Below are 57,394 nucleotides of genomic sequence, written 5' to 3'. Positions count from 1 at the left end.
ATCAATTTACCCCGAAATTAGGTGGTCAATTTGAATTGGAAAATGGTGGTCAGTTTGCTCCGGAACTGGTGGTCAATTTACACTGGAAAGTGGTGGTCAATTTGACCGGTTTTTCCAGTCCTTCCAACCATTTAGGTCAAAAATCACGCTTTCGTGATAACTTATTCTACTAAATCCAAGTTTAAAGCAATCGAGTAGTCTTTTCTTGTTTGAGCATTTGACGAAACAATGTAAGTGATTACGGTTATTACTTTTCTTTTGCTCCACCACATAATTAATTTCTAGTATATCACTCCCCATTTGCTGATAGGCAAACCTCATCACTATATCAATGTCAGCTTCCGAATAATCAGTACATGGGTCAATGCTTAGTGCATAGTATTTGTTCTTTCTAGTTCGTTGTGGTTTGAACTTCGGTACAAGCAAATGATGTACTTGCCATTCACCATTTTTATTTTTGTAAAGTGTAGTTTCGCTACAACTCTCTGTTAGTTTGCTAATTATTTTTCTAACATTTCTAGCACCCATGTCATATTTGATGCTAATTTCTTTTACTGTTAAGTATTCATTTTGTTGCATTTCTGTTATTGATTAAACGCATCATATCTATTAGGGAATCGCTTTAATTCCCTTTGGATATATTATTTAATAATAAATATCTCAAAAAGGCTCAAAAGTTCCTTCGGACATAAAATATTTATTTTACAACCATAAACGACCAGTTTATAGTTTACAAATCCTAAAAACATTAGGACACGGAAAAACCCAATCAATAAAAATTACTGATTGTTATTTTCCTAAAAATTTAATTTTGATTTTTGACTTCGAGCTTTTTTAAAGAACCCAAAACGCTTTTTAAATAATAACGTTTTCTGTTAGAGATTCTAAAATCTATAACTATTGTTCCTTCGCTCTCCATCTTTAGTAAGGTGTTTTCGCAAATGTTTAACATCGCCATAACATCTCTTGAAGTGAGAATTTCTTTTTGCACTTATAATTAAAGTGTGGTCTCGGTGTTCCGTAATAGGTCTAAGCCTCCACTAAGAAAATAATTTTACGCTATCGACACCTAACAGCTCATTTTCGAAGATATACAAAGTTACTACTATAATTCCGCAGAGTCAAGTTGAAATTAAAAATAGCTAAAAAGATAATTACTACGTATTTTACTACGCACCAAAAAAAGAAACCCCGTAAACTCAATGTTTACGGGGTTTTCCCAAATTACCAGTTGGTCTACAAGGACTCGAACCTTGAACGACTGCACCAAAAACAGTTGTGTTACCATTACACCATAGACCAGCATTGCTTTGCTATTGCTTAGCGAGTGCAAATTTAGAACAAATTTTAATTTGCACAAATTTTTTATCGCTTTTTATTGAAAATAATTTCCCTTTAGATCACAAACAGCCTGTAAACTTTTCAAAAACGCTAGAAACCAATCTATTAGTTTTCTAGATTTGTTTTTTAGAAAATTTTGTTAATGCCTGTATCGTTACATAAAAAAACATTTTCTTTGCAACTCAAAATTTAACTACAATTTAGCACTGAAATATGGCAACATTCAATTTCAATAAATGGAATACGATTACAGGTTGGTTTACATTTGGAATCGCATTAGTGACATACACACTCACCGTTGAACCCACAATGAGTTTCTGGGATTGTGGAGAATATATTGCCACAGCTGCAAAATTAGAAGTAGGACACCCGCCTGGAGCACCTTTGTTTCAAATGATTGGTGCCTTTTTTGCAATGTTTGCTTCAGATGATAAACATATTGCATTAATGGTAAATATGATGTCAGTTTTCTCAAGTGCCTTTACGATACTATTTATCTATTGGTCATCCACAATGATCCTAAAAAAACTAATTTCTCGATTTTCTGAAAATGACAAAAACAATGACATAGCTGTTTTAGGTAGTGCTTTTGTAGGTGCTTTAGCTTATACTTTTTCCGATAGTTTTTGGTTCAATGCCGTAGAAGCTGAAGTTTACGCAATGGCTTCTCTATTGATTGCGTTGTTATTTTGGTTAGGTTTACGTTGGGAACAAGACATGGAAACCCCCAGAGGAAATAAATGGTTATTAATCATTTCACTTGTGATTGGACTTTCGTTTGGAGTTCATTTCATGGCTTTATTAACAATCCCCGCCATTGGTTTTCTTTATTTTTTCAAACATCATAAAGTGGTCACCGTCAAAAATTTCATCATTGCAAATGTTGTCGTTATTGCCGTTTTACTTTTCATATTCAAATTATTACTGCCATTAACTATGGCTTTCTTTGCAAATACAGAGGTTTTCATGGTCAATGAATTAGGGATGCCATTTAATTCTGGAAGTATTTTTGTTGGACTCCTATTCATTGCGTTCTTTTACTTTGGTTTAAAATACACTAAACAAAAAGGTTTGGTGTTCTACAATACCATAATCCTGTGTATCTTGTTTATTTTAATTGGTTTCTCCACTTGGATGATGTTACCTATTAGAGCAAATGCAAATACCGTAATTAACGAAAATAAACCTTCGGATGCGGCTGAAGTTCTTGCTTATTATAACAGGGAACAATACGGCGTTAATCCTTTGTTTTATGGCTCTCAATATACTGAAACCTTTGCTGGTTTAGACAAGGACCATCCTTACTTAGACAAAGCTCCAAACTACGAAAGAGATTATAAAACAGACAAATACATTATCACAAATAATTTTAAAAATGCCGAACAAAATAGTGATGACAATCAAAAAACTATTTTGCCCAGAATGTGGAGTACCGAGCACGTAGAAAATTACATGAATTTCTCAAACCCTCCAGAGTTTAAAATCAATCCAGATTATCCTTACGAGGATGATTTAGCAAAATATGGTATTGATCCAAGTAAATTAACTGAAGAAGAATACAACAAAGCCATCGCGCAATTGAAAAATGAAGTCGAAAAAACAGTCCATGAATTTAGACAAGCATATGCTCAAAAACAAATAGACAATGGAGGTTATGTTTCTTTCTTAAAAAGCTATGGAGATTACTTAATCATAGAAAAACCAAGCACTGTTGACAATTTCAGGTTCATGTTCGAGTACCAATTTGGCTATATGTATTGGAGGTATTTAATGTGGAATTTTGTTGGACGTCAAAGTGATGTTCAAGGAAGATACGATAATTTAGACGGCAATTGGATTAGCGGAATAAAATTTGTTGACAACCTGCATTTAGGTTCACAAGATAATTTACCATCGGATGTATTGAATAATAAAGGCCGAAATGTGTATTTTTTTATACCGTTTATACTTGGACTTATTGGTTTAATGTATCATGCTAATAAAGATTTAAAGAGCTTCTATGTATTATTAGCCTTATTTTTATTTACCGGCTTGGCATTGAAAATTTACTTAAATGAAAGACCGTTTGAACCTCGTGAAAGAGATTATGCTTTAGTGGGTTCCTTCTATGTTTTTGCAATCTGGATAGGAATTGGAGTTTATTCACTCTATGAAAGTCTCCAGAAATATTTGGCTCCTAAAATAGCCGGACCAATAATTATAGCAGCAAGTTTACTGGCCGCTCCAGTGTTGATGGCTTCTCAAAACTGGGATGATCATGATCGCTCTAATAGACATACTGCTGTTGCAATGGCAAAAGCATACCTTACTTCTTGTGATCCGAATGCAATACTATTTACCATTGGTGATAATGATACTTTCCCACTATGGTATGCACAGGAAATTGAAAAAATAAGAACCGATGTGAAAATTGTAAACACTAGTCTTTTCATGACCGATTGGTATATCGATCAAATGAAAACTAAAACATACGAATCAGATCCATTGCCTATTTCATTTATACATGATGAATATGTGGGAGACAAACTGGATTATGTAGCTCATATCCCAAAAGTAGAAAGCAGATGGGAAGTAAAAGACTTCATCAGTTTTATTAAAAACCCAAAATCTACTGTTGAGATGCAAAATGGACAAACCATTCATTTTTATCCAACAAATAAACTTAGAATTCCTGTTGACAAAAATGTTATCATCAAAAACAAAGTTGTTTCCGCTAAATATAACGACTCTATTGTTCCTTACATTGACATAGATATCAAAGGAAATGCATTATACAAGAATAGATTAATGATGCTTGATATTGTTGCTAATAACAACTGGAAAAGGCCTATTTACTTTAGCGGTGGTGCGTTTGACAACGAAGATTATTTGTGGATGAAAGACTATCTTCAATTAGACGGAATGGTTTATAAACTAGTTCCTTTAAAAACTAAAATGGGAAAAGATGACAACCAAATGGAAATGGGACAGATTGATGCTGATAAAATGTACGCTAACGTTATGAAGTGGGATTGGGGAAATAGCGAAAGTCCAACCATTTATCATGACCCTGAAACTAGAAAAAATAGTATTACATATAGAATGAATCTTGCTCGATTAATGACCCAGTTAATTGCTGAAGAAAAGAAAGACAAGGCTAAAAACATTATTAATTTAGCCATGACAAAAATGCCTTTGGATAAATTTGGTTATTATTCTCTGGTTGAACCATTTGCTAAAGGATATTATGCCATTGGAGAAAAAGCAAAAGCTCAGGAGCTTCTTGAAAAATTAATGACAAAATACAAAGAAAATCTAAATTATTATATTAATCTCAATGCGGTAGATCAAACTGATATAGCTATGGATATAATAACAGATATTGAACGCTACAGAGGTTTGCTTCATGTAATGAAAGAAAGTGGAGATTCCGCTTTTTACAATAAAAACAAAGTGATTTTTAATACGTATATTAAAATGTTCGAGCGTTTTGGTCGCGAAAAAGAGTAAATTTAGTTAGAGAATTTGATAATTAGAAACTATAGCGATATTGAAAAATGTCGCTATTTTTTTTACTTTAAAAATAAAAACAAATGAATTTTTATTGGATAAAAACGAATTGGATTATAAAAAAAATATTCTCAAAATTCATTTGGGATATTCCTAATACTGAAAACAAAGTGTACCTCACCTTTGATGACGGACCAATTCCGGAAATCACAGAATGGGTTTTGGAACAATTAAAAAAACACGATGTAAAAGCTACTTTTTTCTGCATCGGAGATAATATTGACAAACATCCCGAAATATTCACAAAAGTAATTAACGAAGGCCATCATGCGATAGGAAATCACACATTCAATCACCTAAATGGCTGGAAAACTACAACTGACGCCTATTTAGACAATTTCAAACGATATGAAGAAATCATTCAGCAATCTGGGATTAACTTAAAATCTAAACTCTTCCGACCGCCTTATGGAAAAATAAAAACAACTCAAGCTAAAAAAATACGAAAATTAGGCTACAAAATAATAATGTGGGATGTATTAAGCGCAGATTTTGATCAAAACCTACCTAAGGAAGATTGTTTAGAAAACGTACTATCAAATATAGAATCAGGAAGCGTAATTGTTTTTCATGACAGTATAAAGGCCTTCAAAAACTTAGAATATGTACTTCCAAGAACGTTAGCTTATCTAAAAAAAAATAATTTTATTTGTGATACTATACTATAAAAAACAAATTGATTCTACTACAATTGTTCTTGAACAATGCTAATAATAGTATTAGCATCTAACTCACCGGATTGCCTCCAGATCATTAAACCCTCTTTGTAAATCATTAGAGTAGGAAGACCTTTTATTCGTAAAGCTTCAGCTAGTTCCTGATTTTTATCAACATCTATTTTTATTACTTTTGCTTTATCGCCAAGAGCAGCCGCTACATCTCTAATAACAGGATGCATTGAAACTGAAGATTCGTTCCAATCCGTATAAAAGTCAATCAACACAGGTATTTGTGTGTTTATAAGTTCTCCAAATTTTGACATAAAACCAAAAATTTAATTTTCTAAATTTACTAAAAAAAGATAATTATTATACAAATGTAACATTTTAAACGAATTAAGCCACATCCTTGCCTTTTTTTAGTTCGATGACTGTAATTTCAGGCATTATTCCTACTCTTCCAGGATAGGCATGAAAGCCAAATCCTCTATTCACATATACATACCGACCTACATTTTCATATAAACCAGCCCATTGTTTATAGACGTATTGTGCCAAACTCCATTTAAAATAACCTGGAATTTCTATACCAAATTGCATTCCATGTGTATGTCCGGATAAGGTAAGATGAAAATTCTTCTCGTGATGTTGCACTTCATAATCCCAATGTGACGGATCGTGACTCATCAGGATTTTGAAATCCTCTTTATTTACATGCTGCGACGCTTTGTTAATATCTCCTGCTTTTTTAAAGTTTTGTCCCCAATTCTCTACCCCAATTAATGCTATTTTATCATTCCCTTTTTCGATAAAAGTATGCTCATTCAACATTAATTTGAAACCAATTTGCCCGTATAGATTTTTTATATCTTCAAAATTTTTCTCTTTAGCTGCCTCCGTCGGCCATGTTACATATTCACCATAATCGTGATTCCCTAAAACAGAATATTTACCATACTGGTGTTTTTTTATACGGTTGAAACTTTCTATCCAAGGATGCATTTCTTTGGCATCCGTATTTACAATATCTCCGGTAAACAAAATCATATCCGAATTTTGCTCATTTACTAAATCTATTGCATAATTTATTTTTTCTGGATTATCAAAACTTCCGCTATGGACATCAGAAATTTGAGTAATCGTAAAACCATCGAAAGCATCAGGCAAATCAGGAAAAAAGATTCGTTGTTTGATAACTTTATAATTATATTTCCCAACCGTCACGCCATATATTAAAGATAAAAAAGGAACTGCAGCCAATCCTAATCCAACCTGACTTATGAATTTCCTTCTTGAGGCTAAAAAAGTTACATTGTCATTATTCTGAATAAAATAATTTACTGATCCCGCTCCAACTCTAAAAATATCTTCCCCAAGCAAAACAAGAGCTAAAACCATTTTTGGAACATAAACCAATAGCACCAAACCCATTGTAAACATAGTCATCTTGGTTTGTCCGACAGAACGGTCAAACTGCATGAAAGAATAAATAATGAATACTAAAAGTAAAAAACTAATAATCTGGTAAGAGGCCAAAATCCATTTCCCCTTTATTAAGGTTCGTAATGCTTGAAATGCATAAAGCTCGATAATAAGAAATACAAAACATAACAACAATATGCGAAGAATCATTTTATAATATTTTATACAAAATAACAAATTAAGAAAATACTTTTAGTTTTTATTAATCAAAATTTAACTAAAATTACACCAAATCTATTGCAACAATCCTCTTTTTTAATTAAAGAGTGCTGAATATACGAATAGCTAAAGGATGTTAAAAAAAAATTCATTAATCTAAGCTTTCAAATAAATTTTGTATTAAGTATTTTTTTTACAACAATTTCACATTTCAAAAAGACAATTCTCACATGAATTACAAGAAATATTCAAAACAGTATCTTCTTTATCTATCAAGTTTTGTACTTTTGAAAACTTTACAAAATCACCATTATGTCACAACAAAAACGCCTGTTCCTTCTCGATGCTTATGCTTTAATCTTTCGTGGTTATTATGCTTTTATAAAGAATCCGCGAATAAATTCTAAAGGAATGGATACGTCAGCCATTATGGGATTCATGAATTCTTTGATGGACGTTATAAAAAGAGAGAAACCTGATCATTTAGCGGTTGCTTTTGACAATGGCGGAAGTCAATTAAGAAACGACATATTCCCCGAGTATAAAGCCCATCGTGACGCAACTCCCGAAGCTATAAAAATTGCCATTCCCTATATACAGGAATTACTTAAAGCGATGCATATCCCCATCATAGAAGTCAAAGGTTATGAAGCTGATGATTTAATTGGAACCATTGCTAAACAAGCCGAAAAACAGAATTACAAAGTCTTTATGGTTACACCAGATAAGGATTTTGCACAACTAGTTTCCGAAAATATTTTCATGTATAAACCTGCTCGAATGGGTAATGGAATTGAAATTTGGGGAATTCCTGAAGTTTTGGAAAAATTCGAAATTGAAAGACCGGAGCAAGTGATTGATTTTCTTGGAATGATGGGCGATGCTGCCGATAATATTCCAGGATTACCCGGCGTAGGAGAAGTTACCGCTAAGAAACTACTGAAAGAATTTGGAACTATGGAGAACCTTTTGGCAAATACTGACAAGCTAAAGGGAAAAATGAAAGAGAACATAGAAGCCAACAAAGAAAAAGGATTATTATCTAAAACTTTGGCTACTATTTTACTAGACTGCCCTGTTGTTTTTGACGAAGCAGATTACGAATTATCGACTCCTGATGTCGAAAAAACGGATGCCCTTTTCAACGAATTAGAATTTCGAAGAATGGCCGAACAATTTGATGCAATATTTAAAAAAGGCGGACCTGCAACGGCTAGTAAACCAGTTGATGAGGCAAAATTATATAAAAAGACACAACCCAAAAACGAAGAACAATTTGATCTTTTTGGAAGTACTATTCCTGATGAAACTTCTGAAGAGACGCGTCATCAATATTACAATTCGTTAGAAAATACCGAACATTCCTATCAGATTATCAAAGGTGATTTAGGACTGAAATTATTATTACAAAATTTACAAAACCAATCTTCCGTTTGTTTTGATACCGAAACAACAGGTTTAGATGCTTTGCATGCGGAATTGGTTGGAATCTCATTCTCCTATGAAAAAGGAAAAGGATTCTATGTCCCATTTCCAGAAAACCAAGAAGAAGCACAAACTTTAATCGAAAAATTTATTCCTTTTTTCGAAAATAAAAGTATTGAGAAAATTGGACAGAATTTAAAATACGATTTGAAAATTCTTTCTAATTACAACATTAAAGTAGAAGGAAAATTATTTGACACCATGATTGCACATTATCTGATTAATCCAGATATGCGTCACAATATGGATATTTTAGCGGAAACGTATTTAAAATATTCACCAAAATCCATTGAAGCTTTAATTGGAAAAAAAGGAAAAAACCAAAAATCAATGCGTGATATTGAACTGGAAGAAATCAAAGAATATGCCGTTGAAGATGCTGATGTCACGTTGCAACTCAAAGAAATATTTACGTTGGAATTAGACAAAACCAGTACTAAAACCCTTTTTGATGAGATTGAAATTCCATTGGTAAAAGTTCTGGCTGATATGGAAAAAGAAGGGATTCGTGTGGATGTAGATTTCTTGAAATCACTATCAAAAACATTAGATGATGACATTAAAATATTAGAAGCAAACATTTATGAAACTGTGGGCGAGAAATTCAATCTTGCTTCTCCAAAACAATTGGGTGAAGTTTTATTCGATAAATTGAAAATTGGCGGAGCCAAACAAAAGAAAACCAAAACCGGACAATATGCCACAGGTGAAGAAATCTTGAGTTATTTAGCTATTGAAAATCCAATTGTTAAAGACATTCTCGACTGGCGCCAATTAATAAAACTGCAAAACACCTATGTTGATGCTTTGCCAAACCAAGTAGACAAAATCACGAATCGAATACATACTGATTATATGCAAACTGTGGCGGCAACCGGACGTTTGAGTTCCAATAATCCAAACTTACAAAACATTCCGATTCGTACCGAACGTGGTCGACAAATCAGAAAAGCATTTGTTGCCAGAGATGAAAATCACACTATCGTTTCTGCCGATTATTCCCAAATAGAATTGCGTATTATTGCCGCACTAAGCGGAGAAGAAAACATGATTAAAGCTTTCCAGAATCACGAAGACATTCACAAATCGACCGCTTCAAAAGTGTTCAATGTACCGCTGGAAGAAGTGACACGCGAACAAAGAAGCCATGCAAAAACGGTGAATTTTGGTATTATTTATGGAGTTTCAGCTTTTGGACTGAGTAATCAAACCTCACTTTCCCGCTCCGAAAGTGCTGCTTTGATTGAAGCCTATTACAAAACGTATCCTAGACTGAAATCATATATCCAAGAACAAATTGAATATGCCCGAGAAAATGGATATGTGCAAACCATTCTTGGCCGTCGCCGCTATTTGAAAGACATCAATTCAGCCAATGCTGTTGTCCGTGGTGCTTCCGAAAGAAATGCGGTAAATGCTCCAATCCAAGGAAGTGCTGCCGATATTATCAAAATCGCGATGATTAATATTCATAAAAAACTAACATCAGAAAACTGGAAAAGTAAAATGCTGTTGCAGGTGCATGATGAACTTGTTTTTGATGTCCATAATTCTGAACTTGAAAAAATCCAAGCGTTGATAAAATACGAAATGGAAAACGCCTTTAAACTCAATGTTCCATTAGATGTAGATTTAGGCGCGGGAAAAGATTGGCTGGAAGCGCATTAGGATTTATTGTTTTCGAAATCTAACACCTATATTTGAATAGAAAACTATTCGTAAAAAGACATAAAAAAAGCCATTCAAAATTTTGAATGGCTCTTTAGATTTGTCAACTTATTTAAAGACATTACAATTTTCTTGTTGACTCTCTTTCTTTCAATTTTGTTTTGATTACAACGGTCTCATAAGGCAAATCTTCTTCTTTTGATTCTAATCTATCGATAAGCAATTTAGCAGCGACCTCCCCTATTTCTATACCATGCTGACTTACGGTAGTTAAACTTGGGGACAATCTTCGGGAAGCAAGAATCCCGTCAGCAAAACCTATAATAGAAAGTTCTTTCGGAATTTTATACCCTTTTTTAAGACCAATTTTTAATGCAGCCACAGAATCATTTTCATCTAAAGCAAATATTCCATCAATCTTATTATTATCAAAAACAGCCTTAATTTTGTCTTTCAAATGTGCCTCAGAATCAGTTCGAATAATTAAATTTTCATTTACGGGAATATTGTTATTTTCCAAAGCTTTGAGATACCCCTCAGCTCTTAATTTACCGACACTTAAATTATCTACAGAGGAAAATAAAGCTATATTCTTACAGCCTAAATTTATTAAATGCTGTGTCGAATTTAAAGCCGAATCAAAATCATCCACAATTACTTTATCACATTCTACCCCATCAGCAATTCTATCAAACATAACTATAGGAGTACCGTCATTTATAATTTCTTTGAAATGATTGTATTCATGAAGTTTTTGTGCTTCTTCTGAAACAGACAAAATAAATCCATCTATTGTTCCGTTACTCAACATTTCAAGGGTATGCGCTTCTTTTTCTAATGATTCATTAGAGATACACATAATAACATTATATCCTTTTTCATCAGCAACTTTTTCAATACCGCTAAATACTTTTGCAAAAAATGAATTCAGAATATTAGGAATAATTACCCCAATAGTTTTTGTTTTTCTATTTTTAAGATTCAAACCAATAACGTTTGGTTTGTAATTTTTTAGTTTTGCGTATTCTTTGATTTTGATTTTTGTTGATTCACTTATTTCAGGACTATCATTAAGTGCTTTTGAAACTGTGGAAACAGAGACATTTAGTTCTTTTGCAATTTGTTTTAAAGTTGCTTTAGCTTTCATAGGTCGGTATTTATTGCTTTTTAATGATTATAAAAAACAGGCCAATTTAAAAATAAATTTACAATTGTGTTTCTTAAACAAAATAGTTATTTCATATGTAAAAACTGCGTTTACAAAAGTGTAATATACAAATTTTATTCGACAACAAATGTAATACAATTATTGAAAGACCTATTATAAGTATAATTCAAAAAAACATGTCTTAAATTAAATCTAAATATACATTTGATTATCAGGACAAAAACAAGAGAAAAATAATCATTTAAGGTATTTGTATTTAAAATAATTAATTGTACTTTTGCAACCCCTTTATTGGGGATGGAATGTTTAATTAAAAAAATATTATGGACGCATTAAGCTACAAGACACAATCAGCAAGCAAAGCCACTGTTACAAAAGAGTGGATCGTTGTAGATGCTGATGGTCATAACTTAGGTCGTCTTGCTTCAAAAGTCGCTATGATTTTGAGAGGTAAGTACAAACCAAGTTACACACCACACGTGGACTGCGGAGATAACGTAATCGTTATCAACTCAGAAAAAATTAACCTTACAGGTAACAAAATGGATGAAAAAACATACATCCGTCACACTGGTTACCCAGGAGGTCAAAGAACTTTAACTGCTAAAGTATTGCAATCGAAAAATCCTGCATTACTAGTAGAAAAAGCGATAAAAGGGATGTTACCAAAAAATAAAATTGGTGCTGAACTTTTTAGAAATTTAAATGTTGTTGTAGGATCAGAGCACAAACAAGGCGCTCAAAAACCTAGAACAGTTAACCTTAACGATCTTAAGTAATGGGAGTTATTCACAAAATCGGTAGAAGAAAAACCGCTGTTGCACGTGTTTATGTTTCAGAAGGAACAGGAGTAATCACTGTAAACAAAAAAGCATTCGAAACGTACTTCCCAACTGCAACTTTACAGTACAAAGTTTTACAACCTATGTCTATGACAGAAAATGTAAGCAACTTTGACGTAAAAGTTAACGTTTACGGTGGTGGTTCAACTGGTCAAGCAGAAGCTGTAAGAATGGCATTAGCACGTGTTATGTGTGAAGTAAATGCTGAAAACAGAGCTATCTTGAAACCAGAAGGTTTATTAACAAGAGATCCAAGAATGGTTGAACGTAAGAAATTCGGTCAGAAGAAAGCTCGTAAGAGATTCCAATTCTCTAAACGTTAATATTACCTGTCTTGTTCAAATGGGACAAGACATTGTCAATTATTTATTGAAATTAAAAAAAACAGTTGTTGTTGCTCTCCTACCGAGGTAGGAAATAGTTTAGCATCTAAATGTATAAAGCCGAGAAATCGCCATTTATTCATTGCTAATCAACAGAACGTAAACTAGAACAAAATGGCAAACAAAGTAGAAGTAAAAGAATTACTAGAAGCAGGTGTTCATTTCGGACACATGACTAGAAAATGGGATCCAAACATGGCTCCTTACATTTATATGGAGCGTAATGGTATTCACATTATCAATCTATATAAAACTGCAGCAAAAATTGAAGAAGCGAATGAAGCTTTGAAAAAAATCGCTGCATCAGGTAGAAAAATATTATTCGTTGCTACCAAAAAACAAGCAAAAGACATCGTTGCTGAAAAAGCAAAAGCTGCAAACATGCCTTACATCACTGAAAGATGGCCTGGTGGAATGCTAACTAACTTCGTAACTATCCGTAAAGCTGTTAAAAAAATGGCTACTATTGATAAAATGAAGAAAGATGGTACATTCATGACCCTTTCTAAAAAAGAGCGTTTACAAGTGGATCGTCTTCGTGCTAAATTAGAGAAAAACTTAGGTTCAATCGCTGACATGTCTAGACTACCAGCTGCATTGTTCGTAGTTGATATCAAAGCGGAACACATTGCAATAAAAGAAGCTCAAAAATTAAACATTCCAGTTTTCGCCATGGTGGATACCAATTCTGACCCAAGAGAGGTTGAATTCGTAATCCCATCTAACGATGATGCTTCTAAATCAATTGATAAAATTTTATCTTTAGTTACCGCTGCAATTGTTGAAGGACTTTCTGATAGAGGTTCTGACAAAGAAGGTGAAGCTACTGCTGAAGTTGCTCCTGCTGCTGAAGTAGCGCAAGCAGCTCCTGCTGTTGAAGTTGCTCCTGCTGTTGAAGCAGTTGCTCCAACTGCAACTGAAGAATAAATTAACACTTAATTCCAAGTTTTAAATTCCTCTCCATAAAAAATTAGAAACCTAAAGTTGATAATTTAATAAAATTGGAAATTGGATTTAAAACTTGGAATTTTTTACTTTTAACCTTAAAAAATAATACATATGGCAACAATTACTGCTGCAGACGTAAATAAATTAAGAACAATCACTGGTGCAGGTATGATGGACTGCAAAAAAGCCTTGGTTGAAGCAGACGGAGATTTTGATTTAGCGATCGAAAACTTACGTAAAAAAGGACAAAAAGTAGCTGCTAACCGTTCGGATAGAGAATCTACTGAAGGCGCTGCAATTGCTGTTGTAAATGCTGACAAAACTGCTGGTGTTGTAATCACATTGAACTGTGAGACTGACTTCGTAGGTATGAATGAAAACTTTGTAAAAATGGCTACTGATATGGCTAATTTAGCATTGAATTTTGACAATAAAGAAGCATTTTTAGCAGCTGACTTCAACGGAGTTACTGTTGCTGATAAATTAATCGAGCAAACTGGAGTTATCGGTGAAAAACTGGAAATAAGAACTTTCGAGAAATTAGAAGGTGCTTTCATCGGGTCTTACATCCACTCTGGGAACAAAATTGCTACTTTAGTTAGTCTATCTGCAAAAATAGATGGTGCTGATGAAGTATCAAGAAACATCGCTATGCAAGCTGCAGCTATGTCACCTATCGCATTAGACGAAACTGGTGTTGACGCTGAAACTATCGCTAAAGAAATAGAAATTGCTAAAGATATCCTACGTCAAGAAGGAAAACCAGAAGCAATGTTAGACAATATTGCTAAAGGTAAATTGGCTCGTTTCTTTAAAGATAACACTTTAGTAAACCAAGATTACATTAAAGATAATAAAATGAGCGTTGCTGCTTATGCTAAATCTTTAGATAAAGATCTTACCGTTACCGGTTTCAAAAGAGCTGCTTTAGGATAATTTATTCTGAATTGTTTCAGAATCTATGAATTTATTTTAGATTTCTGAACTCAAATATAAAATCCCATTTTGTTGTAAAAACAAGATGGGATTTTTTTATTATCTAAAAAAGAAATTAAAATACTAAATTTGAAAAACTAATTGTTTTTTATGTTTAAAACCAAAAAAGAGTTTGTATTCGTTATCCTCGCCGGAATCTTTATCACTAACGCAGTTGTAGCCGAATTAATTGGTGGAAAACTGATTCAAGTTGGCCCTTTCGTTATGAGTATTGGTATTTTACCCTGGCCCGTAGTTTTCCTCACGACCGATTTAATCAATGAATACTTTGGAGAAAAAGGAGTAAAAAAGCTATCCTATATTACGGCTTGTTTAATTGCTTATGCTTTTATCATTTTACTTTTAGCCTTACTTGTTCCCGCTGCAAAAGGAATTAGCCCTGTAAATGACTCTCAATTTTATGCCGTATTTGGCCAAAGCATGTGGATTATTGCCGGTAGTATTATCGCTTTTTTAGTTTCCCAATTGATTGATGTAAGCGTATTTTGGTTTTTCAAAAACAGGACAGGGGAACGAAAAATATGGTTAAGAACAACTGGTTCTACAGTCGTTTCCCAATTATTCGATTCCTTTATTGTATTAGGAATTGCATTTTGGTTACCCGGAAAAATAAACTTTGACACTTTTTTAAGTTCTGCGATAATCGGATATACATTCAAATTAGGAATTGCTATTTTACTGACTCCGTTAATTTATTTAGGACACCATTTAATAAAAAAATATTTATCAGAAGAAACAGAATAATTATGGAAGACAAATCAAGATGTAAATGGAGTGTTGGGACTACTATCTACGAAAAATACCATGATGAAGAATGGGGAATTCCGGTTTATGACGATCAAAAATTATTTGAGTTTTTAATCCTCGAAACCTTTCAAGCGGGATTGAGTTGGATAACCATCTTAAAAAAAAGAGAAAACTTTCGATTAGCTTTTGATGATTTTGACTATAAAAAAGTAGCCCTTTATACCGAAGCTAAAATTCAGGAATTGTTGCAAAACGCTGGAATCATTCGCAATCAATTAAAAATCAGATCGGCAGTTTCAAATGCGGTTGCCTTTATGAAAGTACAAGAAGAATTTGGTAGTTTCAGTAAATACATTTGGGAATTCACCGGTGGAAAACCAATAAATAACAATCGACAGTCGCTAAAAGAAGTTCCTGCCACTACTCCACTTTCGGACGCAATCAGTAAAGATTTGAAAAAACGCGGATTTAAATTTGTGGGGTCTACGGTAGTTTATGCGCACATGCAAGCCACGGGAATGGTCGACGATCACGTAGCAGATTGCTGGAAAAAACAGTAACTTTTTAAAAATCAATAACAAAACAAGTTTGAAAAGTTTTATTTTTTTTCCAAATTTAAGAATTACCTATTAAATAATATCCTATTTTTGCTCCACACTTTAGGGGTGTCTACAAATTGTAGGCTGAGAATTACCCTCTGAACCTGATCTAGTTCATACTAGCGTAGGGAAAAGTAAGATGACTTCCTAGTACATTTATGTACCCTTGTAGCCATTCCTAAAGTATAACTGTCCCGAAGTTTCGGGACTAAATTCAAAAGGAATGGAGCTTAAAATCAACAATCAAACGAAACAATTTTCACTTGACAGTCTAACTGTTCAGGTACTTCTTGACTTGGAAATTCCCGAAAAACAAAACGGAATTGCCGTAGCCATCAACAATACCGTAATTCCAAAATCCAACTGGAATTCCCATCCTATACAAGAAACCGATGATATCCTCATCATCTCTGCAACTCAAGGAGGATAGTTTGGCTGCTCGGGCGGGCTATCCATTTCAAGTCCGCAGTTGCAATCCTATAAAACATAGTCTTAGTCAAAGCTTCCTTACGGTCGCTTCACTTATCCTTGTTTTATTAGGCTTTCCACTTTACGGGCTTTCCATTACTATCCCTAGCAGAAGGCGAACACTCCTAAATATAAAATTCAAACAAATGAATAACGAAGAAAAAATCTCAAGAACTCCTTTTCCAAACTCTACAAAAATTTACGTAGACGGAATCCTTCATCCCATAAAAGTAGCGATGCGTGAAATCGCATTGGCAGACACTAAAATGTCAAATGGCAGAATAGAAAAAAATCCACCGGTAACCGTTTACGATACTTCAGGTCCCTTCACCGACCCAAATATCGAAATTGACATTCGAAAAGGATTGCCCCGCATTCGGGAACAATGGATTCTGGACCGTAATGACGTAGAAGAATTGACTGAAATCTCTTCCGAATATGGAAAAAAACGTTTGAATGACGAAAAATTGAACGAATTGCGTTTTGAATATTTGCACAAACCCATGCGGGCCAAAAAAGGAGCCAACGTATCTCAATTGTATTATGCAAAACAGGGAATTATCACGCCCGAAATGGAATACATCGCCATTCGTGAAAACCAACGCTTGGAGTTGATAAACGACCAAACCAAGGCGATGCAATGCCAACACGGCGGAAACAGTTTTGGAGCTAATACGCCAAAATCCAAGATCACACCTGAATTTGTCCGCAGCGAAGTTGCCAGAGGTCGTGCCATTATTCCAAACAACATCAACCACCCCGAAAGCGAACCGATGATTGTGGGACGTAACTTCTTGGTGAAAATTAATGCTAACATTGGGAACAGCGCCGTAACTTCAACTATCGAAGAAGAAGTTGAAAAAGCAGTTTGGGCTTGCCGTTGGGGAGCTGATACGATTATGGATTTATCAACAGGTAAAAACATTCACGAAACCAGAGAATGGATTATTCGAAATTCTCCCGTGCCGATTGGAACCGTGCCTATCTACCAAGCTTTGGAAAAAGTAAATGGAGTTGCTGAAGATTTGACTTGGGAAGTATTCCGCGACACTTTAATAGAACAAGCGGAACAAGGCGTTTCCTATTTCACTATTCATGCCGGTGTTTTATTGCGTTACATTCACTTAACAGCCGACCGTGTTACCGGAATTGTTTCCCGTGGTGGTTCTATCATGGCAAAATGGTGTTTATTTCACCATAAAGAAAATTTTCTTTACACCCATTTCGAGGAGATTTGCGAAATCATGAAACAGTATGACGTAGCCTTTTCATTAGGAGATGGTTTACGCCCTGGTTCTATTGTCGATGCGAATGATGCCGCTCAATTTGCCGAATTGGAGACTCTTGGCGAACTGACAAAAATAGCTTGGAAACACGATGTTCAAGTATTTATTGAAGGTCCTGGTCACGTACCGATGCACATGATTAAGGAAAACATGGACAAACAATTAGAACATTGTGACGAAGCTCCTTTTTATACTTTAGGGCCATTAACAACTGATATCGCTCCAGGTTATGACCACATCACTTCTGCTATTGGTGCGGCAATGATTGGCTGGTATGGCTGTGCGATGTTGTGCTACGTGACACCAAAAGAACACCTTGGTTTACCCAACAAAAAAGACGTAAAAGATGGTGTTATCACGTATAAGATTTCGGCTCATGCCGCTGATTTGGCCAAAGGTCATCCAGGATCGCAATACCGTGACAATGCATTGAGCAAAGCACGTTTTGAATTCCGTTGGGAAGATCAATTCAACTTGTCATTAGACCCCGATACAGCTCGTGAATTCCATGATGAAACATTACCGGCAGATGGTGCAAAAGTAGCTCATTTTTGTTCCATGTGTGGACCCAAATTCTGCTCTATGAAAATCTCTCAGGAAATTCGTGATGTTGCTGAAGCTGAAAAAGGGATGCAAGAGAAATCACAAGAATTTGTAGAAAGCGGAAAAGAAATTTATAGCTAAACAAATGATAGTTATTTCCAATCCTACCTCTATAAAGAATGAAATCATACTCATTCATTCGCTTTTCGCTGAAGGATTAGCGTTATTTCACATCAGAAAACCTTATTTTTCTGAAGATGATATGAAAACATATTTATCTGAAATAGGATTGGAATATAATAATCGATTGGTTTTACATCACCACCACCAGTTGGCGGAAGACTTTGGAATTACCAGAATCCATCTTACAGAAAAAATAAGAATCGAAACATCTGAGGAAAGTTTGAAAAAATGGAAAGAACGAGAATTTAAACTCTCCACTTCCATCCACAATATGGTTGATTTTAGAAAATTATCCAATGTATTTGATTATGCTTTTTTTGGGCCGGTTTTCGAAAGTATTTCTAAACCAAATTACGCTTCGAATAGTGACTTTACAATAGAATTAGAAAATAGAAAGAATAACAAAACAGCATTAATTGCACTTGGAGGAATCACATTCGATAAAATCAAAACCGCATTAGAATATGGCTTTGATGATGTGGCACTTTTAGGTACCATTTGGAACAGTAATAATCCAATAGAAAATTTTAAACTATGCCAGAAAGCAGACCTTTCGTATTAACAATTGCAGGCTTTGATCCTTCTGGAGGCGCAGGAGTTTTGGCGGATGCGAAAACATTCGAGCAACATCATGTATATGGTTTTGCTGTCAATACTGGCAACACCATTCAAACCGAAAATGAGTTCTTCGAAATGCAATGGACTGACATAGATTTTGTTTTGAAATCACTGGACAAATTGCTTCAAAAGTATACTATCAAAGCAGTAAAAATTGGAATTATTCCTTCGTTGGATTATTTAAAAAAAATTGTTTCACTTGTAAAAAAGCTTTCGCCAAAAACAAAAATAGTTTGGGATACGGTTTTAAAATCCAGTACTGAATTCAATTTTATAACTATCGAAAATCAAGCTATTTTGATTGAGATATTGGAAGAAATAGATTTGATAACACCCAATTACAATGAGATTTCGCAACTGTCTTCTGAAAATATTAATGCAGAAACAATTGCAGTAACCCTTTCAAAACATTGCGCCGTTTTACTAAAAGGGGGGCATAATCCTTCAGCGATTGGCATTGATTATTTATATCTGGAAAATGAAATCTTCAGGCTTACGCCAAATAGCACTTTGGTTTTCGAAAAACATGGTTCCGGCTGTGTATTATCATCCGCGATTACGGCAAATTTAGCTTTAGGACAAGACCTGAAAACAGCTTGCATTAATGCCAAAAAATATATAGAAACTTACTTAGAATCTAACCAAACAAAATTAGGATACCACCATGTATAATAAACTACAATACATTTCGCAAGGAAATACAGTCGAAGAACAATTGCATAATATCCACAAAGCGCTGGATAATGGTTGCGATTGGATACAAGTGCGATTCAAAAATCAAAACGCTCTTGAAGTTTTCACTTTGGCGGAAGCCGTAAAAATATTATGTAAAGAATATCTAGCAGTTTTCATCATCAATGACAACGTAAATTTAGCACAACAATTGGATGCCGATGGAGTCCATTTAGGTTTGAGTGACATGAATGTTGCAGAAGCCCGACTACTTTTGGGAAAAACAAAAATCATTGGAGGAACTGCAAATACTTTTGAAGATGTGCTCCAAAGAACAGCCGAAAACTGTGATTATATAGGTCTGGGGCCGTTTCAATTTACGGCAACCAAACAAAATTTAAGCCCAATTTTAGGACTTGAAGGGTATCGATTGATTACCGAACAAATGAAAATAAAAAACATCCAAATTCCCATTTATGCCATTGGAGGCATCACACTGGAAAATGTTGAAAGCTTAATGGAAACTGGAATTTATGGCATTGCCGTTTCTGGTTTGATTACACAAAGCGAAAACACATCCCAACTTATCACTCAACTTAACGACAACTTATATGTTACCATTTAAAATAGGAGACAAAACCTTTCAATCCCGCTTGTTTTTAGGCACAGGAAAATTCGGTTCCAATCAACAGATGGAAGAAGCCATTTTAGCTTCGGGAAGCGAATTAGTAACCGTAGCATTAAAACGCGTGGATTTAGAAACCGAAACCGATGCCATTTTATCACATCTTAAACATCCGCTAATTAATTTGCTACCCAATACTTCTGGCGCTCGAAATGCTAAAGAAGCCATTTTTGCAGCACAATTAGCTCGCGAGGCATTAGAAACCAATTGGCTTAAACTGGAAATTCATCCCGATCCAAAATATTTGATGCCCGATACAATCGAAACTTTAAAAGCTACTGAGGCATTAGCCAAATTAGGATTTATCATTTTGCCATATATCCATGCGGATCCAGTTTTATGTAAACGACTGGAAGACGCCGGAACTTCGGCAGTGATGCCTTTAGGCTCCCCAATTGGCAGTAACAAAGGATTAAAAACCATCGATTTTTTAGAGATAATAATTGAACAGAGCAAAGTTCCCGTGATTATAGATGCCGGAATTGGCGCACCATCCGATGCAGCAAAAGCGATGGAACTTGGGGCCGATGCCGTTTTGGTAAACACAGCCATTGCCGCTGCCGGAAACCCAATATTGATGGCAGAGGCTTTTAGAGAAGCAGTTATTGCAGGTCGAAAAGCCTACGAAGCGCAATTAGCACAAAAAGTAAATCGTGCGATGGCTTCAAGTCCTTTGACAGCGTTTTTGTATGAGTAGTTTTTTTATAGACTACTCACAAGAAACTACTAAAAAAATGGCACGCAGATATTGCAGATTTATCCAAATGAAAATTAAAATAAACAGTTAAAAAAATCTGCGAAAATCTGTAGAATCTGCGTGCCAAAAAACAGCATATTCTTTTTTCGGTAAAAAAACAAAACAATGAAAACATTTAAATCGGTTTTTGACAACTACGATTGGGATACTATTAAATCGAAAATATACAGCACAACAACACGGGAAGTCGAATGTGCATTGGCCAAAAGCAAACGAAATCTCGATGATTTTTTGGTATTGATTTCACCCGCCGCCCTACCTTATTTAGAGCAAATGGCACAGCTGGCACAGGAATCTACCAAAAAAAGATTTGGCAAAACAATTCAGATGTATGCTCCTTTGTATTTAAGCAACGAATGCCAAAATATTTGCACGTATTGTGGTTTTAGTTTAAATAACAAAATCAAGCGAAAAACACTTACCGAAAATGAAATCACGCAAGAAATCGAGGTCTTGAAAAAAGCAGGATTTGATCATGTTTTATTGGTTACTGGCGAAGCAAATCATACCGTAAACATTCATTATTTTCTAAAGGCAATTGCACAAATAAAAAATGATTTTTCGACCATTTCAGCCGAAGTACAACCTTTGTCAACAGAAGAATACGTACAATTAAATGAAGGCGGGGTCTATTCTATTTTAGTATATCAAGAAACCTACCATCGTGACGTTTACAAACAATATCACACCAAAGGAAAAAAATCCAATTTTGATTTTCGTTTAGAAACACCAGACCGAGTAGGGACTGCAGGAATTCATAAAATAGGATTGGGTGTTTTATTAGGATTGGAAGATTGGCGCACGGACAGTTTTTTTAATGCCTTGCATTTGGATTATTTACAGAAAACCTATTGGCAAACTAAATATGCGGTTTCTTTCCCCAGATTACGACCGGCAGAAGGAGTCATTGAGCCTAACTTTATCATGGATGATGCCGATTTAACCCAACTCATTTGTGCCTATCGTTTGTGGAATGAAGACTTAGAAATCTCCATGTCAACCCGTGAGAATGAAAAATTTCGTGATAATATTATTTCAATTGGCATTACCAGTATGAGTGCCGGTTCTAAAACTAATCCTGGTGGATATGTGGTTGATCCACAATCATTGGAGCAATTTGAAATCAGTGATGAACGTTCCGCTGCCGAGATTGCAAAAATTATTTCCAGCAAAGGATACCAGCCCGTTTGGAAGGATTGGGACAGAAGTTATGATTGCAGATTTTAGATTTCAGATGTATGAGATCCCGTAAAATAAACAATCTCGTATTTATCAACACCAAATCTGAATTCAAAAAATCGTTAATCTTCATTCAAAAACCCTTAACTTAATGACATTATCCCGAAAGGGGAAAAGAAATATTTTCATTTCAATCTAAAATTAAATGAGTATCATTCAAGATTTTTTACGATATAACCGCCAGATGATGTTGCCGGAAATAGGCGATTCGGGGCAAGAAAAACTCAAAAAAGCCAAAGTTTTGGTAATTGGCGCAGGCGGATTGGGTTGCCCTATTTTGCAATACATGGCAACCGCCGGAGTAGGAACCATAGGAATTGTAGATTTTGACAAAGTAGAATTGCACAACTTGCACCGCCAAATTTTATATACGGAGCAACAAGTTGGTAAATCAAAAGCAATTACGGCAAAATCGGTTTTAGAAACTTTAAATCCATTGATTCATGTTATTGCTTTTGAAGAAAAATTAACTGTTGAAAACGCCGCAAAAATCATCATGGATTTTGATATAGTTGTTGACGGTTGCGATAACTTTGAAACCCGTTATCTGGTAAATGATACCTGCGTAAAACTAGGAAAATCATTGATTTACGGCAGCATTTTGAAATTCGAGGGACAAATGGCAGTTTTCAACCATAATGGAAATAAAAATCTTCGTGATTTATTCCCAGAGCCACCGAACCCAAAAGATGTTCCCAATTGTAATTTGAATGGTGTATTGGGTACGCTTCCGGGAATTATAGGAACAATGATGGCGCATGAAACTTTGAAACTGATTATGGATTTACCTACTTTAGAAAATGAATTGGTACTATATAATACTTTGGATTGGAGTTTTACAAAGTTGAAGTTTTAAGAGAAGTTTTCAGTCGCAGTTGGCAGTAAAATCAGTCATAGTACTTATTAATATAGATAACCGAATTCATTTCTGTTATCTTTAATAAGTAGTCTACAGCCTGAAAACTACGACTGAAAACTGAACACTATTTACCCAATATTTCCATAAATTCTTCTCTCTCAATCTCCCTGCAACCCAAGCTTTCCAGATGCGGATTATAAACCTGACAATCCAACAATTTATAATTGGCTGCTTTCAATTGGTTTACCAAAGCAATAAAAGCCACTTTTGAAGCATTTGAAACTGTAGAAAACATACTTTCACCACAGAAAACATGTCCTAAATCGATGCCATACAATCCACCAACTAAAACATCATCTTGCCAAACCTCAACAGATTTGGCTATGCCTAATTCATGCAATTTACAATAGGCTTCAATCATATCATTGGTAATCCAAGTCCCGTTTTGACCATTGCGTTTTATGTTTTGACAATTAGAGATTACGTCTCTAAAATTCTGGTTGAAAGTAACTTTAAAAATATTGCGATTAAGAATATTACGCATACTTTTTGAAACAATCAATTCATCCAGAAACAAAACCATTCTGGGGTTAGGTGACCACCATGTAATAGGTTCTCCATCTTCAAACCATGGAAAAATTCCACTTTTGTAAGCAAGTTGCAAACGTTCAGTAGACAAATCTCCCCCAAGAGCGAGAATACCCGTAGCATTAGTCTGAGAAACTGGAGGAAAGAATAGTTCTTTAGTTAAATAATACATTCTTTATTAAAAAATAAACCCGACAGCTATTATAACTGTCGGGTTGTTAACTATTATAAATATAAAATCAAATGATTAAAATGGCAAATCGTCTGCTTCTTCTTCGTTTAAATTTGTAGCTGGAGCAAATGCTTCTGCAGCTGGCATTGGAGGCATCTGCGCATTCGGTGCATCAGCGGCTACTCTTTCCACTCTCCATCCTTGTATTGCATTGAAATATTTAGTCACACCTTGTGGATCTACCCATTCGCGGCCTCTTAAATTGATAGAAACTTTTACGGCTTCACCTACTTTAAAACTATTCAATAAATCACATTTATCTTGTACAAATTCCACTAAAATATGTTGTGGATATTGTTCTTCTGTTGTTACTACAAGCTCTCTTTTTAAGAAACTACCGTTTCCTACATTTTTAGCATCCCCAAGCATTTTAATTTTTCCTGTAACTTCCATCTTCGTTATTTTTTATTGTTATTTATGTTATTTTTTGCTAAAAGCACTTTCCAAGCAGACAAAACATCATTGTCATCCAAATATTTCTTTGCCTCCAAGTGTACTTTTTCTGGGTCATCAGAACTTAAAACGCCTTTTACAGCAAAATTATTTTTTACAAATATACTAACTTCTTCTAATGTAGGCAAGGTTTCAATATTACCTAATATTCCCAAATCATTACCATCAAAAACGGGACTTTCTTTTATAAAATCCGGAATAGCATCCACCCCAATTCCTAAAGCTGACAATGGTTTCGGCACTTGAAAAAGTCCTTGATTTGATCTGGAATACCAGTTACCGCCTAATCTTGAAACCAAATCTATTTTATGCTGATCAATAGCTCCGTTTTCATCTAAAACTGCTTCCGAAATATGAATTCGTACTACTTCACAAATAATTAAATTCCCTGCCCCTCCTTCACTCCCTAAAGGAATAATCTGGGTAACTTTGCATTCAAATTGAACTGGCGATTCTTTAACCCTGAAAGGTTTCACAACATCAGAAGGAATAGGCGTTAAACCTGATTTTATAAACTCATTTACACCATCAGCATATTCGGTACTTGCCAAAGATGTTTGTTGTACCATATCATAATTCACCACGTTAATTACCACTTCTCGAGTTGCTTCGGCATTGATTAAAGTATGTTTAATCGAATTATCACGAACTCGTCTTGCTGGTGAAAAAATAAGGATTGGCGGATTGGCACTGAACACATTAAAGAAACTAAAAGGCGATAAATTAGGAATTCCATTGACACCAATAGTACTCGCAAAAGCGATAGGCCTTGGTCCTACTGAACTTTGCAAATAGCCTTGCAACTTTGCCGTTTTAATACTTTTAGGATCAATACTAATCATGCTTTTCTTCTTTGTATATAAATACGATTCTTAACTCACAAAAGTAAGTAAATGGTTTAAATTTAAAAAGAACGTTTTACGATTTAAGAATAAATAAATTCAACAGTTTTCACCAAATCAATTCTTTACATAAAACTAAAATAATAATGCTCATATTTCGTTATATTTATACCTCAAATCTTAATTTATGCAATTTTCAGAAAGAAAAAATACAACTCGTTGGATTATTATTTTTGCTTCTTTTTTCATAATTTCATTAATTCTTTGGAACACTTACACATTTTTTCAAATCTTCAAAAACGAAGAGCGCTTAAAAATGAACCTTTGGGCAAAAGCACAAAAGACACTTATCAATGCAGGTGAAAATACCGATGTAGAACTTCCGCTTCAGATTTTTAGCAACAATACCTCAATTCCTATAATCCTTACCGAAAATGACAGTATCATAAATACGGTAAATATTGATGATGCCATTGTAAAAAATAAACCCAAGGCAAACGCATTTTTACATGATTTAAAAAACGAAAATGATCCCATTGTAATTGAATATGTGCCGGGAAAATTTCAAAAACTATATTATGGTAATTCGGCATTATTGAACAAACTAAAATATTACCCGATTGCTTTATTGCTTATTATAGTACTATTTGGTGGCTTAGTTTATAATTTCTATCGAAGTACCAAAATGGCTATCCAAAACAAACTTTGGGCAGGAATGGCAAAAGAAACCGCGCACCAAATAGGAACACCACTTTCCTCATTGATAGGCTGGGTAGAACTCTTGAAAGCCGAAAATGTAGATGAAAGCACTACTTTCGAAATTGAAAAAGACATTGAACGCCTGCAAACCATAACAGACCGTTTTTCGAAGATAGGTTCGGAACCAAAATTAGAAAACAAAGATATCATAGAAGAAACGCTTCAGTCTTATGATTATTTGCAATCTCGATTTTCGAAACAAATTGAATTTTCATTTAAAGCACCAAAAACACCTATTATCGTTTCGCTTAATCCTACCTTACACAGTTGGACGATAGAAAATCTGGTAAAAAATGCTATCGATGCGATGAAAGGAAGAGGAAAATTAGCTTTAGAAATTGAGCAAGAAGGTAACTCTGTCAATATAAACATCATAGATTCTGGAGGCGGAATTCAAAAAAAACAATTCAAAACCATATTTGAACCCGGTTTCACCACTAAAAAAAGGGGTTGGGGATTGGGTCTTTCTTTAACCAAAAGAATTGTGGAAGAATACCATAAAGGAACTATAAAGGTCTTGAATTCCGAAATAGGAAAAGGAACAACAATGCAAGTCAGTTTTAAAAAAAGCAATTTAGTTTAACGGAACTCCAAACCAAGAAACCTTTGTAAACATAGTCTTTCTGACAATTTTTGACTTACTTAAATATTCCTGCACAAATGACTCATGTTCTTTTGCTTGTACTAAAACATCATTGATTGATTTTTTTAACGAAGTCAAATTGGAAGAATTATCAGTCCCAACGGAACCTATGGTATAAATGGCATCTTGGCATTTGGCTAATTTTTCAATAGGAGCTTGAATCAAGCTTCTAATTTCATCGTCAGATAAAGTGGGCTTAAACTTATTATTTCTATAATGAACAAAGTCATTTAATAAATCGACAGCCTCATTGTAATTGTTGACTATTGAATTTAATTTTTCAACATTCGAATTTTGTCGCAAATAAGTTATCTCTTTCTTTTTCCCTTCCAAACGTTCTAAAATCATGGTATTTTTAACTCCATTTTTTTCTATCCTTGCTGCAGACTCAAATAATTTATCAATTTCTGATAAAGTATTTAATTTAGCAATTTCATTCTCAAAATTGAAGTATTTCTTGGATTTATTGATTTGAGTTACCCCTTCATAAAACTCATTATTGGTAATTGGATAATTTAGAAACTGCCATAAATAATCAAAAGGAATGTGAGAAGAAATCAATTTTGCGGGTTCTGCCTTAAAATAAGTCTCATTTAATTTTTTAAAAAATTTCCCATTATTTACATAGCCTGAACCCCAGGTAGGGTCAAATAAATACCACTTATTATCAATTTTAGCAGCACACCAGGCATGAGCCAAGTTTGCCACTTTCCCATATTGCTTTGTATAGCCTTCTATTATGTATGATTGTATCCCAATTTTATTCGAAATATCATTAAAAACGGTAGCATAATGAATACAGACCCCTTTCTTTGTTTTTAAGGTTTTTGTTATTTGTTCTTGTGGAGTTTCATTAAAGTTTACCGTAAACATATTAGCAACATCGTAGCTAATATTTGATGCAGTCCAATAAAAAACAGCACGAATTTTATCGGAATCAGTTTTAAAGTTAGCATTTATATAATTAGCAATCGCCTCAGTAGAATTAGTGGAAATAGCAGCCATTTTCTTGTCAATCAAAGCATATCCTACATTCTGACCGAAACTTAAAACGGATAAAAATAAAAAAAGTAGTATATAAATATTTTTCATCTTACTGGATAGACTCATAAATTAAAAAGGGAATAAGCTTTCACCTATTCCCTTTCTGAACGAAAACCGTACCAATTTATTTTATTGGCAAAAATATTATAAATTAGTTTGAATACTTATTGTCAGTGCTTCAAATTCTTCTTTTGAAAGAGACACTTTTTTCTGAAAACGCATTTCATCCATCTCATTCAATGGAATAAGATGAACGTGTACATGAGGAACTTCAAGACCTATAACGGCCATTCCAATTCTTTTACAAGGAACTGTTTTCTCCAATGCAATGGCTATTTTTTTTGAGAACTGCATAAGACCTATGTACAAATCATCTTCAATATCAAAAATCTTATCGATTTCCTGTTTTGGAACACAAAGCGTGTGTCCTTTTGCATTTGGATTTACATCCAAAAACGCCAAAAAATTATCATCCTCTGCTATTTTATAACAAGGAATTTCTCCGTTTATGATTTTTGTAAAAATACTTGACATCTTTGATTTATGATATTTGATTATAACATTAAAAAACTAGCACTTTAAATAACTGAAACTGGGTTTAGTCGCGGGAAATTTCTAAAATTTCGAATTTCAAAACGCCATTAGGAACCGTAATCTCAGCAAATTCACCCACTGATTTTCCTAGTAAACCTTTGCCAATTGGGGAGGTTACAGAGATTTTGCCTGTTTTTAAATCCGCTTCACTTTCGGCTACTAATGTGTATTTCATTTCCATCCCATTGGTTTGGTTTTTGATTTTCACATTGGACAAAACCAACACTTTAGAAACATCAAGATGCGTTTCGTCAATTAATCGAGCATTAGAATGTACCTCTTCTAATTTTGCGATTCGCATTTCCAACATTCCTTGTGCCTCTTTGGCAGCATCATATTCTGCATTTTCAGACAAATCACCTTTATCTCTTGCCTCAGCTATATCTGCAGATGCTTTTGGACGCATTACACTTTTCAAATAATCCAATTCTTCTCTTAACTTCTTTAATCCTTCCGCGGTGTAATAAGATACTGTGCTCATAATTTCGTCATTTATATAAATAGAAAAAATCCCATCAGGACGGGATTTCTTTCCACAAAGATATTATTATTTTTTTTAGCCTATAAATATATGTTAATCATATATAATTCAAAGTTAAATAAATTAAATTTGTTTCGCTAATTCTTTTACTATATTTTAAAATGAAAAAATACATCCTACTTTTCTTTATTATTTCTTTTTTCTTTAGTTGTAGTAACAATGGTTTTGACAATAAAAATCCATACCTTCCTAATTATAGTTTCACTCTAGATATCAACATGAATCTACCCGCATATTCTAATCTCCAGTATCCCAGTAATGCTATTTATTATTCTGGTGCGGGTGCCAAAGGGATATTTGTATTCAACACCGGAAGCGGGTATAACGCATTCGATGCCGCTTGTCCTAATCAAGCTTTGAGCAGCTGCTCTACCATGACCATAAAAGGAATAAATGTAGTTTGTCCTTGTGACAGTAAAGAGTACAGTTTGTTTACGGGTCAAGCCCAAGGGGGCGCACAATATCCTTTAAAGCAATACCGTGTAGAAGTGAATGGAAACGTACTTCGGGTATATAATTAAAATCATAAAACAAAAAATCCTGACAGTTAAACCATCAGGATTTTCAAGTAATATAACTAATAACAATCTAAAACTTCAGTGTTAATCCAGCTAAGAAGTTAATTCCGGATTGTGGATAATAGTATGGATAAACATCCCACATATACCCATTGGAAACATATTTCTTGTCAAAAACATTGTTTACCAAACCAGTCAAAATAATTGATTTGAAAACCGATTTTAGTTTAATTTCGTAAGCAATATTCAAATCATTTACAAAATAATCCGCCAACTTTGCAGCCGGTAATTCAATATTGTTCATATATTGTTCTCCCACAAATTTTTGCATCCAAGACACTTGAAAGTTTTCTGTAGGTTTGTAAACCAAAATATTTCCAACAATAACTGATGGTGAATAAGCAATATCTGTAGTTCCGTAATTCTCCCCTTCAACAGCTAAATCAATGTTTTTATTAGCACTTAAAGTAAAATTAGGACGAATGATAAATTGTTCCGATACCGCAATTGTAGCATCAACTTCCAGTCCTAAACGGTAACTTTTCTCACTATTAGAACGGATTGGACTTCCTACATCATCTAATTTTCCAGTTAATATCAATTGGTCTTTATAGGCCATATAGTAAATATTTGAATTGAATTTCAGTTTATCAGCAACATATCTCCAACCCAATTCAAAGTCATTCAACTTTTCTGGTTTAGCATTTCCCCCTTCATAATCTGTTCTGTTTGGCTCCCGATTTGCTCTTGCATACGAAAAGTATAACTTGTTTTTAGCATTGACATCAAAATTCAATCCCGCCTTTGGATTAAAAAAATTAAAGTTGTCATTTACGGAACCTGTTTCTGGACTATCAGCTTTATAATGAACATTTCTTAGTTGTAAATCTCCGAATAAGCTTATTTTTCCTGTTATTTGATAATTTGCTTTTGCAAAAACATTTCCATCGGTTTTAACAGCAAAATCATCGTAATAATGATCTCCCAATTCACTTTGAGAAGCGAAACGAGCCCAAATTACTTTTCCAAAATGATCTCCTTCATATTTATTATAACCCCCTCCAAAGATGACATCCAGTTTTTCAGTTGTATAATTTGCAGAAAATGTAGTTCCATAGAAATCATTATCCAACCATTTTTGACGGATTAAATCTGTTGTTGTTAAAGCTCCTACTGGTTGCAATCCATAATCAGAAAAATTAGCGTCTTCTTTATAATTTTCATAATATCCTTTTCCTTTAGTATAATGAAAAGCTAAGTTCGAACTCCAATTATTGGAAACCTTTTCGTTCCAATGCAATTGATAATGATCTTGTTGGTAATTATCCGTTTCATTATCATAATATTTTGTATTCCCGGACTCATCAGTAAAAATCCCGGCTGAATTAAACGTTCTATCACTAATTAAAGTCGCACCATCAGTTCCGTTCCAAGATTGATACGTTTTTTCTTTTCCTCCAAAAGCCAACGCTTTAATTAAAGTCGTTTTACCAACGTACGTTCCTTGAAGAAAATAAGATTTTAAATCAGACTTAGCCCTGTCAATATAACCATCCGATTTTAATGCAGACAAACGTCCCGCCAATTCAAAATGATCATTAATTAATCCCGTGCTAAATTTTATTGTATGTTTTTGAGTATTAAAACTTCCAAAAGAATTAGAAATTTCTCCTGTTGCTTTATCAGAATAAGAATCAGTCAACATATTTAAACTCGCACCAAAAGCACCTGCTCCATTTGTTGAAGTTCCTACACCGCGTTGCAATTGCAAACTCTCCACCGAAGAAGCAAAATCCGGCATATTTACCCAATATGTTCCATGACTTTCGGAATCATTATAAGGAATTCCATTGATAGTGACATTTACTCTTGTCGCATCGCTACCACGAACACGGATTCCAGTGTAACCTACTCCATTTCCAGCATCGGAAGTCGTAACAACTGATGGCAGATAATTCATCAAAACAGGAATATCCTGCCCCAAGTTTCTAAATTTGAGTTCTTTTTTATCCAAATTACTAAAACTAACAGGCGTTTTTGAAGTAACACGAATTGCCGAAACCAATACTTCATCGAGTTGGTTAACTTTGGTAGTGTCTTTGACTTGTGAAAAAGCGATAATAGAAATTAGAAGAAAGAAGCAAGATGCTAGTAATGTAATTCTGTTTTGGCTCTTGGCTCTTGGCTCTTGGCTCTTTTTGTAAAATAAAATATTCATCCGTAAAAAGATTACGAATAAAAGGGGGAATTATTCTTTTGTTAAATTAAAATGATTGTTTCCTACGACAAAAAAGTACTATGCACTCTTTTTTGTCATTTTTTCCCTTGACAACATTACTTGTCCAGGTTCTTTGGGTATAATCTCAGCTTTATTCTGAATTGATTCAGATTTTAGGCACCCCTTTGAGACGGTACAAAAGTAGTTTTTTTTGTTCAAAGTTTAAAGTTTTAGAAAAAAAAGTGAAAATGGCCTAATCTAAATCAGGCTTTTTCCTGTTTTTCTTAACTTCAGAAATATTCTTTTTATCCTTTATTCGCTTTCTAATAACCGATTTGGGAATTTTAGTTGCTTTTCTTTCTTTAGGAACAAGTAAGCCGTTTTTTATTATTTCCAAAAATCGCTTGATTACAATTTCCTTGTTTTTAAGTTGACTCCGATCTTCATCACAGTTCAAAATCAATACTAAATCCGTTGTTAATCTTGAAGATAATTTGATTTCCAGAAGCAATTTTTCCGCTTCGTTCAATGCCTGTGACTTTTTCAAATCAAAAGTCAAAACCACCTTAGAAGAAACTTTATTTACATTTTGTCCGCCAGCACCACTACTTCGAACGGCTTTGAAAGTTAATTCTGATACGATTTTTTCTTTTTCCAATTTTATTGAGGCTGGTGTGCCGATTTTAATAAATCATTTACGCTTTTCACCGGATTGAAAGTAATTAACGGTACTTGAACAAATATGGTAATCCAGTTTGCCATAGCGCCATTCCATAAACCAGGCAGTTCATATGATTTAATAGTTTTTCCTAATGTGTTTTTCTCTACAATAAATCCGCTGTTATGATCTACAAACTTCGTTAGGTCAAACTTCTCTTTCTTATAATTTTTAAGCCCACAAACTAAATCAACAGGATTAAAATGAGTAGCGTTATCAAGGATTTTCTTTTGACCTTCATTCGATAAATTCACTTGAGAGCTTTCTACAATTTGCAATGAAACTAAACCTTTTTCATCTTTCACCCAGAATGGTCCACCACCGGGTTCCCCTTCATTTTTTACCATTCCACAAACTCTGATGGGTCTGTTTAAAACAGCTCTAAGTTCGATAATTTTATTTTCAAAACTAAGTTCGTAAAAATCGTCTGGAGTTCTAATATTTAATTTTTCTTCCAAAAAAAGCAAAATTTCATCAATATATTCTTGTTGGATTTCTTTGGCATCTATTGTGCACAAATACTTAAACAATCGTTGTTGTACTTCTATTAAAATTCCTGCTAATGCTTTTTTATATAAAGCAATTTTTTGAATGTGATTTTGAATTACGTTGTCAATATTTTTTATAAAAACAATATCGACATCCTGATTATTTAAATTATCAATCAAAGCACCATGACCTCCCGGTCTAAAAAACAATCGTCCATTTTCATCCCTAAAGGGTTTGTTTTCAAAATCCACTGCAAGAGTATCTGTATTCTTATTTTGATATGAATAACTGGTAGTAATAGATGTTCCAGATTGTTTTTCAATTGGGCTTTTTATAGCATCAATTATACTTTCAAATTGATTTTGATGAGCTTCAGAAACCGTGAAATGCAAATGGGAAACATTATTTGAACTCGAATAATAAGCACATTCATACAAATGTTCTTCCAAAGCCGTGGCAATATGGGTCTTGTATTTATGAAAAGGGAGCACTCCCTTAGGTTTATTTGAAAAACCAAAGAAATCCTTAGCTAAAAGCAACTTTATAAAATAATAGTTTTTATAATCCCTGCTGAGCGAATCAAAGTCCGGAAATTCATCTCTCAACTTTTCATAAATTGCTTCAAAAAACGGAAATTTTTCTAATCCCACTATAAAAATAGATAGTTCCGTATCTTTTTTCCGGTTTATATAAGCATTAATACTTTCATTTTCAATATCAAATTCACTCAAAAAAGCAATCAAGAATTTAAACATCCTGCTTGCCGCCCCAGATGCGGGAACAAATTTTTCCAATTTTAAATCTGTTTTGTTTTGATCAAAAAATGCCGCCTTTTCTTGAAAATCTTTTTCATGTAATTTTAAAATACCGTTAAATAAAGTTGCGGGTCCCACCAGATCACTTTTTATTATTCCGTTTCTAAAAAAAATCAATTGCTGTTTGATGTTTTCCAGCGGGATTTCATTTTCATAAATTTGCACAAAATCAACAGAAGAAAAACCCATTTTCTTAGCTTCTGTCAAATCATCGATTATTGAAATGGCTTTGTTTAAACGTAAATTCTTGTCTCCCGAAAGCGTTATAAATGGTTTTTTATTATCAATTAAAGATTGTTTAAAAACTGCAAATACTGATTCTCTTTTTTCAGGACTATCTCTTAAATCATCTTTTTCCCAAGGAACGTCAATATCCGTCAGGAAAAACAAATCGTATTCATGTTCACGAGCCGCTTCGCCTAATAGTGGATCACAATAGTTATAATACACTTCGGAGAATACCTTTGTCACCATCAAATTTGTATCACAAAAAAGATATTTATTAGCGATTAAAAGACTTTTATTTTCTAATTGGGTTTGACCATAGGCAATAGGCAACATGTCATCAACATCACAAATAAGTTGATTTTTATTCCATTTTTCTTGAAGATAATCTCGTGCGAACTCAGGAACCCATTCCGTATTATAATATTCGGCGAGTTGCTTTGCTAAAGTAGTTTTGCCTGTACTTTCAGGGCCAAAAAGAGCAATTTTTATAATTTCTGTAGTTCCATTTTTTGAGAACTGTTTAAGGTTTTCTTCCATTCTAAATAGCCGTAAACGGCAACAATTGTAAATACTAGATACTGAAAACTTGTAAAAGTAAACCCTTTTATAAAATACAATGGAATGGAAATAACATCACCAATAATCCAAAATATCCAATTTTCAATTTTCCTTTTAGCCATAAGCCACATTCCAATAAAAAAAATACCCGTTATGAAGGTATCAACATAAGCATACCAAGTGGTAAATTTATCAAAATAGTGATAAACTGAAACCACAAATGCGACCGTAAATATAAAAATAATTATTGCAATTCTTTTTTCATAACTAGAAATTATTGAAATTGGAAACTCTATGGTGTCTCCTTTTCTCCTTGTCCAATGATACCAACCATAAATACTCATTATAAAATAATAGCCATTGATCATCATATCACCCCATAAAGTCCATTTCCATAGTAAGTAAACATAGATAAATGTACTTACTAATCCTGTTGGAAAAACCAAAATATTATCTTTTTTTGCATACCAAACACTAAATAGCCCAAAAATTACTGCTACAATTTCCAGAACAATGTCGAATGTTGGGTAATCTCTATATTGAGAAAAAAAATATTCTATCATTTTATCCTTTAAATTATTGATTAAAAAAATTCATATCGTTTTCAAAAGCCGTTCCTATTACCACCAAATCAGCTCCTGCATTGTACGCCTTTTGAATTCCTTGCAAATTTACAATTCCGCCTCCAACAACTAATGGAATTTCAATGTTTTGAGCAACTTTTTTAATCATTTTAAGAGGGACCGCTTGTTTTGCACCACTTCCAGCTTCGAGATAAATCAATTTATTCCCGAGCATTTCACCTGCTTGGGCGGTTTGAATTACATAATCAATATCATTGCGATCCAATGGTTTGGTTTTACTAACGCGTCCAACTGCCGTTTCATTACCACTTTCGATTAAAATATAACCGGTTGAGATTACTTCTAAATCAGTTTGTTTCAAAATTGGAACCGCATTTACCTGATGTTCGATTAAATAGTCGGGATTTCTGCCTGAAATTAGCGACAAGAATAAAATCGCATCGGCTTTAGCTGAAATCTGGGATGGGTTTCCAGGAAAAAGAACGAGTGGTAAATTACAGTTTTGTTTAATCTGTACAATTAACTCCTCTAGAATATTAGTTGTAACCAGACTTCCACCAATAAAGATATGTGTTGCCGGCGAATGATTGATTTTTGAAATTAAAAGATCAAGGTTTTCCAAAACCACTTTATCCGGATCCAGAAGAATGGCCAACCTTTTTTTGTTTTCTAACTTGTCTTGGAGTAGTTGATTGTAAATCTTTTGCTTCATAATAGCGTAAAAGTAAAAGTTTTTTTGAAGTCTGAGAACTATTTTGAATCAATTATATTTGTTTACAATTCTTAACAAAAAAATAAATGCATTATGATAGCTACTGAATTATTGGAAAAATATGGCGCCATTAGAAAATCATATAAAAAAACAGAAACCATTTTTGAAGAAGGCAATTCAGCTGCACATTACTATCAAATACTTTCCGGAGAAGTAAAAATGAATAATTTTAACGATGATGGTCGTGAATTCATTCAAGGTTTTTTTTACCGAAAATCAAAGTTTTGGCGAGCCTCCTTTATTTTTAAATCGACCCTATCCCGCCAATGCAATAGCTGTTGAAGACACAGAGCTTCTCAGTATTTCAAAAGACGGCTTTATGAAATTACTGAATGAAAATCCATCAGAATCTACAAAGGTGATTGAAAATTTAGCACAACGTTTGCATTATAAATCGGTTATGGCGGCTGAGATTTCCACTCACGAACCAGAACATAGAGTCTTGCGATTAATTGATTATTCTATTGCTTATTTTAATTTCAAAGAAGATAAAAATGGATATCGAATTGATTTAACCCGGCAGCAAATTGGCGATTTAACCGGACTCCGTGTAGAAACTGTTATTCGAGCCATTAAATCATTAGAAAAAAAAGGAACTTTGAAAATCATTAACCGAAAAGCGTACCGTTAATTTTCGCTTTATGATTTAAGTCATAAAAAACTGGATGGAAGTGCAACTAAATTTGCTATATAAAATTCACATATTATGACACTCTATAAAAAAACATTCGAAAATTTTGAACAAAATTTTATTGGCTCTTCAACAATGGCAGTTATTGGACAAAGTTGTCTAGGTGCCGCTGCAGCAATGTTCATTCTTTCTAACGGCACCTCTATTTTACAAATGACACAATTAGCCATTATTGTTTTAATTTGTATGTTAGTGAACACTTCTATATTATCACAAATGAACCATAAATTAGTATTCAACCTCATCATTACAAGTGTACTTTGCAGTGCTTTGTTCATCTTTTTGAATAATATTGCATTATGAAAAAAACAATTGAAAATCGAGACGACTTGACCCTTCTCGTCCATTCTTTCTATGCTAAAATAAGAGCCGACAAAGAAATTGGTTTCTTTTTTAATGAAACTATCACTAATTGGGACGAACATTTAGAAAAGCTGACGGATTTTTGGGAAATGAATTTATTTGCGGTAAAGAAATACAACGGAAATCCCATTGCGGCTCATAACGAAGTGGACAAACATTTTGACCATCGGATTTCGCCTAATGAATTTGGTATTTGGCTGAACTTATGGTTTGAAACTTTAGACGAACTTTTTGAAGGTGAAAATGTCGAGATACTGAAACGAAGAGCTCGGAAAATGGGTACTTTCATTTATAGGAATATTTTTGAAAGCAGAAGTAAAGTATAAATGATTTAGTTTTTTGACTAAAAAATGAACCCTGAACACTACTTTTCGAAGACATAAACCAAGGTGAAATTTTGCTTTACCTGTTCGTCCCGAAAGCTTTCGGGGCTTGACTCTATTTCTTCAAAATGAATTTTAAAATCTTTGACCAGACTATCAAAGTGAAGTTCTGCAATAGTTTGTTTAACGTTTAATTCGAAATCATAGACATTAATATGATCTTTAAAACTGATTCCTTTTTCGTTTCGGATTTTGAAAATGGCTTCTTTGGCGCCCCAAATCACGGTCAATTTCCTGATGTATTCTTCCTTATTTTCAGTCTCGAAGCTTCGTGATAAGAATTGAAATTCTGAGTCACAGAATTTATCAGCGATGCGGATGATTTTGTCTCTTTGTAATTCGATGTCGATTCCTACGGTTTCTTCACTAATGATAATTGCCGAAAAATTATGGGAATGCGTTATGGAAATGTGTTTCTCTCCATGGAGATGCGGTTTGCCGAATTTATCATAATACAAATCTAAATCCGTATGGCCCGTTTCCTGCAATAACTTGCGCACACTGAGAAAGGCGCGTTGGTGCATTTCTGATTTCATTCCGTCGAGCCGGATGCGATTGCTATCGTTTAAGACCACTTGTTCTAATAATTCCGCATAGGATTCAGTTACTTTCCAAACGAGAATTTGGGCAGTAGCCCCGACGGTTCGGGAGAAATTTATGGTTTTGAAAAGCGGCATCGTGTTATAGTTTCGTTTTTTAGCCCCGATTGAAGTGGAAATCCTTTTTATTTTTTCTTTAAAAATAAAAAGATTGCAACAAAAAGCGGGAAATAGCTCCAGAAACTGAAACAAGTTCAGCTTAAAGAAATTATTTAGTTAATGTTCAAAAGATTAGCGAATTAAACAATTCATAAATCTTTTAGAAAACAGTAAAATTCTAAAGTTATTCCGTAAATTTGCAAAAAAATTTTACAATTACAAATATACTATAAATGAGTACTACAACTATGCCTTTTGTGGCTTTCAAAGTTAAAGACATTTCTCTAGCAGCTTGGGGAAGAAAAGAAATTGAACTAGCAGAAGCTGAAATGCCAGGTTTAATGGCGCTTCGTGCTGAATACAAAAACGAACAACCACTTGCTGGAGCTCGTATTGCAGGATGTTTGCACATGACAATCCAAACTGCGGTTTTGATTGAAACTTTAATCGCTCTTGGCGCTGAAGTGACTTGGAGTTCTTGTAACATTTTCTCTACTCAAGATCAAGCTGCTGCAGCGATTGCTGCTGCAGGAATTCAGGTTTATGCTTGGAAAGGTTTGAACGAAGTGGATTTTGACTGGTGTATTGAGCAAACATTATTCTTTGGTGAAGACAGAAAACCATTGAACATGATTCTTGATGACGGTGGAGATTTGACGAATATGGTTATTGACCGTTTCCCGGAATTGGTAGCTGGAATCAAAGGTTTGTCTGAAGAAACTACCACTGGTGTTCACAGATTATACGAAAGAGTAAAAGCTGGAACATTACCAATGCCTGCTATTAACGTAAATGACTCGGTTACTAAATCGAAATTTGATAACAAATACGGTTGCAAAGAATCGGCTGTTGATGCGGTACGTCGTGCAACTGACTTGATGCTTGCTGCAAAAAGAGTAATCGTTTGTGGGTACGGTGACGTAGGTAAAGGAACAGCTGCTTCTTTTAGAGGTGCTGGTTCTATTGTTACTGTTACTGAAATTGACCCAATTTGTGCGCTTCAAGCTGCAATGGACGGTTTTGAAGTAAAGAAATTAGATACCGTTATAGCTACTGCTGATATTATCATCACGACTACTGGAAATAAAGATATTGTTTTGGGTTCTCATTTCGAAAAAATGAAAGACAAAACTATCGTTTGTAACATTGGACATTTTGATAACGAAATTGATATGGCTTGGTTGAACACAAACCACGGTGCATCAAAAATTGAAATCAAACCACAAGTTGACAAATACACTATCGATGGAAAAGACATTCTTATCTTGGCTGAAGGTCGTTTAGTAAACCTTGGTTGTGCTACAGGTCACCCAAGTTTTGTAATGAGTAACTCATTTACTAACCAAACTCTAGCTCAAATCGAATTGTGGAAAAACAGCGCAGCATACAACAATGATGTATATATGTTACCTAAACACCTTGATGAAAAAGTAGCTATGTTACACTTAGCTAAATTAGGTGTAGAATTAGAGACTTTACGTGTTGATCAAGCTGATTATATTGGTGTTCCAGTTGAAGGCCCATTCAAACCAGAATATTACAGATACTAGATTTTAGATTGCTGATTAGCAATTTATGATTTCAGTTTTATATAAACCCTTGCAGCAATGTGAGGGTTTATTATTTTTGAGCGACTTCGTTGCGCGACATTTGTTTTTAGTTAAACCCACCTCACGGATTTATTTCCCGTTTATATATTAGCTAAAATCCAGATTTAATTTACTAATTATTACCCACTGACAAAACTTCGATTGGCATCATAATGAAAACACCGCTATTATTTACTAATAAACCAACAACGGAATCATTATGTTCTAAGTTTATGGTATATTTGAGTATATTATATAGTTTACTGTTAACTAAGTTTACTCAAAAACCATCTTTATAAAACCGAAGAAGAGAATAATTACAACCATAAAACTATGAATATTTATACCATTATTGCCCAACTTGTAATCGCATTGTCCGTAAGTTATGTTTGGATTTTTAGGCTTGACAACATCATTGTCGAATTTAAACAATACGGCCTATCTGATGTGACAAGAAACTTCGTAGGCGCCTCAAAAATAACTTTGGCAACCTTATTAATAACAGGAATATGGTTTCCTGAATTAGTATTTATCCCAGCACTTTTAATGGCTTTTTTAATGGCATGCGCACAATTTTTTCATTTTAAAGCAAAAAACCCTTGGACTAAACATTTCCCATCTTTATTCCTTCTGGCGTTATCCGTTTTTGTAGCGCTATTCGCTTCCAAATAATTAAAATATGAATTTCTTAAATGTACTTATTTTCTTTTCGGCAATCTCCTTTCTCATCTACGGAATCGCTTATTTTGTATCCACAAACATGAAAAATGAATTCAAACGCTTTGGCCTCGAAAAATTTGGAATATTAACCGCTGTTTTAGAATTGACAGGCGCTTTTGGTTTGTTTATAGGCATCCAGAGTTACACTGTTTTAGTTTTTGCATCAGGAGGTTTAGCTTTGTTGATGCTGCTGGGCGTGGGCGTAAGAATAAAGATGAAAGATTCTTTGTTAGTTTCCTTACCAGCCTTCTTCTACTTTTTACTGAACACTTATATTTTATATAAAACATTAGGATAAATCAATCAGAAGTTTAATTTTTTATTTGTAATCCGATAAAGTTTTATAAAAACAGTAATAACTCTACTTAAATGAATATACAAACCCATTTAGGCATCAAAAATCTGCAATCTAAACCCCAAACACAAGTCACAATATCAATTTTTATAATATTAAAAACAAAAAACCCGTTTCTTTCGAAACGGGTTTTCTAATAATTGAGAAAATCAATTATGCTTCAACTTCAAATGGAAGTATAGAAACGTATGATTTATTATCTCTTTTCTTTTGGAAGAAAACAACTCCATCTACTCTTGCGTGTAGTGTGTGATCTTTACTGATGTAAACATTTGCACCTGGATTATGTTTTGAACCTCTTTGTCTTACGATGATGTTCCCAGCAATAGCAGCTTGACCACCAAAAATCTTAACACCTAAACGTTTTGATTCTGATTCTCTACCATTCTTAGAACTACCGACACCTTTCTTGTGAGCCATGACGTATTAGTTTTATTTTGTTATTATTCTTGTGTATCTTCTTTTTTAGCTTTAGCTACTTTTTTCTTAGGAGCTTCTACTTCTTCTGTAGTTGTTGCTTCAACTGCTTCTTTTTTAGGAGCTGCTTTCTTAGCACCAATACCAGTAATACCTTCAATTACAATTTGAGTAAGATATTGTCTGTGACCGTTTCTCTTTTTGTATCCTTTTCTTCTTTTCTTTTTGAAAACGATAACTTTATCTCCTTTTAAGTGTTGTAACACTTTAGCTTCTACTGAAGCACCTTCTATAGCTGGGGCGCCTATTGTGATTGTACCGTTATCATCTAACAAATAAACTTTGTCGAAAGAAACTTTCGAACCTTCTTCATTTGCCAAACGGTGAACGTAAACCTTTAGGTCTTTGCTTACTTTGAACTGTTGCCCTGCTATCTCTACGATTGCATACATACTGAATTGTTTTAATAATTTTTAAGGTTGCAAATATACAATTAAATATTTATCCTGCAATCCCTCAAGCAAAAAAATACTTCGCCTATTTTAAACTTTGTTTTTCAACACTTTATATATTCGTAAACAGAATTTATCCAGCCAAATTTGTTAAAATTAACCGAAACTTTAAATCACCGGACAATCATGATTAAAAAAAGGTATTTTTGAAGTATAAATATTTTTCGTTTTTATCTATTGTAAATAGAAATGTATTAATCCGTATGAAAAAATTAATAATAATGTTAAGTACCGCACTTATGCTTGGAGGAATAGCTTCGGCTCAAAAAATAGCTTTCGAAGAATATGATTTAGATAATGGCATGCATGTCATATTACATAACGATCCATCGGCACCAGTTGTGGTGACTTCTGTAATGTATCATGTAGGTTCCAAAGATGAGACGCCGAACAGAACAGGATTTGCCCATTTTTTCGAACATCTTTTATTCGAAGGAACCGAAAACATTAAACGCGGCGAATGGTTCAAAATCGTTACTTCAAATGGCGGAATAAATAACGCCAATACTTCGGATGATCGCACCTATTATTATGAAGTATTTCCTTCTAACAATTTAGAACTGGCACTTTGGATGGAATCCGAAAGATTAATGCAACCGGTAATCAATAAAATTGGAGTTGACACTCAAAACGGGGTTATAAAGGAAGAAAAAAGAAGTCGTTATGACAATCAGCCTTATGGCAATATCATTGGAGCCGTAAAAGAAAATATGTTCAAGAACCATCCGTATCGCTGGACTACAATTGGCTCGATGGAACATTTAGACGCAGCAACTTTAGAAGAATTTCAGGCTTTTAATAAGAAGTTTTATATTCCAAACAACGCCGTTTTGGTAGTAGCAGGAGATTTCGAAAAAACAAACGCTAAAGAATGGATTCAGAAATATTTTGGATCAATCCCAAAAGGGAAGGAAATAAAAAAACAAACTTTTGCAGAAGAACCGATTACACAAACTATAAGAGCAACCTATGAGGATTCAAATATTAAGATTCCAATGGTTGTGGCTACTTACAGAACTCCTTCGATGAAAACGAGAGATGCAAGAGTATTGGATTTAATTTCGTCCTACTTGAGCGATGGAAAAAGCTCTAAATTATACAAGAAAATCGTTGATGAGAAAAAAATGGCTTTGCAAATAGATGCTGTTGGTTTTAGTCAGGAAGATTACGGCATGTACATTTTGTATGGTTTACCAATGGCAACGCACACTTCTGCCGATTTAATAAAAGAAATTGACGAGGAAATTGTAAAAATCCAGACTGAGTTGATTTCGGAGAAAGATTTTCAAAAATTGAAAAATACGTTTGACAATCGTTTTGTCAATAAGAATGGTTCGCTGGAAGGCATCGCCGAAAATTTAGCTACTTACTATTTGCTATATGGCGATATCAATTTGATTAATACCGAGATTGACTTATTGCATTCTATAACACGTGAGGAAATTAGAGATGTGGCCAACAAATATTTAAATCCAAATCAAAGACTTATTTTGGATTATGTTCCTTCAAAAGCGGAGGCTCGAAATTAAGATCTTTTCAATCATGAAAAAAACAACTATTCTATTATTCATTTTGTTCATAACAGGAATCATGCAGGCACAAAATCGTCCACAACCAAAACCTGGAGCTTCTCCAGTGGTAAATATAAAAAAACCGCAAACCTTTACTTTAGACAATGGTTTGAAAGTAATGATTGTAGAAAATCACAAATTACCCCGAGTAACTTTTAATCTTGCATTAGACAACGCTCCATTTGCAGAAGGCACTAAAAAAGGTGTCGATGAATTGTGCAACAACCTTATAGGAAACGGGAGTGTGAAAATTGCAAAAGATGCTTTCAACGAAGAAATTGATTTCTTGGGCGCCAATATCAACTTTAGTTCACAAGGCGCTTATGCCAGTTCCCTTTCTAAATATTCAGGAAGAATTTTGGAACTAATGGCTTACGGAGCCTTGCATCCAAAATTCACCCAAGAAGAATTCGACAAAGAAAAAGCTAAATTATTAGAAGGCCTAAAAGCGCAGGAAAAAAGCGTGCCTGCAATTGCTAACAGAGTGGTTGATGCGCTTGCCTTTGGAAAAAACCACCCTTCCGGTGAATACATGACCGAAGAAACACTTAAAAACGTAACGCTTGCTGATGTGGAATCCAATTATCAAAACTATTTTGTGCCCGAAAACGGCTATTTGGTAATTATTGGAGATATTAAATATAATGATGTTAAACCTATTGTTGAAAGACTTTTTGGTTCATGGAAAAAAAAACCCACACCAAAGTTTACCTATGCAGCTCCGCAAAATGTACCGTTTACCCAAATCAATTTTGTTGATGTCCCTAATGCCGTTCAATCAGAGATTTCGCTAGTGAATACCGTGAATTTAAAAATGAGCGATCCTGATTTTTTCCCAGCTGTAATTGCCACTTATATCCTTGGTGGAGATTTCAACAGTTACCTTAATATGAATTTAAGAGAAAAAAATGGCTGGACTTATGGTGCCAATGCAATCATCGGCTCTGGAAAATACGTTACAAAAATAAGATCATCCTCTGCTGTAAAAAGCACCGTTACCGATAGTGCCGTGGTAGAATTTATCAAAGAAATTAAAAAAATAAGAACCGAAAAAGTCTCGGCAGAAGTGCTTAAGAATGTAAAAGCCGGATACATCGGTCGGTTTGTAATGCAAGTGGAAAAGCCACAGGCAATTGCACGATACGCCTTAAACATAGAAACCGAGGATCTTCCTGCTGATTTCTATGAAAATTACATCAAAACCATAAACGCAGTAACGCCAGATGACATTCTTCGTGCTGCCAACACGTATTTCCTTTTAGATAATACCCGAATTATAATTGCCGGAAAAGGATCTGAAGTGATTCCTGGGTTGGAAAAACTAAACATTCCACTATTCTATTTTGACAATTACGGAAATCCTGTAGAAAAACCAGTCTATAAATAAAATCTATTTTTTATTTAAAAACCAACAAAGGCTATCTTTATAAGATAGCCTTTGTTTTTTACTAATCGCATCCCTGAAATCTGAATGCTAAAACTACTTTTTTGCCGATAAATAAACTCCAATCAAAATAATAAAAGCGCCAAAAAACTGAACTGGCGTCAACATTTCATTATCTAATAATCCCCAGAAAAAAGCGACTATCGGGATTAAATACGTCACCGAAGTAGCAAAAACCGGCGAGGACATTTGGATTAATTTAAAGAAAAGAATATTAGCGATTCCAGTTCCTACCACTCCTAATATCATGATAAACAAAACCGAATGCTTTACGGTCTCAACATGAATTACATCAAAAAAACCAGAGAAAATTAAAATAAGCAATGTTGGCAACAACAGAAATGCAAAATTCCCGGTAGTAATACTCAACGGGCTCAAATCATGCAAATATTTTTTTAATAAATTGACGTTTATGGCATAGCAAACAGAAGCGACTATAACTAAAATAGCGTAATAATAATTTTGCTCTGGATGATTTATGGCACCGTTAAAAACTAAAAGCATACTCCCTATAAGCCCTATAAAAACGCCCCAAACCTGACTTCTTTTGAAATGTATCCCAAAAGCCATCGCTCCCAAAATCAACGTATTTAATGGCGTCAAGGAATTAAGAATCGCAGTTATGGAACTGTCAATTTCAGTTTCGGCAATAGCAAAAAGATACGCAGGAGTAAATGTCCCAAACAACGAAGTGAGTGCAATATATTTCCATTTTTCCTTTGGGATTTTTGTTAAACTTTTAAAACCTATCAATAACAAAAAAACCGCTGCAAACAGGATTCGCAAAGAACCTAATTGCAAAGCAGTTAAACCAACTAATCCCTTTTTTATTAAAATAAATGAACTTCCCCAAATCAAGGCAAGAATCATCAAGTAAACCCATTTCAATTGTCTTGCATTCATAAATCTAATTTTGCCCCAAAATTGTAATAATTTTATGAAATAGGACTTCTTTTTTTCATTAATTTTGCAACTGATAATTAGACCTTTAATTTAAATCTCATAAAAATGAATTTCACAAAATCAATAGCAGCGATAGCCCTTGCAGGTCTTTTATTTGTAAGTTGCAAAAAAAACACGGAAGAAACTGCTCCAACTGTAACAGCTTCGACAGAGACTACTGTTCCGAAAGTTAAAAAAGAAATTGCAGCCGCTAATTTGCAAACAGCCAGTTTCAAAGTAGACGGAATGACTTGTGCAATTGGGTGTGCCAAAACAATAGAAAGTGAATTATCTGAACTGGATGGTGTACAAAAAGCCACCGTAGATTTTGATAAAAAACTGGCCACTGTAACTTTTGACAAAACTGTTCAAAATCCTGAAAGCCTGACCAAAGTTGTCGAAGCAACCGCTGACGGTAAAACATATAAAGTTTCGGATATGAAGTCGTAATTAGACTTATTCAATTTTCATAAAAAAAGCATTCGTTACTGGCGAATGCTTTTTTTATTGAACCATCTCAGAAATTAAAGGCCATTTAACGACGGTATAATAATATTTGTTCTTAAATGCCTTATATGGTTATTTTTTTATTAAAATTTTTCCTGAAAATCATTTCCACTTCAAGGTTTCCATAAGTCTTTGCATATCATTTTTGACATAACTCGCTGCTGGCATGATAGAATCAAAATTAGGTTTCGCATAGAAATAAATAGAGCCGGTTACAAAATGTTTAATACTATCCGTTGCATAAAACTGTGAGTTAGTGGCTGCGTTTCCATCGACCTGATAAAACATGCCAAATACCTTTTTTTGAGGATTTAAATACGGCTGTTCCAATATATCATCTGCTTTTATAACGTGCTCATATGTGAGTTTTTGAGCATCCCGCAACAATTTATTAATATTATCATTCACTGGTTTATAAGTCAGATAAATAGTGGCTTTCATTTTTGGATACGTAATGGTAAATCCGCAATCTTTCTCCCCTTTGATAACAGCTTCCGAATTCATTTCGAAAGCAAAAGGACATTCATTTTCGAAATTTACATATTTTGCTTCCGGATAATCCAATCGTAAATAACTGGATGGCTTAGGCATAACATCGTCTTTGCAACTGAAACTCAAGAATGACATTAACACCAATACTACGAAAGCAATTGTTTTTTTAAACATTTTTATTCTAAATTTATTTAATCTTTTTTCAAAAGAAGCAAATTCCGCTGATTATTCGATTGTTACTTTTATTTGTTTAATTCGTTTTTTATCTACCGCCTCTACCGTAAACTGGCAGTTTTCAAATGCGACTTTCTGATCTTTTTTAGGAAAATTCCCTAAAATCTCAAGTATAAATCCAGCCAATGTTTCGGCTTCTCCTTTTTTAATTTCAAATAATTCTTCATTTACATCAATAATTCTATAGAAATCTTTGAGATTTATTTTTCCTTCAAAAAGATAATTTTTATCATCAATTTGAGAAAAAATGATATTATCATCATCAAATTCGTCACTGATATCACCAACGATTTCTTCGATTACATCTTCCAAAGAGACTAAACCAGAAGTTCCTCCATATTCATCAACTACAATGGCCAAATGACTTTTCATACTTTGAAAATCTTTCAGCAAATTGTCTAATTTTTTATTTTCAGGAACAAAAAACGGCTCTCTTACTAATGACTTCCAATCAAATTCACTGGTGTTTATATGTGGAAGCAAATCTTTCACAAACAAAACGCCTTCTATCTGATCTATATTGTCTCGGTAAACCGGAATTCTGGAATACCCTTTTTCTATAATTTTTGGACAAATAACTGAAAAAGATTCGTCTATTTCTAAAGCAAAAATATCAATCCTGGGACTCATCACCTGTTTCGTATCGGTATTCCCAAAACTTACAATTCCCTCTAATATTTTTTGTTCATCTGAAGTTGTTTCATCCGAATCTGTCAGCTCCAGTGCCTGTGACAATTGATTTACAGAAAAATTTGTCTTTTGTTTTCCCAATTTATTATGTAAATAAATAGTAATTTTGCGCATCGGCAAACTTATTGGCGAAAGCAATTTATCTAGTACTGCAACAGGATAAACGATCAACTTGGCAAACTTAATGTTGTTTCTGCTGGCATAAACTTTGGGCAAAACCTCTCCAAACAACAACAATAGAAAAGTAACTACAATTACTTCGAGAATAAATTTTAAAATAGGGGAAGTGACAGCAGCAAACAGATCTTTACCAACAAATGAAAATAAGATTACAACTCCAATGTTGATGAAATTGTTAGCGACCAGAAGTGTAGCTAAAAGCTTTTTGGGTTTTTCTAAAAGTTCTGAGATAATTTTCCCTTTTGAAACATTCTCTAGCAACGTTTCGTCAATGTCTTTTTGCGACAATGAAAACAAAGCCACTTCAGCTCCTGAAACAATTGCAGAACAAAAAAGTAAGGCAAATATGCCAACAAAACCAAACACCAAGTCAGTGTCTATGGCGTAGGCAAAAAATAAACTGGGCTCTGGGTCCAAATTAAAAAAGATTAGTTAAACATCAAAACGGCAAATCATTAACTGGTAAACCGCTGTTTTGCGCGTCAAAGTTAGTGTTTTTTACGGATTCTGGATTTTGAATTTGTTTGTTGTTCTCGTTATCCTTTTTTGTGGATAAAAAAGTAAATTCAGTTACTTGAATTTCAGTTGTGTATTTAGTCGAGCCGTCTTCCGCTTGCCATTGACGCGATTTCAATCGGCCTTCTACATAAATTTTATCCCCTTTCGAAAGGTACTTTTCACAAAGTTCGGCCGCTTTATTGCGCACAACCAAATTGTGCCACTCTGTAGAAGTGATTTTTTCGTTGGTCGTTTTATTAATGTAAACTTCATTTGTTGCCAATTGAAATCTACCGATACAATTTCCGCCATCAAAATAATGCATTTTGACATCATCACCAAGATGACCTATCAACATAACCTTATTCAATGTTCCGTTCATAATAGTAGAATTGTATTTCAATCAAAGATACATTTTTTTAGAAACTTTATAAATCCTTTTCAATAAAATTATGAATCACAATTGGGAAAGGGAATGTTCTTAAAGTCACAACATCAATTCCGTTTTCAATTGTTCCTTTTATATTCACTTTCCAGAACTTGATATGCAGGTGTTGGTGCGATAATTTATGAATGATGCTCTTTTCGTTACATTCCATTATACTGATAATTCCATTATTAGTGAAAAATTCTTTTTGAATGCGTTCCGTAATACAATCAAAGTCTTCCACTTTTTCGGTTTCTATCAAAGGGAATTCGTATAGATTATGCCAAATCCCTTTATCAGTTCGCTTTTGAATTACAGTATTTCCCTGTTCATCATTGACAACCAAATAATTAAAAAAGCGATTTCTTACTTTCAGTTTCTTAGACTTTACCGGCAATCGGTCCACTTTGTTTTTTTGTAAAGCGGCGCAACTTTCGTTAAAAACGCAAATGCCACAATTAGGACTTTTTGGAACGCATTGCAAAGCACCAAACTCCATGATGGCTTGATTAAAAATAGCCGGATTGTCTTTTGGCATTAATTCAAAAGCTAGAGCAGCAAATTCCTTTTTGGCGGAAGCCGCAGCAATATCCGTTTCAATATCAAAATAACGTGATAAAACCCGGAATACATTTCCATCAACAACAGGGACTACTTCATTATACGAAAAAGAAGCAATTGCAGCAGCGGTATATTCTCCAATTCCTTTCAGTTTCAACAAGTCCTTATAAGTCCCCGGAAAAACTCCTGATAATTCATCCGCTACATGCTGAGCCGTTTTATGCAAATTTCGGGCACGAGAATAATATCCCAAACCTTGCCAAAGTTTTAAAACTTGTTCTTCGTCGGCTTTCGCCAAATCAAAAACAGTAGGAAACACCGTTGTAAAAGACAGAAAATAAGGCATCCCTTGGGCGACTCTTGTTTGTTGCAACATAATTTCCGAGAGCCAAATAGGGTAAGGATTATTCGTATTTCGCCAAGGCAAATCGCGCTTGTTACGTAAATACCATTGTATTAACAAGTTAGAAAAAGTCATGTTTTAATTATTTGTTAGCAAAAGTAAAAGTTTATGTTATTAAAATTTAATGAATTAGCTTGAATAATTGTTTTTTAAATTCCTATATTTGCAAACTCAAAAAAATAGTACAACATAATAAATAGGAAAGAAAATGACGAAAGCAGATATCGTAGCAAAAATTTCAGAAAAATTAGGTCTTGAAAAAGGAGATGTGCAAGCAACTGTAGAGACTTTTATGAATGAAGTAAAAAATTCATTAGAAACTGGAGACAATGTTTATTTAAGAGGTTTTGGAAGCTTTATCGTAAAAACTAGAGCGGAAAAAACAGGTAGAAATATCTCTAAAAATACAACAATAAAAATTCCTGCACATAATATTCCAGCCTTCAAACCTGCAAAAGTTTTTGTTGAAGGAGTAAAAATAAATAACGAAGCAAAATAATATAATTAATTAATCATAAAATCTTCAAGATATGCCAAGCGGTAAAAAAAGAAAGAGACATAAGGTAGCAACTCACAAACGTAAAAAAAGAGCGAGAGCTAACCGTCACAAAAAGAAAAAGTAGTTTTAAACTACTTTTTTCTTTTTAAACGTTCATTGAAATTGAGATTTAAGATAGTAGATTACCAATTTAAGATTGCAGATTTGAAAAATCTAAAATTAAGAATCAAAACTCAGAAATCTAAAATCTCCCCGGGTTCAATACCTGTTAAAATATTGTTTAATCCATTTGTTCGTCTTGGCGAATAGATAAAAAATTTACAGTGTGAATAAAGAATTAATCATTAGATCTAGTTCTGAAGCCGTAGATTTTGCCTTATTAAAAGATGGAAAACTAATTGAATTACACAAAGAAGAAGAAAAAAGCAACTTCCAAGTAGGTGATATTTTTATTGCCAAAATAAGGAAACCTGTTGCCGGACTTAATGCTGCTTTTGTAAATGTAGGCTTCGAAAAAGATGCTTTTTTACATTATCACGATTTAGGTCCTAATCTATCTTCCCAACTGAAATTCATAAAACTTGTAAGCGCAGGTAAATTAAAAGATTTCTCCCTAAAAAACTTTCAGTTTGAAAAAGAGATAGATAAAGACGGTACTATTACTGATGTAATAAGTGCCAATCAATCTATTTTAGTACAAGTCGTCAAAGAACCAATATCTACAAAAGGACCAAGAATTAGCGCTGAGCTTTCTCTTGCCGGAAGATTTATAGTTTTAGTTCCGTTTTCTGACCGCGTTTCTATTTCTCAAAAAATAGAAGACAAAAAGGAAAAAGAACGCTTGAAACGATTAGTACAATCCATCAAACCAAAAGGATTTGGTGTTATTGTTCGCACAGTAGCCGAAGGCAAAAATACAGCCGAATTAGAAAAAGATTTGCAGAACCTGCTTAGCAGATGGACTGCAATGTGTAAAAAATTACCAACTGCTCATCATCCGTCCAAAGTATTGGGAGAACTCAACAGAGCCTCTTCCATATTAAGAGACGTATTTAATGATACCTTTAGTGGTATTCAAATTGATGATGAAGAGTTGTTCAACCAAACGAAGGATTATTTGCAAGAAATTGCTCCTTCAAAACAATCAATTGTTAAGTTTTATCAATCAAACGATACGCCTATTTTTGAGAAATACAACATAGAGAGACAGATCAAGACTTCTTTTGGAAAAACAGTATCCATGAGTAAAGGGGCTTATCTTATTATCGAACATACTGAAGCTTTGCACGTTATAGACGTAAACAGCGGAAATCGTTCTAATAAGGCTACCAACCAGGAAGATACAGCCATGGAAGTGAATATGATTGCTGCTGCTGAAATTGCAAGACAATTGCGTCTTCGTGATATGGGCGGTATCATTGTAGTTGATTTTATCGATATGTCTAATCCAGAAAATCGTAAAGTTTTGTTCGAATTCCTACGGGAAGAAATGAGCGATGATAAAGCAAAACATAAAATCTTACCTCCGAGTAAATTTGGATTAGTCCAAATTACAAGACAAAGAGTAAGACCAGAAGTAAACATTAAAACTAGAGAAGAAGATCCAAACAATGAAAATGGAGAAATAGAAGCTCCAATATTAATCATTGATAAAATTGCTTCCGATTTAGAAACAGTTTTAAAAAATCACAAAGAAGTAGTACTTAATGTACATCCATTTGTGGCCGCATACCTTACCAAAGGTTTTCCATCATTACGTTCAAAATGGTTTCTTGAACATAAAAAGTGGGTGAAAATCATACCTCGTGACGCTTACACGTATTTAGAATATCATTTCTACGATAAAAAAGAAAATGTTATTATAGAATAGATTCTGAAATAAATTCAAAATAAAAAACCGCCTTTCGTGAGATTGGCGGTTTTTTTATGTCTTTTTTTTTTAAAAGCCATTTAGGTTCGCCGAATCTTTGATGTCTTGCTCGGTTTATATAGCCCTTGATTCATAGAGGCAATCATATCCTACGTAACATTCGTTTTACGATTTGATTTTATTTTTATAATATTTAATATCTATTAAGAATACAGTAACCGATTAATTTTGTAAAAATATTTCTTTTGAAAATGGATACACTTTTAACCTTACTATATAAAAACAGTCTGTTTTATAAAATTAATTTGCTGTTGACAATAACTATTGCTGTTTTTTTGTGCGTTCTTTCAAGAACTGAAGGCTTTATTTTTTTGAATAGTTTTCACACAAAAAACCTGAAAATCTTCTTTCAGAACATCACTTTTTTGGGAGATGGTATGTTCACTTTTTTAGTTAGTTTAGTAATCCTTGTTTTTTTTAAAAAGCATAAAAAACTGGCTTTACTTTTAGTACTGGCTTATTTAGTCTCCGGTATATTTTCTCAAATTTTCAAAACAATTATTACTGCACCTAGGCCAAGTGTGTATTTTGCAGTCCATAAATATAAATTTTATTTAGATACGTTTGTGAACAGTAGAGTTGGATTTCGCAGTTTTCCTTCTGGCCATTCCGCTTCCGCTTTTGCAATGGCCACAATTTTTTCTACTTATTTTACAAGTAAACGCGTTAGTGTATTTTCATTGGGTTTTGGACTTTTAATAGGATATTCCAGAATATATTTAGCTCATCATTTTTTAATAGATGTATTGGGAGGAGCTATAATAGGGATTCTGTTTGCGTCTTTATCTATAGTTTGGTACGAAGCCATTAGTTTAAAAATCATCAAAACAGTTATTAAACAAAGTCGTTTAATACTAAAACCTTGGGGTACTACTTTTCCGAACTCTTCAATAACCAACGGGTAAATGGATTTCATTATATTTATAAAATTTGGATTGGTAGGCTTCACCGGTCTTGCAATCGATTTCTGCATAACTTGGTTTTGTAAAGAAAAATTACGACTAAATAAATATGTCGCTAACTCGTTAGGATTTTCATTTGCAGTTGTAAACAATTATATTCTCAACAGATATTTTACTTTTCACAATAACGACAGTCATGTTGTATCTCAGTTTTTTAGTTTTTTAATTATTTCAGTTATAGGTCTTACATTAAACACAATTTTGCTCTATTTGCTTCAAAAAAACACCAAAATCAATTTTTATGTATGCAAAGTAATCGTTACTATTATTGTGGTTATATGGAATTTCACCGCCAACACACTGTATACCTTTAAATTATAATGACAGAAAAGCACAAGCTATTTTTACTGATACTTATCGCCACTTTAGTTAGGGGGATTATTGCAATTACAACAGGACTGGGCAACGATGAAGTTTATTACCTTACTTATGCCCAACATTTACAATGGAATTATTTCGACCATCCACCCATGGTTGCCTTACTTATCAGATTAACAACACTCAATTTGTTTTTCACAAACGAACTTTTCATCCGTTTAGGTTCTATTATTTTAGCAGGAATTAACACCTATTTGATTTATACTATTTGCAAAAATATAAAGAATGAAAAAGCAGGTTTTATCGCTGCTTTATTGTTTACTGGTTCTTTTTATTCGAGTATAATTGCAGGTGTTTTTATTATGCCTGATTCCCCACAATTATTTTTTTGGATGATCTGTGTTTCTTTACTTATAAAAATTGTATCAGCTACCAAAACTGATACCCATCTAAATTATAATATTTTACTTTTTGGACTAGTTACTGGCTTGTGTATTATGAGTAAAATACATGGTATATTTTTATGGTTCGGCTTTGCATTGTATATTTTATGCTATAAAAGGACTCTGCTGGCAAATGGATACCTCTATCTTGCGGTATTAATCACTATACTAATTATTTCACCCGTATTAATCTGGAATATTAATAATCATTTCATTACCTATACTTTTCACAGTAATAGAGTTTCCATTAATAGCGGTATTAATTCCAGTAGTTTTTTTAGAGAATTTTTTGGAGGTATTTTTTATAATAACCCGATTAATTATTTTTTGTTTATTGTATCAATAATTGCACTTTGGAAAAACAAACTCGATATCGCAGCGCCAATCAAAAGAGTACTTCTTTTATTAAGTATTCCATTAATTTTCTTGCTGCTTTTTATGTCATTGTTCAGAGATACGCTTCCACATTGGTCCGGACCGGCCTTTATAGCATTGATGATTCTCACCGCTTGTTACATTGCTGATGAAGTACAAACTTTAAAAAATAAAAATCTAAGATTAAATAAATTAGCCATTTCTTCTTGTATTTTCATATTGATAATAACAATTTCTGGAATTCTGTTAATTAATTACTTTCCCGGCACCATTGGAAATAAAAAAGAAGAATCGTTTGGTAAAGGTGATGTAACATTAGACATGTACGATTGGAATTTCTTCAAAAATGAGTTTCAAAAAACATATAAAAAAGAGATTGAATCTGGAAAAACGACTACAACTTTTATCATTAACAACAAGTGGTTTCCTGGTGCACATATCGATAATTATATTGCACAACCGTTGCATTTAGATTTCATTGCTGTCGGTAAATTAGAGGATATTCATACCTATGAATGGTTAAACAAATACAGAAAGAAACTAAAATATGGTGATGACGCCTACTTTATTACAGTATCCAATAATTTTAGCGATCCGAGTGAGCCATACAAAATAATGTTCGAAAAAATTAACACGCCAGTAGTCATCCGACAATTCAGGAATAAAAAGCATGTTAGAAATATGCTGGTTTATTTGCTTGAAGGATATAAAGTAAAATAACCGTTATTCTATATAATTATTTCCTTCTCTCCACAAAAAATCTTTTCATCAGCTCTGCAGCTTGCTCAGCTAAAACTCCAGAAACAACAGTGGTTTTAGGATGCAGTTGCGTCCCCATTTTTGTAAAACCTCGATTTTCATCGGTTGCACCAAAAACAATTTTCGAAATCTGACTCCAATACAAAGCGCCGGCACACATTTGGCAAGGTTCTAATGTCACATAAAGTGTGCACCCAATTAAATATTTGCCCCCGAGATAATTCGCAGCAGCTGTAATAGCCTGCATTTCGGCATGAGCCGTTACATCGTTGAGTAATTCGGTTAAATTATGACTTCGGGCTATCACTTTATTAGCAACGACAATAATGGCGCCAACAGGAATTTCGGCTTTATCAAAAGCCATTTCGGCTTCTTGCAACGCTTTTTTCATAAAATATTCGTCGGTGAAAGGATTTATCATAGTTACAAAAATAAGAATTCAATTCGTACATTTGCTTTATGTCAGATAATTTACTTTCAAACATAAATAACCCAACCGATTTACGGGTACTCGACGAAGCCCAACTTCCTCAAGTTGCTCAGGAATTACGTGAATTCATCATCGATATTGTCTCAGTAAAAGAAGGTCATCTCGGCGCGAGCCTTGGCGTTGTAGAACTCACTATCGCTTTGCATTATGTTTTTGATACACCAACCGATTTATTGATTTGGGACGTAGGCCACCAAGCCTACGGACATAAAATACTGACGGGTAGAAGAGAACATTTCCATACCAATCGGCAATTGGGTGGCATTTCGGGTTTTCCAAAAAGAAGTGAGAGCAGTTACGATGCTTTTGGCGTAGGCCACTCCTCTACTTCTATTTCGGCAGCTCTTGGAATGGCAATTGCATCCAATTTGAAAGGCGACTTCAACAAACAACACATTGCCGTGATTGGAGATGCATCCATCGCATCAGGAATGGCTTTTGAAGGCTTAAATCACGCCGGAGTTACTGATGCTAATTTATTAGTGATCCTCAATGACAACGCTATTGGAATCGACCCCAGTGTAGGCGCTTTGAAACAATACCTCACTGCCGTAAAAGAAGGAAAGAATCCAAGACAAAACAACATGATTAAGTCTTTGAATTTTAATTATTCCGGACCAATAGACGGTCATGATATTTTCGCGGTAATCAAGGAATTAAAGCGATTACAGAAAATAAAAGGTCCAAAATTCCTCCATATCACTACCACCAAGGGAAAAGGATTGCAACAAGCAGAAGAGAATCAGGTGAAATACCATGCCCCTGGAAAATTTGATGCTAATACAGGTGAAATCCACATAAAATCAGAAGAAAATTTACCCCCAAAATACCAAGATGTATTTGGCTTGACGTTATTGGATTTAGCTAAAAAGAACGAAAAAATCATTGGAATTACCCCTGCAATGCCCTCCGGAAGTTCATTGAAATTTATGATGAACGCTTTTCCAAAACGTGCTTTTGATGTAGGAATTGCCGAGCAACATGCAGTAACTCTCGCAGCCGGAATGGCGACGCAAGGCATGGTGGTTTTCTGCAATATCTATTCTACTTTTTTACAAAGAGGCTACGATCAGGTTATTCACGATGTGGCTATACAGAATTTACCGGTAATTTTTTGTTTGGACAGAGCTGGTTTAGTGGGTGAAGACGGCGCAACGCATCATGGCGTTTTCGATTTGGCTTTTTTACGATGCATTCCCAATATGATTGTTTATGCTCCAATGAACGAAATAGCGCTACAAAATATTCTCTATACGGCACAGTTGGGCTTGAATAATCCAATAGCAATTCGTTATCCGAGAGGTCGGGGCGTCATTGAAGATTGGCAAAAGCAACATCTGGGCACGTATAAAAAAATAGAAATTGGAAAAAGTATTTGTATTAAAAATGGTTCGAAAGTAGCCGTTTTATCCAATGGAACAATTGGCAATACTGTTACTTTGGCCTTAGCCAAAATGAAAGATGCAACAATCATTGCCCATTACGATTTTCCTTTTGTTAAACCATTAGACAATAATCAATTACACTCCATTTTTACTGAATTTAAAACTATAATTACAATTGAAGATGGCGTTATAAAAGGCGGCTTTGGAAGTGCAATTCTCGAGTTTGCATCCGAGAATAGTTATACTTCAAAAATAACTGTTCTTGGGATTCCCGATGAATTTATAGAACAGGGTACCGTTACCGAACAACAACAATATTGTAAAATTGACGTTAAAAGTCTTGAAATACTTTTTTCGAGTTATTAAAATAATTATTTTGCGCCCTTAAATTTATACGATTTTATGAAATTACTATCCTACGCTTTACTCTTGTTTACGCTAACAATTTCTATAAATAGTTTTTCTCAAGAGACAGCAACAACTCCTATAATAGGGGGACTTATACCTACAACAACACTTGTAAAAGTAACTACTTACGAACCTTTGACAGTGGCATTAAAAATACACCCGCCGACCCCTATATATACGGTATCACCTTGGACAAAAAAAAATAGCTTAGGTTTC

The 57,394-nt window shown here is 34.0% G+C and carries 57 protein-coding genes, 1 tRNA gene, 1 pseudogene and 1 riboswitch (1 of these 60 only partly in view); of the genes and pseudogenes, 35 read left to right on the top strand and 24 right to left on the bottom strand.

Annotated elements, in window-relative coordinates; all coding sequences use genetic code 11:
• Positions 1-1,231 precede the first annotated feature (1,231 nt).
• Positions 1,232-1,302 (bottom strand) — tRNA-Gln (locus ACM55M_RS04195).
• Positions 1,303-1,554: 252 nt separating this feature from the next.
• Here ACM55M_RS04195 and ACM55M_RS04190 point away from each other — a divergent pair.
• Both ACM55M_RS04190 and ACM55M_RS04185 read left to right on the top strand, forming a co-directional pair.
• Positions 1,555-4,830 (top strand): glycosyltransferase family 117 protein, encoded by a 3,276-nt coding sequence (locus tag ACM55M_RS04190; RefSeq protein WP_416856261.1) that lies wholly within the window; start codon positions 1,555-1,557, stop codon positions 4,828-4,830.
• An 83-nt stretch (positions 4,831-4,913) separates the two neighbouring features.
• A complete protein-coding gene (locus ACM55M_RS04185) occupies positions 4,914-5,558 on the top strand; it encodes a polysaccharide deacetylase family protein (RefSeq protein WP_416856259.1) in 645 nt (214 codons plus the stop codon).
• 17 nt (positions 5,559-5,575) lie between these two features.
• Here the strand turns inward: ACM55M_RS04185 and ACM55M_RS04180 are convergent, their stop codons facing one another.
• Positions 5,576-5,872 (bottom strand): thioredoxin family protein, encoded by a 297-nt coding sequence (locus tag ACM55M_RS04180; RefSeq protein ID WP_143385951.1) that lies wholly within the window; start codon positions 5,870-5,872, stop codon positions 5,576-5,578.
• Positions 5,873-5,945: 73 nt separating this feature from the next.
• Positions 5,946-7,181 carry a metallophosphoesterase gene (locus ACM55M_RS04175; protein ID WP_416856258.1) on the bottom strand — a complete coding sequence of 412 codons (1,236 nt, stop codon included), beginning with the start codon at positions 7,179-7,181 and terminating at the stop codon, positions 5,946-5,948.
• A gap of 321 nt (positions 7,182-7,502) precedes the next feature.
• Here ACM55M_RS04175 and polA point away from each other — a divergent pair, with 321 nt between their 5' ends.
• Entirely contained in the window at positions 7,503-10,343 is a 2,841-nt protein-coding gene (polA, locus tag ACM55M_RS04170) for a DNA polymerase I (RefSeq protein ID WP_416856257.1), read from the top strand.
• A gap of 121 nt (positions 10,344-10,464) precedes the next feature.
• Here polA and ACM55M_RS04165 read toward each other — a convergent pair whose 3' ends face one another.
• On the bottom strand, positions 10,465-11,490 hold the full coding sequence (locus ACM55M_RS04165; protein ID WP_416856256.1) for a LacI family DNA-binding transcriptional regulator: 1,026 nt from the start codon (positions 11,488-11,490) through the stop codon (positions 10,465-10,467).
• Positions 11,491-11,834: 344 nt separating this feature from the next.
• Here ACM55M_RS04165 and rplM point away from each other — a divergent pair, with 344 nt between their 5' ends.
• The 14 genes from rplM to ACM55M_RS04095 all read left to right on the top strand — a co-directional run bounded on the left by rplM (position 11,835) and on the right by ACM55M_RS04095 (position 23,333).
• Positions 11,835-12,290, top strand: coding sequence for a 50S ribosomal protein L13 (rplM, locus tag ACM55M_RS04160; RefSeq protein ID WP_416842602.1), 456 nt, complete (start codon positions 11,835-11,837; stop codon positions 12,288-12,290).
• Positions 12,290-12,676 (top strand): 30S ribosomal protein S9, encoded by a 387-nt coding sequence (gene rpsI / locus ACM55M_RS04155; RefSeq protein WP_066080508.1) that lies wholly within the window; start codon positions 12,290-12,292, stop codon positions 12,674-12,676. Before rplM ends, rpsI begins: the two co-directional genes overlap by 1 nt.
• A 174-nt stretch (positions 12,677-12,850) precedes the next feature.
• Positions 12,851-13,663, top strand: coding sequence for a 30S ribosomal protein S2 (gene rpsB, locus ACM55M_RS04150; protein ID WP_416856255.1), 813 nt, complete (start codon positions 12,851-12,853; stop codon positions 13,661-13,663).
• Positions 13,664-13,795: 132 nt separating this feature from the next.
• On the top strand, positions 13,796-14,620 hold the full coding sequence (gene tsf / locus ACM55M_RS04145; RefSeq protein ID WP_416856254.1) for a translation elongation factor Ts: 825 nt from the start codon (positions 13,796-13,798) through the stop codon (positions 14,618-14,620).
• Positions 14,621-14,770: 150 nt separating this feature from the next.
• The gene (locus ACM55M_RS04140) at positions 14,771-15,424 is read left to right on the top strand and encodes a queuosine precursor transporter (protein ID WP_416856252.1); all 654 of its coding nucleotides are present in this window, start codon (positions 14,771-14,773) and stop codon (positions 15,422-15,424) included.
• A 2-nt stretch (positions 15,425-15,426) separates the two neighbouring features.
• Positions 15,427-15,987, top strand: coding sequence for a DNA-3-methyladenine glycosylase I (locus ACM55M_RS04135; RefSeq protein WP_416856251.1), 561 nt, complete (start codon positions 15,427-15,429; stop codon positions 15,985-15,987).
• A 91-nt stretch (positions 15,988-16,078) separates the two neighbouring features.
• Positions 16,079-16,174: riboswitch (TPP riboswitch) on the top strand.
• 75 nt (positions 16,175-16,249) lie between these two features.
• Complete coding sequence (thiS, locus tag ACM55M_RS04130) at positions 16,250-16,456, top strand: sulfur carrier protein ThiS (protein WP_416856249.1); 207 nt, start codon at positions 16,250-16,252, stop codon at positions 16,454-16,456.
• A gap of 184 nt (positions 16,457-16,640) precedes the next feature.
• On the top strand, positions 16,641-18,464 hold the full coding sequence (thiC, locus tag ACM55M_RS04125) for a phosphomethylpyrimidine synthase ThiC (protein WP_416856247.1): 1,824 nt from the start codon (positions 16,641-16,643) through the stop codon (positions 18,462-18,464).
• A gap of 4 nt (positions 18,465-18,468) precedes the next feature.
• Positions 18,469-19,068, top strand: coding sequence for a thiamine phosphate synthase (locus ACM55M_RS04120; RefSeq protein ID WP_416856245.1), 600 nt, complete (start codon positions 18,469-18,471; stop codon positions 19,066-19,068).
• A complete protein-coding gene (locus ACM55M_RS04115) occupies positions 19,041-19,796 on the top strand; it encodes a hydroxymethylpyrimidine/phosphomethylpyrimidine kinase (protein WP_416856243.1) in 756 nt (251 codons plus the stop codon). Before ACM55M_RS04120 ends, ACM55M_RS04115 begins: the two co-directional genes overlap by 28 nt.
• Positions 19,789-20,421 (top strand): thiamine phosphate synthase, encoded by a 633-nt coding sequence (locus ACM55M_RS04110; RefSeq protein WP_416856242.1) that lies wholly within the window; start codon positions 19,789-19,791, stop codon positions 20,419-20,421. The genes ACM55M_RS04115 and ACM55M_RS04110 overlap by 8 nt, the downstream gene beginning before the upstream one ends.
• Positions 20,408-21,178: a thiazole synthase gene (locus ACM55M_RS04105; protein ID WP_416856241.1), complete on the top strand. Its 771-nt coding sequence runs from the start codon at positions 20,408-20,410 to the stop codon at positions 21,176-21,178. The genes ACM55M_RS04110 and ACM55M_RS04105 overlap by 14 nt, the downstream gene beginning before the upstream one ends.
• Positions 21,179-21,343: 165 nt before the next feature.
• On the top strand, positions 21,344-22,465 hold the full coding sequence (thiH, locus tag ACM55M_RS04100; RefSeq protein WP_416856240.1) for a 2-iminoacetate synthase ThiH: 1,122 nt from the start codon (positions 21,344-21,346) through the stop codon (positions 22,463-22,465).
• A 157-nt stretch (positions 22,466-22,622) separates the two neighbouring features.
• The gene (locus ACM55M_RS04095) at positions 22,623-23,333 is read left to right on the top strand and encodes a HesA/MoeB/ThiF family protein (RefSeq protein ID WP_416856239.1); all 711 of its coding nucleotides are present in this window, start codon (positions 22,623-22,625) and stop codon (positions 23,331-23,333) included.
• 127 nt (positions 23,334-23,460) lie between these two features.
• On the opposite strand, the gene aat is transcribed toward ACM55M_RS04095, so the two are convergent.
• The 3 genes from aat to ACM55M_RS04080 form a co-directional block, all read right to left on the bottom strand.
• Positions 23,461-24,096: a leucyl/phenylalanyl-tRNA--protein transferase gene (aat, locus tag ACM55M_RS04090; protein ID WP_416856238.1), complete on the bottom strand. Its 636-nt coding sequence runs from the start codon at positions 24,094-24,096 to the stop codon at positions 23,461-23,463.
• Between the two features lie 75 nt (positions 24,097-24,171).
• Positions 24,172-24,549 carry a DUF3127 domain-containing protein gene (locus ACM55M_RS04085; RefSeq protein WP_416856237.1) on the bottom strand — a complete coding sequence of 126 codons (378 nt, stop codon included), beginning with the start codon at positions 24,547-24,549 and terminating at the stop codon, positions 24,172-24,174.
• Between the two features lie 5 nt (positions 24,550-24,554).
• The gene (locus ACM55M_RS04080; RefSeq protein WP_416856236.1) at positions 24,555-25,451 is read right to left on the bottom strand and encodes a flavin reductase family protein; all 897 of its coding nucleotides are present in this window, start codon (positions 25,449-25,451) and stop codon (positions 24,555-24,557) included.
• A gap of 187 nt (positions 25,452-25,638) precedes the next feature.
• Here ACM55M_RS04080 and ACM55M_RS04075 point away from each other — a divergent pair, with 187 nt between their 5' ends.
• Entirely contained in the window at positions 25,639-26,793 is a 1,155-nt protein-coding gene (locus tag ACM55M_RS04075; protein WP_416856234.1) for a sensor histidine kinase, read from the top strand.
• Here ACM55M_RS04075 and ACM55M_RS04070 read toward each other — a convergent pair.
• From ACM55M_RS04070 to greA, 3 genes are all read right to left on the bottom strand, one after another.
• On the bottom strand, positions 26,785-27,945 hold the full coding sequence (locus tag ACM55M_RS04070; protein WP_416856233.1) for a transglutaminase domain-containing protein: 1,161 nt from the start codon (positions 27,943-27,945) through the stop codon (positions 26,785-26,787). The two genes, ACM55M_RS04075 and ACM55M_RS04070, sit on opposite strands and share 9 nt — an antisense overlap.
• Positions 27,946-28,041: 96 nt before the next feature.
• Complete coding sequence (locus ACM55M_RS04065) at positions 28,042-28,431, bottom strand: HIT family protein (RefSeq protein WP_416856232.1); 390 nt, start codon at positions 28,429-28,431, stop codon at positions 28,042-28,044.
• A 64-nt stretch (positions 28,432-28,495) separates the two neighbouring features.
• Positions 28,496-28,972, bottom strand: a complete 477-nt coding sequence (gene greA / locus ACM55M_RS04060) for a transcription elongation factor GreA (RefSeq protein WP_121364313.1) — start codon at positions 28,970-28,972, stop codon at positions 28,496-28,498.
• Positions 28,973-29,133: 161 nt separating this feature from the next.
• Between greA and ACM55M_RS04055 the strand changes: the two genes are divergently transcribed.
• A complete protein-coding gene (locus tag ACM55M_RS04055) occupies positions 29,134-29,553 on the top strand; it encodes a Rieske (2Fe-2S) protein (RefSeq protein ID WP_416856230.1) in 420 nt (139 codons plus the stop codon).
• Positions 29,554-29,620: 67 nt separating this feature from the next.
• Here ACM55M_RS04055 and ACM55M_RS04050 read toward each other — a convergent pair whose 3' ends face one another.
• From ACM55M_RS04050 to ACM55M_RS04030, 5 genes are all read right to left on the bottom strand, one after another.
• Entirely contained in the window at positions 29,621-31,768 is a 2,148-nt protein-coding gene (locus ACM55M_RS04050) for a TonB-dependent receptor (RefSeq protein WP_416856229.1), read from the bottom strand.
• 253 nt (positions 31,769-32,021) lie between these two features.
• Positions 32,022-32,426 (bottom strand): alternative ribosome rescue aminoacyl-tRNA hydrolase ArfB, encoded by a 405-nt coding sequence (gene arfB, locus ACM55M_RS04045; protein ID WP_416856227.1) that lies wholly within the window; start codon positions 32,424-32,426, stop codon positions 32,022-32,024.
• 2 nt (positions 32,427-32,428) lie between these two features.
• On the bottom strand, positions 32,429-34,555 hold the full coding sequence (locus tag ACM55M_RS04040; RefSeq protein ID WP_416856226.1) for a DUF4301 family protein: 2,127 nt from the start codon (positions 34,553-34,555) through the stop codon (positions 32,429-32,431).
• Positions 34,504-35,139, bottom strand: a complete 636-nt coding sequence (pnuC, locus tag ACM55M_RS04035) for a nicotinamide riboside transporter PnuC (RefSeq protein ID WP_416856225.1) — start codon at positions 35,137-35,139, stop codon at positions 34,504-34,506. The genes ACM55M_RS04040 and pnuC overlap by 52 nt, the downstream gene beginning before the upstream one ends.
• Positions 35,140-35,152: 13 nt before the next feature.
• Complete coding sequence (locus ACM55M_RS04030; RefSeq protein ID WP_416856223.1) at positions 35,153-35,872, bottom strand: phosphoglycerol geranylgeranyltransferase; 720 nt, start codon at positions 35,870-35,872, stop codon at positions 35,153-35,155.
• Between the two features lie 93 nt (positions 35,873-35,965).
• Here ACM55M_RS04030 and ACM55M_RS04025 point away from each other — a divergent pair.
• The 3 genes and pseudogenes from ACM55M_RS04025 (at position 35,966) to ACM55M_RS04015 (ending at position 37,312) form a co-directional block, all read left to right on the top strand.
• A pseudogene (locus tag ACM55M_RS04025) lies at positions 35,966-36,563 on the top strand (Crp/Fnr family transcriptional regulator).
• 75 nt (positions 36,564-36,638) lie between these two features.
• Complete coding sequence (locus tag ACM55M_RS04020) at positions 36,639-36,926, top strand: hypothetical protein (protein WP_416856222.1); 288 nt, start codon at positions 36,639-36,641, stop codon at positions 36,924-36,926.
• The gene (locus ACM55M_RS04015; RefSeq protein WP_416856220.1) at positions 36,923-37,312 is read left to right on the top strand and encodes a group III truncated hemoglobin; all 390 of its coding nucleotides are present in this window, start codon (positions 36,923-36,925) and stop codon (positions 37,310-37,312) included. The genes ACM55M_RS04020 and ACM55M_RS04015 overlap by 4 nt, the downstream gene beginning before the upstream one ends.
• Positions 37,313-37,350: 38 nt before the next feature.
• On the opposite strand, the gene ACM55M_RS04010 is transcribed toward ACM55M_RS04015, so the two are convergent.
• Complete coding sequence (locus ACM55M_RS04010) at positions 37,351-38,046, bottom strand: 4'-phosphopantetheinyl transferase family protein (protein WP_416856219.1); 696 nt, start codon at positions 38,044-38,046, stop codon at positions 37,351-37,353.
• A gap of 254 nt (positions 38,047-38,300) precedes the next feature.
• Here ACM55M_RS04010 and ahcY point away from each other — a divergent pair, with 254 nt between their 5' ends.
• From ahcY to ACM55M_RS03995, 3 genes are all read left to right on the top strand, one after another.
• A complete protein-coding gene (ahcY, locus tag ACM55M_RS04005) occupies positions 38,301-39,617 on the top strand; it encodes an adenosylhomocysteinase (protein ID WP_416856217.1) in 1,317 nt (438 codons plus the stop codon).
• 372 nt (positions 39,618-39,989) lie between these two features.
• Positions 39,990-40,328: a DoxX family protein gene (locus ACM55M_RS04000; protein WP_416856216.1), complete on the top strand. Its 339-nt coding sequence runs from the start codon at positions 39,990-39,992 to the stop codon at positions 40,326-40,328.
• Positions 40,329-40,335: 7 nt separating this feature from the next.
• Positions 40,336-40,674: a hypothetical protein gene (locus tag ACM55M_RS03995; protein ID WP_416856214.1), complete on the top strand. Its 339-nt coding sequence runs from the start codon at positions 40,336-40,338 to the stop codon at positions 40,672-40,674.
• A 210-nt stretch (positions 40,675-40,884) separates the two neighbouring features.
• On the opposite strand, the gene rpmA is transcribed toward ACM55M_RS03995, so the two are convergent.
• Together rpmA and rplU are read right to left on the bottom strand one after the other, a co-directional pair.
• Positions 40,885-41,151: a 50S ribosomal protein L27 gene (gene rpmA / locus ACM55M_RS03990; RefSeq protein WP_086453627.1), complete on the bottom strand. Its 267-nt coding sequence runs from the start codon at positions 41,149-41,151 to the stop codon at positions 40,885-40,887.
• A 23-nt stretch (positions 41,152-41,174) separates the two neighbouring features.
• Positions 41,175-41,600, bottom strand: coding sequence for a 50S ribosomal protein L21 (rplU, locus tag ACM55M_RS03985; RefSeq protein ID WP_416856212.1), 426 nt, complete (start codon positions 41,598-41,600; stop codon positions 41,175-41,177).
• A 263-nt stretch (positions 41,601-41,863) separates the two neighbouring features.
• Here rplU and ACM55M_RS03980 point away from each other — a divergent pair, with 263 nt between their 5' ends.
• Complete coding sequence (locus ACM55M_RS03980) at positions 41,864-43,189, top strand: M16 family metallopeptidase (RefSeq protein ID WP_416856211.1); 1,326 nt, start codon at positions 41,864-41,866, stop codon at positions 43,187-43,189.
• Positions 43,190-43,202: 13 nt separating this feature from the next.
• Entirely contained in the window at positions 43,203-44,618 is a 1,416-nt protein-coding gene (locus tag ACM55M_RS03975; protein ID WP_416856210.1) for a M16 family metallopeptidase, read from the top strand.
• Between the two features lie 93 nt (positions 44,619-44,711).
• Here the strand turns inward: ACM55M_RS03975 and ACM55M_RS03970 are convergent, their stop codons facing one another.
• The gene (locus ACM55M_RS03970) at positions 44,712-45,578 is read right to left on the bottom strand and encodes a DMT family transporter (protein WP_416856208.1); all 867 of its coding nucleotides are present in this window, start codon (positions 45,576-45,578) and stop codon (positions 44,712-44,714) included.
• Between the two features lie 105 nt (positions 45,579-45,683).
• On the opposite strand from ACM55M_RS03970, the gene ACM55M_RS03965 reads away from it, so the two are divergent.
• Positions 45,684-46,067 carry a heavy-metal-associated domain-containing protein gene (locus ACM55M_RS03965; protein WP_416856206.1) on the top strand — a complete coding sequence of 128 codons (384 nt, stop codon included), beginning with the start codon at positions 45,684-45,686 and terminating at the stop codon, positions 46,065-46,067.
• Positions 46,068-46,226: 159 nt separating this feature from the next.
• On the opposite strand, the gene gldD is transcribed toward ACM55M_RS03965, so the two are convergent.
• From gldD to mutY, 4 genes are read right to left on the bottom strand one after another with little or no spacing between them, the layout of a single operon-like run.
• Entirely contained in the window at positions 46,227-46,790 is a 564-nt protein-coding gene (gene gldD, locus ACM55M_RS03960) for a gliding motility lipoprotein GldD (RefSeq protein ID WP_416856204.1), read from the bottom strand.
• Between the two features lie 51 nt (positions 46,791-46,841).
• A complete protein-coding gene (locus ACM55M_RS03955; RefSeq protein ID WP_416856202.1) occupies positions 46,842-48,137 on the bottom strand; it encodes a gliding motility-associated protein GldE in 1,296 nt (431 codons plus the stop codon).
• 22 nt (positions 48,138-48,159) lie between these two features.
• Positions 48,160-48,600: a single-stranded DNA-binding protein gene (locus ACM55M_RS03950; RefSeq protein ID WP_416856287.1), complete on the bottom strand. Its 441-nt coding sequence runs from the start codon at positions 48,598-48,600 to the stop codon at positions 48,160-48,162.
• Positions 48,601-48,646: 46 nt separating this feature from the next.
• Positions 48,647-49,684 (bottom strand): A/G-specific adenine glycosylase, encoded by a 1,038-nt coding sequence (gene mutY / locus ACM55M_RS03945; protein ID WP_416856200.1) that lies wholly within the window; start codon positions 49,682-49,684, stop codon positions 48,647-48,649.
• A gap of 133 nt (positions 49,685-49,817) precedes the next feature.
• On the opposite strand from mutY, the gene ACM55M_RS03940 reads away from it, so the two are divergent.
• From ACM55M_RS03940 to ACM55M_RS03920, 5 genes are all read left to right on the top strand, one after another.
• On the top strand, positions 49,818-50,108 hold the full coding sequence (locus ACM55M_RS03940) for an HU family DNA-binding protein (protein ID WP_016989051.1): 291 nt from the start codon (positions 49,818-49,820) through the stop codon (positions 50,106-50,108).
• Positions 50,109-50,433: 325 nt separating this feature from the next.
• Positions 50,434-51,978: an Rne/Rng family ribonuclease gene (locus tag ACM55M_RS03935; protein WP_416856198.1), complete on the top strand. Its 1,545-nt coding sequence runs from the start codon at positions 50,434-50,436 to the stop codon at positions 51,976-51,978.
• A 251-nt stretch (positions 51,979-52,229) separates the two neighbouring features.
• A complete protein-coding gene (locus ACM55M_RS03930) occupies positions 52,230-52,943 on the top strand; it encodes a phosphatase PAP2 family protein (protein ID WP_416856197.1) in 714 nt (237 codons plus the stop codon).
• Positions 52,944-53,321, top strand: a complete 378-nt coding sequence (locus tag ACM55M_RS03925) for a GtrA family protein (protein WP_416848191.1) — start codon at positions 52,944-52,946, stop codon at positions 53,319-53,321.
• The gene (locus ACM55M_RS03920; RefSeq protein WP_416856196.1) at positions 53,321-54,856 is read left to right on the top strand and encodes an ArnT family glycosyltransferase; all 1,536 of its coding nucleotides are present in this window, start codon (positions 53,321-53,323) and stop codon (positions 54,854-54,856) included. Before ACM55M_RS03925 ends, ACM55M_RS03920 begins: the two co-directional genes overlap by 1 nt.
• 16 nt (positions 54,857-54,872) lie before the next feature.
• Here ACM55M_RS03920 and ACM55M_RS03915 read toward each other — a convergent pair whose 3' ends face one another.
• Positions 54,873-55,316, bottom strand: a complete 444-nt coding sequence (locus ACM55M_RS03915) for a nucleoside deaminase (protein ID WP_416856195.1) — start codon at positions 55,314-55,316, stop codon at positions 54,873-54,875.
• A 38-nt stretch (positions 55,317-55,354) separates the two neighbouring features.
• Between ACM55M_RS03915 and ACM55M_RS03910 the strand changes: the two genes are divergently transcribed.
• Positions 55,355-57,136 carry a 1-deoxy-D-xylulose-5-phosphate synthase gene (locus ACM55M_RS03910; protein WP_416856194.1) on the top strand — a complete coding sequence of 594 codons (1,782 nt, stop codon included), beginning with the start codon at positions 55,355-55,357 and terminating at the stop codon, positions 57,134-57,136.
• Positions 57,137-57,172: 36 nt separating this feature from the next.
• Positions 57,173-57,394: the beginning of a DUF3078 domain-containing protein gene (locus tag ACM55M_RS03905; protein WP_416856193.1), read on the top strand. The gene runs 819 nt beyond the window's last position; 222 of the gene's 1,041 nt are visible here — the first part of the coding sequence; its start codon is at positions 57,173-57,175; the stop codon falls past the right edge of the window.

The organism is Flavobacterium galactosi (genome assembly GCF_048158585.1).
In the GTDB taxonomy this organism is placed as follows: domain Bacteria; phylum Bacteroidota; class Bacteroidia; order Flavobacteriales; family Flavobacteriaceae; genus Flavobacterium; species Flavobacterium galactosi.
Note: the sequence above shows the minus strand (reverse complement) of the source record. Positions and strands in the feature narration are given on the sequence as shown.

Coding starts and splice junctions, on each gene's coding strand:
- ACM55M_RS04065 (WP_416856232.1), bottom strand. CDS start 28,431: ATGTCAAGTATTTTTACAAAAATCATAAACGGAGAAATTCCTTGTTAT.
- ACM55M_RS04115 (WP_416856243.1), top strand. CDS start 19,041: ATGCCAGAAAGCAGACCTTTCGTATTAACAATTGCAGGCTTTGATCCT.
- ACM55M_RS04010 (WP_416856219.1), bottom strand. CDS start 38,046: ATGCCGCTTTTCAAAACCATAAATTTCTCCCGAACCGTCGGGGCTACT.
- ACM55M_RS04050 (WP_416856229.1), bottom strand. CDS start 31,768: ATGAATATTTTATTTTACAAAAAGAGCCAAGAGCCAAGAGCCAAGAGC.
- ACM55M_RS04120 (WP_416856245.1), top strand. CDS start 18,469: ATGATAGTTATTTCCAATCCTACCTCTATAAAGAATGAAATCATACTC.
- ACM55M_RS04040 (WP_416856226.1), bottom strand. CDS start 34,555: ATGGAAGAAAACCTTAAACAGTTCTCAAAAAATGGAACTACAGAAATT.
- ACM55M_RS03925 (WP_416848191.1), top strand. CDS start 52,944: ATGGATTTCATTATATTTATAAAATTTGGATTGGTAGGCTTCACCGGT.
- ACM55M_RS04180 (WP_143385951.1), bottom strand. CDS start 5,872: ATGTCAAAATTTGGAGAACTTATAAACACACAAATACCTGTGTTGATT.
- ACM55M_RS04165 (WP_416856256.1), bottom strand. CDS start 11,490: ATGAAAGCTAAAGCAACTTTAAAACAAATTGCAAAAGAACTAAATGTC.
- ACM55M_RS04140 (WP_416856252.1), top strand. CDS start 14,771: ATGTTTAAAACCAAAAAAGAGTTTGTATTCGTTATCCTCGCCGGAATC.
- ACM55M_RS03930 (WP_416856197.1), top strand. CDS start 52,230: ATGGATACACTTTTAACCTTACTATATAAAAACAGTCTGTTTTATAAA.
- ACM55M_RS04110 (WP_416856242.1), top strand. CDS start 19,789: ATGTATAATAAACTACAATACATTTCGCAAGGAAATACAGTCGAAGAA.
- ACM55M_RS03995 (WP_416856214.1), top strand. CDS start 40,336: ATGAATTTCTTAAATGTACTTATTTTCTTTTCGGCAATCTCCTTTCTC.
- ACM55M_RS04070 (WP_416856233.1), bottom strand. CDS start 27,945: ATGAAAAATATTTATATACTACTTTTTTTATTTTTATCCGTTTTAAGT.
- ACM55M_RS04175 (WP_416856258.1), bottom strand. CDS start 7,181: ATGATTCTTCGCATATTGTTGTTATGTTTTGTATTTCTTATTATCGAG.
- gldD (WP_416856204.1), bottom strand. CDS start 46,790: ATGTTTAAAAAAACAATTGCTTTCGTAGTATTGGTGTTAATGTCATTC.
- greA (WP_121364313.1), bottom strand. CDS start 28,972: ATGAGCACAGTATCTTATTACACCGCGGAAGGATTAAAGAAGTTAAGA.
- aat (WP_416856238.1), bottom strand. CDS start 24,096: ATGTATTATTTAACTAAAGAACTATTCTTTCCTCCAGTTTCTCAGACT.
- ACM55M_RS04080 (WP_416856236.1), bottom strand. CDS start 25,451: ATGATTAGTATTGATCCTAAAAGTATTAAAACGGCAAAGTTGCAAGGC.
- thiH (WP_416856240.1), top strand. CDS start 21,344: ATGAAAACATTTAAATCGGTTTTTGACAACTACGATTGGGATACTATT.
- mutY (WP_416856200.1), bottom strand. CDS start 49,684: ATGACTTTTTCTAACTTGTTAATACAATGGTATTTACGTAACAAGCGC.
- ACM55M_RS04055 (WP_416856230.1), top strand. CDS start 29,134: ATGAAAAAATACATCCTACTTTTCTTTATTATTTCTTTTTTCTTTAGT.
- ACM55M_RS04075 (WP_416856234.1), top strand. CDS start 25,639: ATGCAATTTTCAGAAAGAAAAAATACAACTCGTTGGATTATTATTTTT.
- ACM55M_RS04020 (WP_416856222.1), top strand. CDS start 36,639: ATGACACTCTATAAAAAAACATTCGAAAATTTTGAACAAAATTTTATT.
- ACM55M_RS03950 (WP_416856287.1), bottom strand. CDS start 48,600: ATGAACGGAACATTGAATAAGGTTATGTTGATAGGTCATCTTGGTGAT.
- ACM55M_RS03910 (WP_416856194.1), top strand. CDS start 55,355: ATGTCAGATAATTTACTTTCAAACATAAATAACCCAACCGATTTACGG.
- ACM55M_RS04135 (WP_416856251.1), top strand. CDS start 15,427: ATGGAAGACAAATCAAGATGTAAATGGAGTGTTGGGACTACTATCTAC.
- ACM55M_RS04105 (WP_416856241.1), top strand. CDS start 20,408: ATGTTACCATTTAAAATAGGAGACAAAACCTTTCAATCCCGCTTGTTT.
- ACM55M_RS03965 (WP_416856206.1), top strand. CDS start 45,684: ATGAATTTCACAAAATCAATAGCAGCGATAGCCCTTGCAGGTCTTTTA.
- ahcY (WP_416856217.1), top strand. CDS start 38,301: ATGAGTACTACAACTATGCCTTTTGTGGCTTTCAAAGTTAAAGACATT.
- polA (WP_416856257.1), top strand. CDS start 7,503: ATGTCACAACAAAAACGCCTGTTCCTTCTCGATGCTTATGCTTTAATC.
- thiS (WP_416856249.1), top strand. CDS start 16,250: ATGGAGCTTAAAATCAACAATCAAACGAAACAATTTTCACTTGACAGT.
- ACM55M_RS03940 (WP_016989051.1), top strand. CDS start 49,818: ATGACGAAAGCAGATATCGTAGCAAAAATTTCAGAAAAATTAGGTCTT.
- ACM55M_RS04085 (WP_416856237.1), bottom strand. CDS start 24,549: ATGGAAGTTACAGGAAAAATTAAAATGCTTGGGGATGCTAAAAATGTA.
- ACM55M_RS03975 (WP_416856210.1), top strand. CDS start 43,203: ATGAAAAAAACAACTATTCTATTATTCATTTTGTTCATAACAGGAATC.
- ACM55M_RS03915 (WP_416856195.1), bottom strand. CDS start 55,316: ATGATAAATCCTTTCACCGACGAATATTTTATGAAAAAAGCGTTGCAA.
- tsf (WP_416856254.1), top strand. CDS start 13,796: ATGGCAACAATTACTGCTGCAGACGTAAATAAATTAAGAACAATCACT.
- ACM55M_RS03970 (WP_416856208.1), bottom strand. CDS start 45,578: ATGAATGCAAGACAATTGAAATGGGTTTACTTGATGATTCTTGCCTTG.
- rpsB (WP_416856255.1), top strand. CDS start 12,851: ATGGCAAACAAAGTAGAAGTAAAAGAATTACTAGAAGCAGGTGTTCAT.
- thiC (WP_416856247.1), top strand. CDS start 16,641: ATGAATAACGAAGAAAAAATCTCAAGAACTCCTTTTCCAAACTCTACA.
- rplM (WP_416842602.1), top strand. CDS start 11,835: ATGGACGCATTAAGCTACAAGACACAATCAGCAAGCAAAGCCACTGTT.
- ACM55M_RS04015 (WP_416856220.1), top strand. CDS start 36,923: ATGAAAAAAACAATTGAAAATCGAGACGACTTGACCCTTCTCGTCCAT.
- pnuC (WP_416856225.1), bottom strand. CDS start 35,139: ATGATAGAATATTTTTTTTCTCAATATAGAGATTACCCAACATTCGAC.
- ACM55M_RS03920 (WP_416856196.1), top strand. CDS start 53,321: ATGACAGAAAAGCACAAGCTATTTTTACTGATACTTATCGCCACTTTA.
- ACM55M_RS04000 (WP_416856216.1), top strand. CDS start 39,990: ATGAATATTTATACCATTATTGCCCAACTTGTAATCGCATTGTCCGTA.
- ACM55M_RS04185 (WP_416856259.1), top strand. CDS start 4,914: ATGAATTTTTATTGGATAAAAACGAATTGGATTATAAAAAAAATATTC.
- rpsI (WP_066080508.1), top strand. CDS start 12,290: ATGGGAGTTATTCACAAAATCGGTAGAAGAAAAACCGCTGTTGCACGT.
- ACM55M_RS03980 (WP_416856211.1), top strand. CDS start 41,864: ATGAAAAAATTAATAATAATGTTAAGTACCGCACTTATGCTTGGAGGA.
- rpmA (WP_086453627.1), bottom strand. CDS start 41,151: ATGGCTCACAAGAAAGGTGTCGGTAGTTCTAAGAATGGTAGAGAATCA.
- rplU (WP_416856212.1), bottom strand. CDS start 41,600: ATGTATGCAATCGTAGAGATAGCAGGGCAACAGTTCAAAGTAAGCAAA.
- ACM55M_RS04095 (WP_416856239.1), top strand. CDS start 22,623: ATGAGTATCATTCAAGATTTTTTACGATATAACCGCCAGATGATGTTG.
- ACM55M_RS04190 (WP_416856261.1), top strand. CDS start 1,555: ATGGCAACATTCAATTTCAATAAATGGAATACGATTACAGGTTGGTTT.
- ACM55M_RS04030 (WP_416856223.1), bottom strand. CDS start 35,872: ATGAAGCAAAAGATTTACAATCAACTACTCCAAGACAAGTTAGAAAAC.